This is a genomic window from Alteromonas aestuariivivens (assembly GCF_003367475.1).
Taxonomy (GTDB): Bacteria; Pseudomonadota; Gammaproteobacteria; order Enterobacterales; family Alteromonadaceae; genus Alteromonas; species Alteromonas aestuariivivens.
Map to the genome: position 1 here is coordinate 1 of NZ_QRHA01000006.1, position 57,671 is coordinate 57,671.

Consider the following 57,671-nt stretch of genomic DNA (forward strand, 5'->3'; position numbering starts at 1 on the left):
GCCTCAGCAAAACGCATACATCGAACGTCACAACCGAACAATGCGTTACAGCTGGGTCAGTAAGCACCTGTTCGAATCAATCGAAGAGGTGCAGGACTATACAACGAAGTGGCTGTGGTTTTACAATCACGAACGACCACACAAAGCCAACGGTGGAAAACCACCTTTGATGGCAGCATAACTTCTACTTTTAGCGTCAGTTAAAAATGGGAGGATTACCCCCCGACCTGCCGCACCTGTCTTTGGATGAACAGCAACTCAACTGGTTGTTGTCCGGTTACGATGTGGTGGGCCACAGGCCCTTACCCTATCAGGCTTCCGGCTTATAACCGGGGATCATAAACAGCGATTATCGATCACGAAATAGTCTGAAGAATACAGGGTAATCAATACGTTAAGGCGAGATACTAACCGTATGAACGCAGATGATTATCAACGCCGCATCGCTGAGTTGGAGGGGTCTACTCAATGCGTTGTGATTTTTTCCAGGGGTAGAAAAACTATGAAAGTCAGATAGTTATTGATGAGAAATTTTCTTGTTATTTTTAAGGACTTTTTGAACCCAAATTTGCATCATATTTTTTCTATAGAAATGTGGGTTGGTCGCAAAAGGGCGGTTTTGAGAGCATTTAGGAGCATTGAACTAGACTTGCGCGTAGAGCATTCAATCGACTTGGTGAGACCCTAGCGAATTAGATGACGATACTTTTGAATGTTGATTTGCACCCAAAACTGATCCACAGGACTTCTAACGTTCTACATTGGTGCCGATTTTAGCCGCTCCAGTTTCATCAAGCTTTGCTCAAAAATGGCTGTTTGAATGCTGTCGGGAATTTCGGCGTGCATGCGACGTTTAAGCTTTTCTATTGCCACAGGAAGTTCATCAACAAACTTCAGCATAATACTTTGCATTCTTGCGGGATCAAAACCAACGGACTTGGCTGTGGCAACGAAATGCCGCGGGAAAATCTGATCAATCTTCCGCTTTTTACCTTTTGTCGCCGTAAGTCCCATCGCCAGACTTAAATCCCGCAGGTGTAATCCTTGCCCCCCCGTTATCGGGTACGCTGACAGAATGTCATAGAAAGGCGTCAACCGGTATGCTCCACCGGCTTCTAAATAGATGGAGAAATTTTTTGCATGACCGTCCGTTGCGCCTATCAACCACTGAAAAACCTGGAATCGCATAAATGCATCGCGATCGGCGAGTGCATTACTTGAACCCATCAGCAACTTCATTATTTGCTCAATGCCAGGCCCGCCTTCTGCCTCGTATTTAATTGCCGGTGGCAAGCCATGCGCCTGACACATGTCTTCCTGCGGTAAGCGCAGGATATTGTTCTTATCTGCTGTCCAACGTCGATCAAAGCGCTCGACCGCAAGTGCCTTAACCTCATCCACCCGAACAATGTCTACCGCAGGTACAGCAAATCCCAACTCTCTGGCTAGTTCGATACACAGCCATTCGTTTTCTACACTATCACTTAAATCCAGCGTGAAGTCCGGCCCTTTAATCTGCCCGATGGGTAACTTGATGATGTGCGTTGTTGGCGTCAGTCCTTTTGGTACACACCATTGACCATTAATGTTTAATAACGCCGTCTTTTCCTGTGCACCGGCGACCGAAATCCTGAGTTCTTCTTCCTCAGCCATACCCAAAGGCATGTCCGATTGATAAGCGAGTAGCAGCGCCTTCAGTCGTTTATCCCTCAGTTGCTCATAATCCAATGATGGGGACTGCTGAGGATAAGAGTCCTGCAATATAGTAAGCGCACCGACACTGTCTCGTCCTACCTGTGCCAATAAGTCAAACGGACGACTGGAGGCAGCGTTGAAGCGCTTTACGATGCGCTCACGAATGCGTTGAGAGTCTGGCAGTAAATTGTCGAAATAATTGTATACCTGTTCTGAGGTAATACGCCCTTTCTGCAGTGGCAAAGACAGTGATAAGGGGCGGGCTTTGGGGTGAGTTAACCAGGAAGATGCGTAATGCAATTGGTGTGCGCCATCATTGCGCATGATGAGTTCACCAATGTGCGCTTGATTCAGATACAGTTGCAGTGTTGCCAATTACCAATCCTCATCCTGTGTCGCCTGCTGATTTTTGTTCGGTGCGACACTTATCGTCAGATCTAAGGCCTGAAGAATTTTGAAAAATGTCTGCATCTGGCAGCGATCAGGATCATTTTCAAAATTGGAAATGGTACTTTGCTTCACGCCGACACGTTGGGCAACCTCGGCCTGTGACCAATTGTTTTGAGTCCGGATCAGTTTAAGATAATCCGCAAGTTGCTTTGGGCTGAATATCATTGATGCGCCTAATTGAATATACCCAGAAGGGGATAAAGAACAAATTATACCCACAAAGGGATAATGTCAACATTATCCCCTATTAAGGATAATAGCTACAAGCCAGTTAGCAATAATGCTAGTGGCCATGCCGAACTCCAATACATAGGCTAGTTGGCCTGCTTTTTCATCAAACAGTACGCAATACTATTGAGGCTAGTCTAAAATTTAGCCGGGTTTTTCAGCCCTAATTTTAATCAGCTACTTTTTTATTTACCCAGCAGCATATCCAAATGCGGGATCCCATCTTCCAGATAGTTTTCCGATCTTCGAACAAAGCCGTATTGTGCGTAAAAATCTTCCAGGTAGGCCTGAGCACCAATTTCAATGCTTTGGCCGGGCCAAATGGAATCGCAATGGTGGAGTGCCTGGCGAATTAACTCATGGCCCAGGCCGGTTCCTCGTGAAGACTGGCGGGTGGCTACCCGGCCGATGCTAACTGAGGGGTAACTGATGCCGGGGGCCAGCAGTCTGGCGTAGGCCACCAGTTCGTTGTTTTGGTAACCGAGCAGGTGGTACACACCGGTTTTGCTATCTTTGTCATCGAGTTCCGGGTACGGGCAGTTCTGTTCAACCACAAATACATTCACTCGAAGTTGCATAATAGTGTACAACTGCTCGGTGCTCAGTTCGGAAAATTGCAGTAGTTGCCAGGAAATCATCAATACCTCTGTCATTGCGTAAAACGAAAATTGTCGTTCAGGCACAAATTGTAAGTGAATCCGGCAATGGCTATCAATTTCCCTGGCGAACTTCTATAGCGGTGTACTGGGTCAGCACAGGGTCGTTGGTTTCACGCATCTTGCTATGAATGATCTGATCATGAGCTTTCAGGATACTGCGTTGTTCTTTACTCAGTGCCTGTTTCAGCAGGTTGGTGGTTTCCAACGGGTCCTGTTTTAGGTCATAAAATTCGTTTCTTTCAGGGTTTTTGAAATCCCGCACTAATTTATAAGCCCCGTCACTGTACATTCTCATTTGTGTTAACGACTGGTGCTGAGTGGTGTAAGCCCCATAGTAGTCGGTCGACAACACCTTGGTCTTATCTAAAAACGCTGGGAGGTAGTCTTGCCCCCGAATGACATTGTCGTCGCTGGCTTTACCGTTGGCTATGCTGACCAAGGTAGGAAACCAGTCGAGATTCGACATGGTTGAAGGGTTAACTGTGCCGGCTTCAATCGCATCGGGCCAGCGTACAATCAACGGAACCTTGACGGTGGTATCGTAAAGGTTGGGCCGCTGCCCTCTGGGCACATTGTCAGTGCCGGCGGGGGGCTTATTCAGCAGCCAGAAACCGTTACCTTTATGCCATATGCCGTTTTGCCCAATTGTGTAACCATGGTCTGAAGTGAAAATTACTAGCGTGTTGCTGCGCAAATTCAGTTCATCCAGCGTATCCATCAAGCGGCCGATATTGCGGTCAATACCTTTAACGCTCGCTAGGTATTCACGCTTAAGCTTGTGTGCCCTTTCAATATTCAAGTCCGGGTAATCGGGGTGGGGCACCTCAATAGCCATATCTTTGAACGGCGCTTCATCCTGCGGTGAAGCTGGTGCGAACGGGTAGTGAGGTGCGCGTAAATGCAAAGAGAGTGCGAACTTTTCACCTTGATGCTTGCCCAGAAATTCAATGGCGTAGTCAGTGAGAATGTCGGTGGTTAGCCCTTTGTGTGGGGTTGTTTTTCCTTCCACTTCAAGAACCGGGTTCTCAGGCGAAGTGCCGCCTTCTACAAATCCGACAAATTCCTGATAGCCGTGCTTCGTCGGGTGATACTTGGGCAACTCGCCCAGGTGCCATTTACCGATCAACCCCGTACGGTAACCGGACCGCTCCAGCACTTCCGGCCAGGTTTCGTATTTTGGATCCAGACCAAGATCGGGCTGGTGCCCTGTGAGGGTTTTTGACTTGAGGTTGTCGTTAATCCAGTCATCTATGCCCAGCTCATAGCCGTATTGTGAGGTTAACAGGCTGGCGCGGGCTGGGCTGCACACTGGAGTATTGGCATACGCGTTCGGAAAGTACATCCCTTCTGCGGCCAGTTTATCCAGATTGGGAGTAATGGCCTGGCTTTCGCCATTTCGACCCAGCGCCCACGCTGCCTGATCGTCTGTGTAAATAAACACAATGTTGGGCGTGCTGTTCTGTACTTGATTCGGGACTTCGGTTGACGCCTGCGCGGCAGTGCAGGCGGATGTCAGCAGCACAGTGAAAACGAGGGGGCTACAACGTGCAAAACATTTTGTTAGGAACATTATTCGCACTCCGAACGAAGATCACGGAGAATGTTATCCAGCCCCTGTTTGGACGCTTTTACAGCCTGGAGCGGGGTAAAGCCTTGCGGGTATTCTTCCTGTTCAACCACCAGCCAGGAAGTATCACCAACACTCATGTTAGTTTTGATGAGCGTTTGCCAGTCAAAATTGTCTTCTCCCATGATCACAGGCAACCCCTTGTCTTTGTCTTCTTCCCGTGTGCGGATTTTGTAATGGGTGGTGAGTGTTCTGTGCGGGTAGCGTTTAACGTAATCAATGGGGTCTGCACCAGCATAATTTGCCCAGCCCACATCCAGCTGTAACACAAATTCCGGCGGGGTATTTTGGGCCAGGTGGTCCCAGAAAGTTGTGCCATTAAATGGCTTAAACTCTTTGGAGTGATTGTGGTAACCCAGCAGCATGCCCTTTGCATTCACGCGGGCAGAAAGAACCCGCAGTTCCGTTATCAGCGCATCAATCTCATCGGGGTTATCCACTCTTGCATCGTGGGGAATGATCAACAGTTCGGCCCCAATAGCTTTCAAAAAATCAAGGCTTTTATCTGCCTGTTCGCTGCGCAGCAACTTAATCGGCACGTGAGCGCCGCTGACCTTAAGCCCCAACGAGTCCAAAAAGGCCTTTAAACCCTGCGGGTCATCGGCATAGGGGCCGTAACGGCCGGCAAATTCAACTGCTTCAAATCCCATCTCCGCCAGCGCAGTCAGTGTGTCCTTAAAATTTTCACTGAGGGTCTCACGCACAGAATGCAACTGAACGCTTACGCCCGGTAACGCTTTGCTGCAAGACTCTACCGCGTGAACTGCAGTTGGCAAACTCAGGGTACATATCAGGGCGATAAAAAATCCACGCATAGTGATCCTGTTGATTATTTATGATTTTTAATGAGTGTTTTGATGAGTTTAATGTTGATTGCATAGCGCTGTCGACGATTTTTTTACAAAAAAAATACAGTTAACGTTCAGTGTAAATGGGCATTTTAGTGAGTCATTGTGTTTTATATGCTTGTTTATTTTGTGCTTTTTTGTGGCTCCAAGTTTAGGTCGGTGAATGCTTTTAGATAATTGATTTTGACTGTTTGTGCTTGAATTGATGTTCGGATATGTATATTTTGTTAAAAATAGCTACAAGGCTGGGCAGTACTTTGCGGATTGATGCAAGTGGGTTGGCAGTTCACCAATTTCTTCGGGTATGAAACTCAACGGTCTGAGTTTTAAAAAAGGGAAGTTATGAGCGAATTCCAAATTAGCCGTAGGGTTTTTATCGGCACCATGGCGTACCTGGTGACGGCGCCGGTGCTGTCAACTGTTATGAACCCCGCAACTCGCCTGTTTCATGTCGCCAGGGATGGCAAATTCTTCACAGCGTGGCAGCTTACTGTGCTCAATGATGTGGCTGAGATCATGATCCCACGAACGGATACACCGGGCGCTTCAGATGTGCACGTTGCTTCGCTACTGGATGAACTGATGATGACCTGGGCGGGTGAGGAAACCAAACGTCAGTTTCCGGCCTGTCTGGAAAGCATTGATTCACAGGCCATGGATACCCTCGCTTCTCCTTACATTTCGTTACCGCTCGAGCAGCGACAATCTCTCATACAACAACTTGATAAAGCGGCCTTTCGCGAGGCTGATTCTGTGTTGTTTGCCAGCTATCGGGCGCTGAAGGAGATGATTTTTCACGTTTATTATTCTTCGAAAGAGGCAAACCCGGACTTCGTTTTGGTCCCCGGAGGGTTTAAAGGCTGCGTGACTGAAGATGAACTGAAAGCGATTCATAAGAGAGGCCGTTTATGAAGCCCGAATACGATGTGATTGTAGTGGGCTCTGGAATAACCGGAGGCTGGGCAGCCAAAGAATTCTGCGAGAAGGGGTTCAAAACCCTGGTTCTTGAGCGGGGTCGTAAAGTCGATCATCGGGGCCCTGAATATAAGGATTTCAAAGCGCCCTGGGAGCTTGAAAACTTCGGGCTGCCTCCTGAGTTGCTCGAAGAACAGAACCGTTATAAGACGATAAGAAACAGCCAATCGTTTTTTAATACGTCCAACATTCAGTTCTTTGTTGATGACAAAGAGCATCCTTATTCTTTTCCGGAAGACAGGCCGTTTCATTGGATTAGAGGTTATCAGTTGGGCGGGCGGTCACTGACATGGGGCCGCCAGGTACTGCGTTGGGGAGTGAAGGACTTCGAAGCCAACGCCAAAGATGGCCACGGTGTGCCCTGGCCCATTGGCTACCAGGATTTGGCGCCCTGGTACGATTATGTGGAATCCTTTATTGGCGTATCGGCCAACAAGGATGGGCTGGAAGAAGTACCTGATGGCGTATTTCAAAAGCCCTGGGAGATGAGTTGCGCAGAGGAGTTCGTTTCCAAAAACATTGCCAAAAAGTACACCGATCGTCATTTGATCATAGGCCGTGCGGCCAATATCACTGAGCCTACGGAAGAACAACTCAAGCTCGGCCGCGGCCAGTGTCAGGCCCGTTCTTATTGCCGCCGAGGCTGTATGTTCGGGGGGTATTTCAGTTCCCTTTCTGCAACGCTGCCGGCGGCAGAACGTACCGGTAACCTAACCGTGGTTACCGACGCCATTGTTGCGAGTGTTAATTATGACGAGCAGACTGGAAAAGCGTCCGGCGTTACGGTAATTGATGCTCACAGCAAAGAAGTACGCAGCTACCGCGCCCGGGTAGTGTTTTTGTGTGCTTCGGCATTGGGAACGGTGCAAATTCTGCTGAATTCCAAATCCAAGGCTTTCCCCAATGGCATTGCCAACTCAAGCGGTGCGGTGGGGCACTACATTATGGACCACTTTACTGGCGTGGTTGCGGATGCAGAAGTGCCCGGGTTTGAAGACAAGCATTCGTTTGGGCGCAGACCGATTGCAACCTACATCCCTAACTTTCGGCATGAGCAAAAAGACGGAGTGGATTTTGTCCGGGGGTACGGTTACCAGACAACCGCGAGCAGCCGCACAAGCACTGGCACCACCGCTCGGCGAATCGGTATTGGCGAAACAGTGAAAATGCAGGCTAAACAACCCGGCCCCTGGCGTTTCAAGGCGTTAATGTACGGTGAAATGCTGCCCTACTACGACAACAAAGCTACGTTGCTGCCGGACAAGAAAGATCAGTGGGGTATGCCCGTGTTGCACATTGATGCAATGGTCAGGGAAAACGAACGTAAAATGACGAAACAAGCCGCAGTCGATATTGAAGAAATTTTGCAGGCTGGTGGTTGCCGCGACATTAAAATAAAACCCATTCCAGATGATCAGCCCATGCCAGTAGGGCGCCGGATCCATGAAATGGGTGGTGCCTGCATGGGCGATGACCCAACCAAATCGGTGTTGAACAGATGGGCGCAATCTCATGATGTAGCCAATCTGTTTGTCACCGATGGTGCCTGCATGTCGTCCTGTGCTACCCAAAATCCTTCACTTACCTATATGGCGATTACTGCCAGAGCGGCAGACTATGCGGCAAGGCTGCTAAAGGAAAAGGTGCTTTGAGGGACAATTACTTAACCAGACACTGGTTTCAGGCTCTCGTGATCACGGGTAGCGTATTACTTTCATGCAGCGCCCGGGCTGAAGAACATAATTGGATGCCCATTTTCGATGGTAAGTCACTGGACGGTTGGGTGGCGAAATTTGCAGGCTACCCACTTGGCGATAATTACAAAAATACTTTTCGGGTTCAGGACGGTTACCTCACCACGAATTATGATCAGTACGAGAATTTCAACTTCGAATTTGGTCACCTGTTCTATCAAACCCCTTACTCACATTACAAACTGCGTGCGACTTACCGGTTTTTGGAGCAGCAGTTACCGGGCTATAAAAACGCCTGGAAAAATAATGGCTTTATGATCCACTCCCAGCCCCCTGAAAGCATGGCGCTGGCGCAACGCTTCCCGGCCAGCCTGGAAGTGCAACTGCTGGGTGCCAATGCGGATACCGAATCCAGGCCCACGGCCAATCTGTGCACGCCAAACTCCCACGTGACACTTGCAGGCGAGTTGGTGACCAAGCACTGCACCAACTCCAGTTCTGAAACCTATCGCGGTGATCAGTGGGTGAATGTGGAGGTTGAAGTTCATGGTGATGAGCTCATCAGGCACTTTGTAAATGGTGAGTTGGTGCTGGAATACAGCCAGCCTGTACTGGATGAAAAGTCGCAGTCACTGACTCCGTTGTACGGAGGCAGCCACCTGCAATCAGGCTATATCGCCATACAGGCAGAAAACAGCACGGTGCAGTTTAAGTCCATTGAACTGATGGTGCTGGAAGAGTAGCACTTGCGAAGGTCTGCCCAGATTAAAATAATTCTGTTCCAATTTAGTGAGATGAAAATGAGATTGAGTTTGGTTCTTCTATTTACAGGCATGCTGGTTGCGTGCGGTGCGCAGATTCAGGAGAGCGCAAGTGCGGCTCAGCCTGATAACCTGCTAACCGAAGGCCTCAAGTCGCCTTTTAACGTTCACCACAGTCGGCCTGCGTTGTCCTGGCACGCAAATGTGAAAAAGCAGTCTGCCTATCAGATCCAGGTCGCCAGTTCTGAGTCTGTGCTACAAAGTGGAGCACCGGATTACTGGGATAGTGGCAAAGTCAGCTCTGGCCGCTCGGTTAATATTTTGTATCAGGGCCAGCCTCTTGCCGCCCGGGCACCGGTTTACTGGCGGGTAAAGGTTTGGTCTGAAGAGCTGCCATCCGGCTCTGGCTGGAGCAATACAGGCTACTGGGAAATGGGTTTGGTGAACAAAACTGATTGGCAGGCGAAATGGGTTCAGGTTGCTAACCCTGAGGTTGTAAACGAAGGTGATGGAGTTGAAGAATGGATGACTTTTGCGGCGGATCTGAATAATCCGATGCATCGCCCGGACAAAGTGGAAACCCAGAAAAGAGTTATTACCCAGCTTAAAGAGGAGGCGACCGCAGGCCTGTTTCGCCACGACTTTACTACCGAAACATCGAAAAAGCTGGTGAGTGCCCGTCTGCACAGCACTGCTGCAGGCTATTACGAAGTGTTTATAAATGGCGAAAAAGTTGATGATCGCATTATGGACCCGGGCCAGACCGATTTCGACAAGCGTATTCTGTACAACACCGACGATGTGCTTGGGCTGTTGGCCTCTGGCCAAAACACCATTGCGGTGCATCTGGGCAGTGGCTGGTACCATGAGTTTATTGCGTTCTCCAAACCGGAGCGAAATTATTACCTTGGCTATGGGCAGCCTGCGTTCATCGCCCAGCTCGAACTAACCTATGACGATGGCTCTCAACAGCTGGTGGTTTCTGACCAGAACTGGTTAAGCCACGCTTCGCCGGTTCTGAAAGAAGGCATTTTTTCCGGTGAGCTGTACGACGCTAACCGCGCAGTAGCAAAGTGGAATGAACAGGGCGCAGATGTCAGCGACTGGCAGCCGGTGGCAGTACTCAATGAGTGGCCTACTGAAGTACTGGAGCCGCAATTGCTACCTGCCATTAAAGCTATCAAAGAAGTGAAACCGGTTGTGATCACCAGCCCTGAAGCGAACGTTTGGGTGTACGATTTTGGCCAGAACTTTACTGGTATCCCCACGGTAGACATTTCCAGCCTGGGCCTGAGCAAAGGGCAGGCGGTACATTTCCGTTACGGCGAATGGATGGACGCTGAAGGCTACATGAGCCAGAAAAGTGGCGGCGGTGCCCCGCTGTTATCACAGGTGGATACCTACATCGCCAGTGGCGATGACCAGGGCAGCTGGACACCCACATTTACCTGGCACGGTTTCCGTTACCTTGAAGTACGGGGGCTGGACGAGCAGCCGCCTCTGGATGCCATTACCGCACATTTGGTAAGAAGCAGCGTAGAGCGTGCGGGCAGTTTTGAAAGTTCAGACCCGATGCTCAACCGCATCCACGAGATGGCGCTTTGGAGCTATGAAGGCAACCTGATGAGCTTGCCCATGGACTGCCCGATTCGTGAACGCGCCGGCTGGACCGGTGATGCCCACGCTGCGCTTATTACCGGCAACTACAACTTCAACATGGAAAACCTGTGGCAGAAGTACGTGCGGGATTTCGAAACCTCAGCTTACGTTGCTCCCGCGGTAGTGCCGGGCAAACGCTCGCACGGTGGTAATTACGACTGGGCTGCGGCTGAGGTCATCATCGCCTGGGAGCATTATCGCCACCACGGTGACATCCGGTTACTGCAGGACCAGTACGAAAGCATGCTTGAGTACATGAAAGCCGGTGAGAATGTAATGGAAAATGACCTCATTCGTATCGGTTACGGAGACTGGTGCGATCCTGTGCGAGTTCCGGGTACGCCACGGGTGAACGGGCGCTGCAGCCCGCAGCATACGGTGCCCACCATCACCAGTTCGGCGTTTTTTGCACACTCGGCCGATTTAATGGCGAAGATCTCCACGTTGTTGGGGAAAACGGAACAGGCTGCGCATTTCTTCGCCCTGTTTGACAACATCAGTGACCAGTTCAATCAGGAGTTTTACAACCCGCAAACCGGCCACTATGGCAGCCAGACCGCCGATGCCCTGGCATTGCGATTTGGCATAGCCCCTGAGCCTCTGCGCCAGAAGGTTGCCGATGCGCTGAAGGACAATGTGGAGAACGACTGGAACGGCCATGGTGCAGTGGGGGCATTGGGGCAAACCTATCTGTATCGAGCCCTCAGTGACAACGGTTATGGCGACACCGCATTCAATATTTTCAAAGCCAAGGGGTACCCGGGCTACGATTACCTGTTTAACGAACTGAAGGCGACAACTCTTTGGGAACGCAAGGGTTTCTTTGACCCGTACGCAGACCCAACCGGCAAATCCGGCCCAGGGTTTTCCCTCAACCACCCGTTCCACAGTGGTTACGATGGCTGGTTTTATGAGGGGCTGGGGGGTATTCGCCCGCTGGCAGACGAGCCAGGGTTCCAGCGCTTTGAGCTGAGCCCGGTATTCCCTGGCGATTTGGAGTACTCAAACGTATCTTACACGACCGGTTACGGCACAATTGTCAGCAAATGGAAACGGGTTGATGGTGGCGTAGAGTGGACATTTGAAATCCCCGATAACACCACGGCACTCGTCACTGTGCCCGGCGGCGAGCAATCTGAATATTTGCCAGGTAAGTACTCACTTCAATTGAGTATGTGAATCTGCTATTCAGCATTGGGCGGATAAGAGACAACGGCTCTGATATTTTCGGGCAGTAAAAAGGCGGGGTCGGTTGGCCCCGCTTTTTATTGAACCGGTAAGGTTTGGCGATTAAACGCGCATATCACCTGTTTTTTTGAAATTTACGGGAAGTTCGTATAATACGGGCTTAAAAATAATACTCTTCAGGAGAGACATACACCGTGATTTCATTGTTCATCATTCGCGCGGGATTGCCCGTTGTACCCGCTTCTGTTGCCATGCTGGGGGTGGCCTTTATGGGCGGAATTTTCCTTGCGGATTACACCTCCGTTGCCGTCAGTTATCTGCATTCTTTCGCCCATATGTTGCAGTACCAAGTGGAAAGTCTGGTTTGGTATATTGCCGGGCCGGACGCACTGGTCAAAAAGATCGAACTCACTAATGATGCCGGTGAGGTTATTAAAACCTATGAAAGTGCGGAACAATTTTACCTGGAAACCGGTGGGATCTCCCATACCAGCTACCCGACGGTACTTGCCCAGGTTATAGATGGGATTTGTGACCTCTTACGCATCCCCAATACGAGCAATGCAAATGTGATCACCTTTATGGTGGCTTACTACATTTTTGAGATGGTATTGCTGTTCAAAATATTGGGCCGCATCGCAGCCAGCGGCAAAAAGATGCCTAAAATCAAGCAGCGATTTGAAGTTTGAGCGCTAATTGATAACTATTTAGTTTCAATAACGTTGGTCCAGCTATCGCCTGTTAAGGCCGCGCCAGTTCAGGGCGCGCCGTGAGCAGGTAGTTGATTCACAAAGTCTTTACGGGCTTTTACTTCTTCACTGCGCTGGTTCTCATAGCGTTCGATGTAGTGCGCGGTGCGTTGGCTCAGTGTGTTCAGTATGCCCTGATACTCCGGTAATTGCGCCAGGTTCTCCCGTTCATCCGGGTCGGCCTTGAGGCTGTAGAGCTGTTGATGGCCGTGCTTATAAAAATTCACGTATTTCCAGTCCTGCGTTCTCACGCCCGCCATAGGGGGAATGGACACCCGCTTGGGCTGGTACATGTGTTCAAAGAAAAATTCGTGGCGCCAGCTGGGTGGGGTTTGCCCGTCGAGCATGGGCAGGAAGCTTTCGCCCTGGTAGGTTTCCGGTGCTGGTATGCCCGCTAGGTCGAGCATGGTGGCCGGAAAATCAATATTCAGCACATAATCGCTGCGTTGTTTGCCGTGCGAGGCAGGCTTGCGCGGGTCATACACAATCAGTGGTATGCGCAAATCTTCCTCCCAGCCAAACCATTTACCAGCCAGTTGGCGTTCATTAACGTTGTAGCCATTGTCACTGGTGTAGATGACGATGGTGTTGTCAGCCATGCCGGACTGCTCCAGTGTCTTCAAAATCATGCCTACGCCCTGGTCCACTGCACTGATGGCACGGTAATAGCGCTTAACCATTTTCTGGTACATGGCTTCATTGGCGTAACGGTATTCCCAGCGAACCCGGCCAATGGACTGCTGCAGGAATTCGGGTAATTGTTCAAACGAGGCATCGTCGGATAATTTCGCTGGAGGGATGGTCACATCGGCATACCAGTTCTCGAACTCGGCAGGGTAGTGGTACTGGTTTTCCTTATCACTATCAAGAGCATGGGGGTTCCAGAAGTTCACCGCAATTGCCCAGGGTTGGTCTCCCGCTGAAGACTCGATAAAGTCCTGGGTTAACTGGGTAATATAGTAAGTCTGTGGCAGCTCTTTGCCCTGATATTCGTTGGTTTTCGAATGCAGCAGGGGGTAAAAGTAATCGAAGCGTTCGCTGTCGTCTCCTGAAAGTTTGATTTCGTATTTGCCGACAAAACCGGAACGGTAACCACTGTCTTTGAGTAATTTGAGGTAAACATTCTGCGACTCTATGGCACCGGTTGGCGGGCGGCCAAAGGTAAAGTCATGGGTACGTTCTGTGAGCCCGGTAAGAATACTGATACGGCTTGACGCACAAATGGGCGTCGTCACAAAGGCGTTACTGAAATAGGTACCTTGCTCGGCAAGCCGGTCGAGGTTGGGGGTTTTGATAATAGGGTGAATGTTCCCCAACAGATCCCAACGGTGATCGTCCGCCAGGATGAACAGAATGTTGGGGCGCGACGGCCGGGCATCTTCTCCCCCTGCCAGGGCTTTGGATAATCCGCCAACTGTGCTGAGCAGCAACAGCAAGGCGGTGATAAAGGATAACCGGGCATTCTGCCAGAAAAAGCGGTAATGGCCGGAGCATTGTTCATTAGTCATAGTGGGCATTGCTTTTGTTGTTTTTTGTGTGTGATAAATGGGCGGTGGTTCAGTTCAACACCAGGCCTCGCCAGCGTCCTCGTGCGAAGGCCGTACCGCCATTCTCCGGAATTTTACCGTTAGTGACTGCCATGGACTCGACACTGAGTACGTCTCCGGGGGCTAGGGTTAATTCTCCGAGCGGGAAGTAGATTTCCTGATAGTCGGTGTTGGTTTCAGGATTCTGCACTTCTGCAAGTAACTGGTTATTCAACCAAACCCGGTATTTGGACTCGCCGTCGATTTCTGCCAGGGTTACCAGCTGAGCGTTGGCATAGGTCACACTTCGCTTGCGGTTATTGCCTTTTTCAGGGGTTGGAACTGTGAAGTTCCATCGAAAGAACTTGTCGCGGGCATCGGGCTTGACAGCATTCACTGCCATAACATCGCGATTTTTGTCGTGGTATAGGGCAAAGGCATGTTGCGGATCGGGTTCGAAGAGCTCGGCTGCACCGAGAATTTTGCGGTATTCCAGAACCTGTTTATAGGCGGTTTTGGGGGGCAGTGCTTTGGGCTGGTAGAGAGTTTCGCCAAGGCTGATTCCTGCTGGAATAAAACCCGGGTCCAGGGCCAGAATGATCTTATCCAGTTCAAATCCGTCTTCCCGCATGGACACCATCAGATGATGCAAACCCGGTTGGTCAATGTCTATCCACAGGGTTGAGGGGGTACCGCAGTGGTTGTCCGGTCGGCGCTGTTGCGACGACCAGGTCCAGCTGTTCTTGCCCTCGCACAGTTGCAGGCGCTGCGAGCTTTCCGGCCAGCTGCCGTCAATGCCAAAGTGCACACCGTTGTCTTCGCTGCCGGTGCTGAAAGCCCGCCCCCACAGGTAGTAGCGGCCGGTTTGGCTGAATTGTATCGGGTAGGAGAGCACGCCCATTACCCCAGGTTGGGCGGAAAAGTTTTCACCGCTTATAAGAACTTCATCGTGATTAGTGCGGGTATCCGGCAGAATTTCGATGTATGCGCCGTTGCTGGCATCCACAGGGTGCGGCAAATCTGCATCATTCAGGCCGTGTGAAACGGGTGTGTCTGCATCAAAAACAGTCCAGCGCCGTACATCAGCCAAAGCTTGGGCGCTAAAGTGTTCAGCCTCAATGACCACCATGCCATCCTGCTCGGCGAATACGCGCTGGGCACTATTCATTGCTGGTGCGTATGGCGTTGATTGCCCAGCCGCTTCAGTGGTAGCGGTATAATGGGTACTGCAGGCAACGAGCACCGAACACAGTAGTGTGCCAATTATTGGTTTTATCATCTAATAGTCACCTCAAATGTTGCTCAGTTTGGCTTCAATGCGGTACCGACCCGGTGACATGGCATGGAAGTTTTCGCCATCTGTTGCCGTTCCATTAACGGTAACGGTGCCAGGCATCACATCGGGCAGGGACAGGTCCGCTTCCGTGTTGCGCGGGATGGTTACGTCCAGAATAAGGGTCTGGTTGGTGATTTTCCAGTCAATACTGACCGGACCATTGGGCGTCGGGACCTGACCGCTCGCCGCGGACAGGCGCTGGTTAAACTGTGGCGCAATGCTAATGCGTTTGAAGCCCGGTTCAGCAGGGGTAACGCCCAGGATCCCTTCATAGAACCAGCGGGAAATGGTTCCGTAGGCATAGTGATTCAGAGAGTTCATGCCCTGTGGATTAAACCCGTCTTCAAGGGAGTACGAATTCCAGCGCTCCCAGGTTGTGGTGGCGCCGTTGTTGATGGAATAGAACCACGAAGGGTAGGTTTCCTTGAACAGTAAATCGTAGATCAGGTCACTGCGTCCGGCGTCCTGCAACACCGAGGCAAGCAGTGAAGTGCCCAAAAAGCCGGTACGCAAATGGTTGTCGGATGCCTTTAGCAGGCCGAGCAGATGGTTCAGGGCAATCTCTCGCTGCCCGGTGGGGAAGAGCTCAAACGCCAGTCCCAGCAGATAAGTGGTTTGTGTCGCGTGGCCTGACTTAGGCAGCAATTGATCGTCGAAGAATTTTGCCAGAAAGGCGGCCTTAATGTCGCTGTGAAGCTCGGTTAGTTGCCGAGCTTTATCGGTTTTGCCTAACGCTTGTGCGGTTTTGGCAGTCAGTTGCACGGAGCGGGCGTAGAACGCGGTGGAGATCAGGCTGAAATCGGTGTCGCCACGATTGGCCGCCTCTGACACCGGGTAGGGCTGCAGCCAGTCACCAAAAGTTTTCATGTGCGAGATGTGGTTTTCGCTCTGGCTTTTGTGGTAGTCGAGCCAGCCCAGCATCATGGCGTAATTGTCTTGCAGAATGCTGAGGTCGCCGGTCAGCTGGTAGAGTTCCCAGGGGATGATGGTGGCAGCGTCCCCCCAACCCGACGAGGCCCAGGTGATCCACTTTACATAGGGAATGTACAGCGGGACCATCCCTTGTTCGTTTTGCTCCTCGCGCACACTCTGTAACCACGCAGACCAGAAACCGTAGGCATCGGCCATGTACATGGAAGGGGTAAGAAAGGCATTGGCATCGCCGGTCCAGCCGAGGCGTTCGTCACGCTGCGGGCAGTCGAGAGGAATGTCGTAGAAGTTGCTGCGCATGCCCCAGACAACGTTCTGCGATAGCTGATTCAGCTTGGCGCTGGAACTGGAAAAATTATTGTAGAGCCGGATGTCAGAGTGTTGTACCAGCGCATTGGCCCAGTCAGTTGAAGGCGCTTGCGATGAATCAAAGCCGGAAACTTCCATATAGCGGTAGCCATGAAAGGTAAAGGTTGGCTGGTACTCAATCTGCCCGGTTTTGGCTGGCAGATAGTAGTCCGTTGAGTGGGCACTGCGGTAGTTGTCGGTATAAAACTCACCCTTGTGCAAAGCTTCGGCAAAGCGAATGCGGATCGGTTGCCCTGCAATTGCTGGCACCAAAATGTGCGGAACACCAACCATATTCTGGCCAAAATCAAACACTGCCACACCGGGTCCGGTCACTTCTACGGAAACGGCCGGAAGTGTTTGTGTCATTCGGATGGGATCATGCCGTTTGGGGCGCAGCAGAACCTGCGGGTCGAGGGGCTCGCTGATTGCAGCCTGCCAGCTGGCATCATCAAATCCGGCTGCGTTCCAGCCTGGCATTTCCATCGCCTGATCGTAGCGCTCGCCATCGTAATTACTGGCAAAACGGATAGGCCCGGCCTGGGAACTCTTCCAGCTCTCATCGGTGACAATTGTCTGGCTGCTGCCATCCTGGTAGACGATTTCAAGCTGGGCCAAAAAGCGCGGCGGCAGCTTGTGATCAATATCCATCAGATTGGCAATACGCCCGGAGTACCAGCCTCCCGCCAGGCTGGCGGCCAGAGTGTTTTCACCTAAAGTCAGATTTTCGGTAATGTCATAGGTCAGGGTTTCAATACGCCGCTGATACGGGGTCCAGCCCGGAGTCATCACATCGTTGGGGGCAACAATGTTGCCGTTAATAAAAGGTTTGAACACCCCTTTGGCAGTGACATAAAGGCGCGCCTGCTTTACTGGCCTGTTTACCCGAAAGGTCTTTCGCAGATATTGCGGGGTGGCCAGAATTTCTTTGGTGGGCTGGGTTAACAATGCGGTGTCCGGGTGGCCAATCCACTTTCCCTGCCAGTCGGTATTGTCAAGCAACCCTAACTCAAACTCCTGGGTGTCACTCCAGTCTGAAGCCTGCTGTTGTTCATTCCAGTATCGCACCCGCCAGTACGCCTTTTGACGAGATTTTAAAGGTTTGCCCTGATAATCCAGCCACGACGTCTGGCTGGAAAAAACTTTGCCACTGTCCCACAAATCCGCAGCGGTGTCGGCATTGGTAAACGTTTGGCCGGAAACCTGGATTTGGTAGGCGGTCTGGAAATCTGATTGGCCCTGTTGCGGTAGCAGCCAGGAAAAGCGAGGTGTGCTTTCATAGTACCCGATAGGGCTGGAAAAGCCTTCCCCCAGCTTAAGTTTCACCGGGGCCTCAACGATGGCTTGTGAAGCTGGCGGTTGGGCAGTACAGGCGGCCAGCCACAGTAACGGGAGCATCAAAAGGCAGTGTCTGAAAACGTATTGGGTGAAGGCGTGCATGCGCGTTATAACTCCGGAGTTGACTCAGGGGAAAGGGGTAGGGTGTGTTTATCTTTGTTCATTGTTTATGCAGTCGGTCATTATTGCGCCAGACAATCACAAATGAGTGAGGTTTAGTGGGCCTAAATGAGCGAATTTGTGGGCAGTATGGCGCAATAATGGTCACTGCCCTTCGGGTTGAAGCTAAAATGACCGATAACCGCGTTGTCGTTGACTTATTTGGATTGCCAAACTGCGCCACCGACGCCTCGTTCTCAGCCATTTTAGTTTCCAACATAAATAATTAACAAAGATAAACACACCCTAGTGTGACGACCAGGCTTTCCTGATAGCCGATACGATGAGCGATAACACTTATTGCGGTACCCGTTTCCACTTCAAACGGTTCGTAATAAGGCTGCCAGTGAAGCGAGGCATCGCTGCTGTTGCCCAGGCTATAGCTGATGTTTGCACCCGGTGTGGGGCTGGTCAGGCTAATCTTACCGTGGCTTTTTTCTACAACGGGCTGTGCGGTTTGCGGCTGGGTATTCTGGCCCTGCCATAGCCCGGCGATCAGCTCGCTCTCGGGTAGGTTCGGCGTATCGCCAATTTGCGCAAGCCAGCGATCCATCTCACTGGAAAGCCTGTGCAGGGTGTCGGCATATTCGGGTAATCCGGCCAGGTTATTCAATTCGTGTGGGTCTGCCTCAACATCAAACAGTTCTTCGGCGGGCTTTTGTGACCGAAACCACTGCGCCTGCGCTTCTGATAACTGACCTGAGGCCTTTAGACGCAGTAACTCCTGCATGCTGGGAATTTTCTCCCGGTAGGCAAGCGGCAGATAGTATCCCTGATTTGGGCGGTAGTTGCGGATGTACTTAAATTGTTTATCTCGTACCGCACGAATGGCATCGGTGTATTCGTCCAGACGATCAACCGCAGCGTGAATGTATTTGCGGGCAGGCGTGTTCTGGCCCAAAAAATTGCGCCCGTGCATGTGGGAAGGAATTTCACCGCCTGCCAAGGCAATGGTGGTTGGCGCCAGGTCAACAAAGCTGATCAACTGGTCATCGCGAGCCCCGGCGCCTTTAGCATGGGGAAAACGAATGAACATGGGCACTTTCAGGCCACTGTCGTAAATCAACCGCTTTTGTCTTGGCAAAGGCCCGCCGTGATCGGAATAAAAAACAATGATGGTGCTGTCATAAAGGCCGTCGTCCTTGAGTTGCTGCAGCACTGCGCCAATCTGGCGGTCAGTCTCGGCCAGATTGTTGTACATTTTCCACATGTCCCTGCGTACCACCGGAGTGTCGGGCAGGTAGGGGGGAATATTAAAATCCGTATCTTTGGGCAGGTGAACCGGGGTGTCAGCTTCTGTGGTTTTTACCGAGTGGTGCTGAGGCAGTGCGGTGATAGCTTTTTTGTCGTTGTTCAGGTAATGACGGAACTCAATCTCACGAAATCCATAGGGTTCAAACAGGCCTGACTCGTGGGTGGTGGTGAAATTGACTACGGCAAAAAAGGGCTGCCGTTGTGCGCGGTCCCGCCAGTGGGCCAGCGCGCTGCTGTCATGCCACGCAGTCTTGGGGGCTTTGAACTGATAATCTTCTTTCAGGTTGTTGGTGGTGTAATAGCCCAGCTCGCGCAGGTACTGACTGAGCATTTTCGCTTCAGCCGGAGGCACCGCCTCGTAGCTGGGTAAGCCGGTTTCCTGTGTGTTGGAAGTGGTGCGCATATTGTTGGCGCCAACCGCAGAAGGGTACATCCCCAGTGCAATGGCGGCCCGGCTGGGTGCGCATACGCCTGAAGGTGAGAACACATTGGTGTATACCACACCTTCGCTGGCGAGGCTGGAAATGTTCGGCGTGGCCAGGGTGTTGTCACCGTATTCATTGAGCAATGGGCTCATGTCTTCAATCACCAGCCACAGAATATTGAGAGGAGGCTTATCACTCATATTTTGAGGTGCCTGCTCTGCATGTGAGTGGGTGCTTACAATCGGCAGGCCTATTGTGAAAAGGAACAGAGCAGAGGTGAATTTAGCGATGCTTTGGTAATTCATTTGTGGCCTGCGGGTTAGAGTTCGACGCTTGCTGGTAGCTCCCCATGTATCTCGGTAATCGATATTATCGGAACGCGACCGGTGACTTTATTAACATTTCTGCAAACTGTATTAGTACCCTAATGGTCAAAAATAATCAAGGTTAAACATTTTCGTGTGATTGATAATTTTGCTTGTGGATTAAGTACTTTCCCAGAGAATTGACGCCGTCCGGTTCGTGCCAAACTGGTTTGAAGCGTTAAAAATAGGCTTTAATATTGTTCATGCTATGTTAAAGTCGTCACGATAGGTCATTATTGGTCATGCCTGTAATTGCCTGCCGGTGTTATTCTGATTTTTGTTAAAACACCGGGTTAGCTGAAATCTGCGAATTAAATTACGCCAAGGAAAGATGAAAAATGATAAATAAGAGCCGTATTGCTGCTTATCTTTTGCAATGCCTGTTGATGAGCTTTAGCGCATTTACCTACGCTGAAGAAAAGCCAAATATCATCTTTATTTTGACCGACGATCTCGGTTTCAACCAAGTGGGTGCTTACGGTAACACCCCGATTAAAACGCCTAACCTGGATAAAATGGCCAGTAACGGTATTCGGTTTGATCATGCGTATGCCGGCAATACCGTGTGCTCCCCTTCCCGGGTGGCACTGTTTACCGGGCGGGATGGCCGCTATATGACCAATAACTCCAACACAGTTCAACTGACTGAGATGGATATAACGGTTGCCCATGTGTTGAAGCACGCCAGCTATGATACGGCGCTTTTTGGTAAGTATTCCATAGGTTCGCAAATGGGCGTTACCGATCCGCTGGCGATGGGTTTTGATACCTGGTATGGCATGTACTCGATTCTTGAAGGGCACCGCCAGTATCCGCAAATCCTGTGGCGGGATGGTAAAAAAATCCGCATTACCGAGAACGAAGGTGGCAAAAAAGGCGCGTATGCCCAGGAACTGTTCGCGGAAGAAGCCATTAATTACATTGAACAGGAGCGGGACAATCCGTTCTTCGTCATGCTGACATTTTCTTCCCCTCACGCGGAACTGGCTGTGCCTGAAAAATACAGTGCCCAGTACGACTTTGAAGAGAAGCCTTATACCGGCATGTCTACCGGTGTTCCCAGCGACAAATACGCGGCCTATTACCCTGAGCCGGTGGATAAGCCCAATGCTACGCTGGCAGGAATGGTCAGTGCGCTTGACGACTATGTGGGCCAAATCATTGCCACTTTGGAAAAGCGCGGCATTCTCGATAACACCCTGATTATCTTCACGTCTGACAATGGCCCACACGATGAAGGTGGAGCGGACCCGCAATACCTGAAAGCTTCTGCGCCCTATAAAGGCCAGAAACGTGACCTGTTTGACGGCGGTATTCACGTTCCCATGCTGTTGCACTGGCCAGCGAAAATTAAGCAGCCTCGCGTCGACAAAACCCCATGGACGTTTGCAGATGTGCTGCCTACTTTTGCAGACATTGCCGGTGTTAACCTGAACCTGGTGCCACGGGTACGTACCAACGGGGTGTCCATTTCCGGATTGTTGCAGGATGAACCAGAGGAAATGCCTGAGCGCCTGATGTACTGGGAATTTGCCAAACAGGTAGGCGATCCGAATTCCGGTGTTATTGGTGACATTTATCAGGCGGCAAGAGAAGGCGAATGGAAAGCGGTCAGGTACCGTCTGGATGGCGATCTGCAATTGTTTAACATTCTGCAGGATCCGGACGAGTCCAACAATCTGGCGGCGGAATACCCGCAAAAAGCCCAGGCGTTCCTGGAGTTGTTTGAGCAATACAAAGACTGATCGAAATCAGCAAGAGAAGTAAACGTCATCTGGCCCGGTATTGCCCGGGCCACAGACTGATGACAAACTACTGCGCTCGAAATTGCAGCGTTAAAAGTCTTCTCAAAATCCTCATTTACCATTTGTAAACTGCGGTTTTTCGGCGACTTTTTCCTTGCACTTTCTTCGCTCGCTACGTTTGTCTCCAGTCTGCAGAGTGTTTCGCGTGAAACGCGGGACTTTCTAAACACTCTGCGGCCCGGTATTACCCGGGCCATTTTTTTGTAAAAAATTCCTTGAATCCTGTTTCTGGACCCATCTGCTGGTGTTTTTTAATCACCATAAACGCTCAGTTTTAATCATTATGTTGCATTTTGTGTCGTGTTAATTTATTGTTGCGCATTATGAGAGGGGGCTCACCCCGGAGCTGGTTACCCATATTAATGAGAGCCAGCATCGGGGAGGAGGGGGGCTCCCTCTCGTGCCTGTTTGTGGCACTTGCTTTAAGTATTCTTGAGGATTGAGGCGATATGAATTTACTTGGATTGTCAGGCAAAACCGCGAGTTATCTCAATGAAAAGAAACGCCTCTTTAATTCTCTGGCTAGCGCTCTTGTTATCAGCGCGCTGGCTGGCTGTGCAAACGACAATGCCGTTCCACAACAAACCATGGTGGATTACTTCGCTGACAATGGCCTGAGTAATGCGGTAGCCCCCATTCAGCACCCTGCCGGTGAATACCACAACGGAATTACCTATGTGGCCTATCAGGGGTTATTGGAAGATCCGTATCTGGCAGCTTACAACCACAATACCAAACAGTGGTCAGGCCCATTTAAAGCCGGTGTCAGTGATATGGGCAAAGACCCGACCCGTGACAAAATCGACAATCACGGCAAGCCCGCCATGATCATTGATGACGAGGGCTACATTCACGTGGCCTTTGGCGGTCACGGCGGTGTGCCGGAACTGGGTGAGAACAAACTGGGTAACTATCATTACGGTCGCCAGCAGCATGCGGTTTCCAAACGCCCTTACGACATTAGCGAATGGGAAACGCTCAACAATGTTTCGCCATTTGGCACCTACAATCAGTGGGTCAAGATGGATAATGGCGATCTATACCTGTTCTATCGCCACGGCGCCCACCGCAGCAACTGGGTTTATCAGAAATCTACCGACAATGGCCGCACATTCGGCGAACCTGTATCTGTACTGAAAACCAAGCGCAGAGATGATGCGGCCGGTGTGGATGCCTGGTATGCATGGTTTACCAAGGGGCCAAACAACACCATTCTGGCTGCAGTGACGTACCACATGTGTTGGGATAACACCCCAACCAAGACTCATGATGGCGAGCGTCGCAACGGTTACTACCTGTACATGAATACCCTGGATGGTGACTGGCATAACGTTCAGGGTGAAGTGCTGGATGTGCCGCTCACCAAGGAAGATGCCGACGCAAAGGCGCTGGTGGTGGATTCTGGTGAATTGTGGGCCAATCGAGGTACCACCCAAATCGGGCCAGACGGATACCCTTATGTGAGCTTCAGAATGGGCGAGCACCTGGGGCGCAAGCACGGTGGGCCGCAAAACTTCTATTTCTATCGCTGGGATGGCCAGCAGTGGGTCAGTGGCCCAGAGCCATTACCGGTTTCACGAGGCGACTTTAAAGTGCCTTCATCCTCGACGGTCAATATGGTTCTGGCCGTGAGTGATGCTGACAACACCGGTGTCGTTGAATCGGGCAGCAAAAAGCTGGGCGTGGTTGGAAACTGGCAGAGTAACGATGGTGGACTGACGTTCAGCCGACAAAAGGTCTACTTGAGTGTACCGGGTACAGGTTTTGCGATTACGTCAATCATTCGTAATGCGCACCCGAATGCACAGGTGTTAGTGGCGGGGATCGTGCCGGGTACCGACTACAGAAAAATGTATCTGGTTGGGGAAGATGGGCCGGTGCAGCGCCCTTTGGAAGAGGCCAGCCTGCTTGAATAAAAAGACTAACAGAATCCGGCAAGTTACTGATTAAAATGTGAATTTTCACGGGAAACATTATGTTAAAGATTACAGCAAAACTCACTCCAGCCGCGTTGGCCGTCACTCTGATGCTTGCCGGTTGCAACGGGAGCGAAACCGTAACGGCTTCAGAGGCGGAAAGTCAGACTCAGGTTGCAACTCAGCCCGAAGTAGCCCTGGCCAGTACGTTCCGGGAGTCGGCACAGGAAGTCGGCAACAAAGTGGCAAACTGGCAAATCGCTCAGTTCGGGCATCTGGATTACATTCCGGAATCTCACCGTGAAAAATCCGAGGACGCCAAATTCTGGATCCAGGCAGCGTTTTACATTGGGTTGACCCGCTGGGTGGAAACCGTTGGTGACGAGGAGTTGCTGGCCTTTATGAAAAGCGTCGGCGAGCGTGAAAACTATGAAGTGCTGATGAACCGGCCTTATCACGCCGATGACCATGCAATTGGCCAGATGTATCTGTGGCTGACGGAACAGACTGGTAATGAGGCAGCCTACAAGCATCTGCAGGAAGTATTCGACATGATCCTGGCAAACCCGCCTCAGGTCGGTTTGGAGATGGTTGACTCGGAAGAACTGAATCACACTAAAACCAGTAAATCTCACCTCGAAGGTAACTGTCAGACCCGGTGGTGCTGGGCTGATGCCCTGTTTATGGCTCCGCGTAGCTGGTTGATGATGAGCAACGTAACCGGCGATCCCAAGTATTTCGACTATGCAGACAAAGAATTCTGGGCTGCGGCGGACTATCTGTTCTCAGACGAGTACGGGCTCTTTTTCCGTGACAGCCGTTACTTCGACATGAAGAGCGATAATGGTGGGCCTGTATTCTGGGGCCGCGGTAATGGCTGGGTTTTCGCCGCTATTCCGATGATCATTGATGACCTGCCGGACAATCACCCTTCCAAACCCCGTTATATCGAGCTGTATAAGAAAAATGCCGCTGGCCTGATGAAACTGCAGCGTGACAATGGCTTCTGGCCTGCGTCTTTGATGGATCCTGATAAGGTAAAAACACCGGAAATCAGTGGCACCGGCTTTATCACCTTTGGCCTTGCCTGGGGTGTGAACAACGGCATTCTGACGGATGATCACGCTAAAGAGGTGGTTGAAAAAGGCTGGGTCGCCATTGAGTCTGCGGTGGAAGAAGACGGCCGTGTGAACTGGGTACAGCACGTGGGTAAATCGCCGGATCCGGTTAAGAAAACCGATTCCCAGTTGTATGGTGCCGGCGCGGTTCTGTTGGCTGCGTCTGAAATGAGCAAGTGGCAATAACTCAACCACTTGTCTGAAGTTCAAAAAGCCCCGTCAAAATTGACGGGGCTTTTTCGTGTAAGGCAGTAAGCCTGACTCAGTCAGGCTCAGAATGATGACATCATTGCTGCGCGAATTCATGCACCAGCAGCACACCCGGCAGCGAAATGCTGGTATGAGCCCGGTCGCGGTTGCCTGGCTGGCTGAACCAGGAAAGGTAAAACTGATTGCCTGATGAAGCTTGCCCTGAACCGGCCTGCACGTGCAGTTCAAACGGGTAGGCCGTATCCTGAAGCATTTTCTGATTGGATTTGCGGGAAACCGCGTCAATTTCCGCAGGGTAAAGGGACGTGTTTTCAACCCGCACGGTGGCGAGGGTTTCACTGTCGACCACAAATTGCAGTATTGAATCATCCTTGCGCACCGTCACTCCCAGGTTTTTATCATCCAGAACCACGGGCGCACTGGGCCTGACCGGGAAACGCCCAAGAGAGCCATGCCCGCCGAACTCCCAGCGGAATCCGTCCCATTCGCTCAGCTGTGACGTTTTCCAGCCTTTGCCTTCCTTGCGGGCGACAAAAATCTCAGTGTCGCCGTCTTCATCGTATTTGTGATAGGAGATTACCGGCCGCTGCTGTTGATCGAAGCCTATCTTTACATTGCCGTTGATCATGCCGCCTTTGGGAGGTACAGGATCAACAATCTCTACTTTATCCAGGGTCAGTGGCAGTTCAAGGGTATTGCCATTGGAATCGAACCAGCTAACCAGATCGGGGCTGGTGGCGTAGGACAAACTGTGATTGCTGTCGGCACTTGGGGTATTGCGCCAAACCCAAATCAGGTGAAAGTTGCCATCGGGGCCTAACACCGGGCCTTCAAAATAGCCGCTCATAAGGCCCTGCCCATCAAGAAACTGGTTGGTGTGCAGCCGTCGCCAGGTTTGGGTGCTGGTATCGTAGATGTTGTAAATTTCATTACCGTTACCACTGCCGCCGTCGCGATATTTAACAATCAAATCGTTGTTTTTGTTGAGCAGAAAAATGGGATAAGTCATGCGTTTTTCTACCGACTTGTCCACCATAACCTCTACTCTTTGCAGCGAACGTACCTGATAAGGTTCGCTAGACCGAAAGTATTCCAGCGGGTCGGCGTGCATATTGCCAATCAGATGAATGTAACCCTCTTTATCCACTTCCAGAGTGACGTAGTTGTGGCTGTCCCAGCCCAGCCAGCTGTCTACCTTGTAATACCGCCAGGGATTGGCACCTTCCCGGTGTGCAACCGTCATTTGGCGATTGGCATCGAAATAGGCCACAAACTGATGTTTGCCACGGGTCAACAGATAGGGCTTGACCCGATGCCCGGACCACACGTTGTCCAGCGCGATGCTCTTAATCAGAGCGTTAGGCTGCGGGCTTTCCTGTGCTGGTGTGCTCGCACTGCAAGACAGTGTTGTAGTGGCCATCATGACCGCCAGTCCAACTGGTTTAAGAGATCGTTTAGCAAACATGGGTAATGAGATAGGCATGGGTTTAAGACTCGCTTTTTATTTCAGCATCAATGTGTTGAGATTATTGAGATGACAATCATTTGAGCAATATTAGCATCACAAAAAGTTAACATAAAGCATTGTCGCTCATATGCAGTCAAATGTGATCTAGTCCGGATCGCAGACTTCTGCACAGCTTGGGCTATCTGGACAATAAACGCGGGGGAGAAGGTGACAGTGGAGGCCGTAAACCCTAAGAAGCCCGAACCGGAGTCCGGGCTTATGTCGTCGGTTGGCTTCTGAGCCTAACGGATAGGGTTCAGTCCAGATGAAATACTTCGTCCAGTGGCACAACCACGGGGGAGTTGTCCGGGTTGGTCTGCATGATATCGGCCATAAAAGCCCACCACTTTTTCACCACCGGATGGGCCGGCAGTTCGTCCATACTATGGTTATCAGTGCGTTTGAGTACCGCAAACAGCTTGTTTGATGATTTCTCAAAATAAATGGAATAGTCAGATACGCCAGCATCCTTGAGGGCTGCTTTGAGCTCCGGCCAGATTTCATCGTGGCGCTTTTTGTATTCCACTTCATGCCCTGGCAGAAGGGTCATGACAAAAGCAATTTTTTCCATTTTGTTCCTCGTAAATACACGACGGCCTTCTATCAGGAGACTGAAGGCCGTTTAATTTATTGCAAAGAGTATTGGCGGTGCAGCTTAGAGTGGAAAGCTGTCCAGATACTGGTGCCATTGCTCCAGGGTGGTAATTTCACCCGCACCTTCCCAGCCAAATCCGGCGTAATAAGTGATTTGGCCGTTGTCATCGGTGTTGGTGAACAGCCAGATGTGGCTTTCATCTTTCTCGTCAATAGGCATATGGGCGATGCTGGTCACTTTGGCTGGGTCTATAATCACGCCCGTGCCCAGGCCGAGTTCATCAATGACCTCCCAGGCGGAAATCCAGCCTGCCGCCTCATTTGAATACACGCTGGCTTTTTCGTCATGGGTAGCCAGGCCAAGGGCAATTGGCAGCGAGGTAGCTTCACCGTTTAAAGTGAAGGTTGAGTCCACTTTGTATAACTGGCTGCCCAACTCCAATGAAACGGTTTTGAGCTCTTCAACGTTACCAAGCGGGGTCTCAAATGCGTAGTGCAGGGTGAACACAACCTCATCGCCGCCACTTTGAATCACTTCGTAACTATCGAAGTTGTGCCCGTAATAAGGCTTGCCATCAACCCACACAGCACTGCCGCCCACACCGCGGCTGATCCCGGTGTGGTAAGGATCATAGCCTTCACCCCGATCTTCGTGATAGCTAATGCCGTTAACAAAGCCGGCATACCATTTGTCGATGATGGAGTAATCCACTTTTTTCAGCCAGGCATCTACGCCGCTGGCGTGTCCAGCCAGGGGGGCGGCAGGGCCGTAAACCCGAAACGCGACCTTGTCATTTTCCCACGCGAAGTCGTCGCGACGCTCCGGCACAAATCGGGCGTAGGCCATAACCTTCTCAGCTGATTCTTCAGCGGCAGGGGCTTCGGTAACGCTGGCCTGCTCGCTGGAACAACCTGCCAGCAGTAAACCCATAGTGAGTAAGGCCGATTTAGGGTAAGAGGTTAAGGTTATCTTTGCTTGCATAATTCCTTTCCATTTTTGTGGTTGGTGTGTGAGCAAAATGCTTCGGCCACCCTGATGTGTGTGGCCGCAAACGGCTTAATGACTGTGAGCAGACTCATCGTTTCGCGCGGTGTAATAGTCGAATACCTCCGACCCGGCGAGTAAAAATCCACCAACAGCGTATAACTGCGAATCGTCGTAGCTGACCAGGTCCGGAGCATCCCCAATTTGCTGAGCCCAGCCAATTTTTCCATCTTTATCCAAGGCACTGTTAAGTGCGGCCCAGCCTTTCATTGCAGCCTCAAGGTAGTCTTGCTTACTGTGCAGCCCGTGACTGATGCCCCAGAATAAGCCATAGGTGAAAAATGCTGTACCATTCGTTTCAGGCTGTGGCATTTTTTGCTTTTGCAAGCAGAGACATGGACCAGAAACCGTCGGCTTTCGCTGGATGAATGAGTTGCATGGCTGTTGCAGTCCTGGGCATGAGCGCTTGCGCTGCCGCCCAACAAGCAGGCTGAGGTAAGCAAGTCAATACGCAGCCGATGGGTGGTGACTTTAACTGCTGCCATCAGAAAGGAACTCTTCATAATGCGAATCCAAATTGCCATGATGTTGTTTGCAATAATGTGAATGATGTTGCACTATTATGAAATCTTGCGCAACGGCTTTTGCTGCCCTTTTAGACTTTAAAAGGTGTGGATTTGATGAACTTCGGATTAGTAAAACAATGAGCAGGCGTAATTTTTTCAGAGTACTGCAGGCGCGTTTGCATTCACTGCATGCGGTGTAATTTATCAGTGCCTGGCTGAATTAAAAAAGCAATATCCGAAGCCCTGAAGAATAATCAGGCGATAAGCCTGTGCCGCGGCAGTGAGCTGGCGTGGCCGATATTAGCAACAGTTATTTCAACCATACAGTCTGCCGGTGAATAATTGCTTACCCGCAGAAAAAATTGCACTTTGAAACATAACGCCGGGTGAAAGGTCGCAGAGGGTTAGTCCCTGTGCCAGGGCATTATGCGCATAGGGCACAGAACATAAAGAGTCGAGCATGCCAATAACACAACATTCCAATACGCTTATCGTGGATATCGGTAAAACCCACGTTAAGGTGCACCTGCTGGATGCAGGGTTTACCTCCATTTCTTCCATGCAAATGAAGAATAAGGTGGTCAACTCGGGTGAGTATCCCTGTGTTGACGCAGACGGGATCTGGCAGTGGTTAACCAGCAGTATCCGCACCCTGTGCCGGGGTTATTCCGTTGGCGCCATGACGTTTACGACCCACGGTGCCACCGCCGCGTTGATAGATAGAAACAGTAGTGAGCCTGATGGGCTGGTACTGCCAATACTGGATTACGAGTTTGACTGCGCGGCCCTGGTTCGCCCGGAATATGATCAGTTGCGCCCGGAGTTTGAATCAACGCTGTCACCAAGCTTGCCTCTTGGCCTGAATGCGGGGCGTCAATTGTACTGGCTGCAACAGAAATACCCTCAGAAGTTTGTTTCTGCTACCGACATTCTGATGTATCCGCAATACTGGGCTTGGCGTTTTACCGGCACTCTCTGTACTGAAATTACGTCATTGGGCTGCCACACCGATCTGTGGTCGGTTGCCGAAAATCGTTATTCGTCTCTGGTTGAGCATATGGGCATTGAGGACAAGTTCCCGCCTATTGAACCGGCCTATTTCGAGTGCGGAACCCTGCTGCCTGAGGTGGCTGAGTTATGCGGGCTTAACAGTGATTGTCTGTTTTACAGTGGCATTCATGACAGCAATGCGAGCTATCTGAGGTATAAACTGGCGCTTGAGGGGCAACCCTTTACCGTGATTTCCACCGGGACCTGGACAGTGCTGATGAACTCCCAGGGCAAGCTGGACGCACTGAATGAAAGTCGGGACATGCTCGCGAATATCGACGCTATGGGGGCTCCAATTGCCTGTGCGCGATTTATGGGCGGAAGAGAATTTGAAGAAATCTGTGAGCAGGCTGGCTCCTGGCTCGGTGAACAGTTTGACGAAACTGACGTTGAGCGAATCATCGAGCAGAATGTATTCGCAATACCAAATTTTGGTGCTGGAAGCGGGCCGTTCGGTTCGGCTCCCGGACGGTTTCAGGGGGCAGTGGACAAGATCAGTGGTATAGCGCTGGCAACCTTGTATTGTGCGCTTATGATTGACTATCAACTGGATATGCTGGACGCAGAAGGCAATATCTATATTGAAGGGGCGTTTTTGAAGAATCCGATTTTGATCGGTATTGTAGCCCAGTTACGCAGTAACCAAAGGGTATTGTTGTCGCAGGATACAACCGGAACGGTTACCGGGGCGGCGCAGCTGACGCAGTGGATGCAGGCAAACTGTGAAATTGTCAGTGAAAACGCTCATACAACCGCGTTGAGCGGTTTGGCGCAATATCGCGAAGCGTGGCGGGCATTGGCTCAGTCAAATCTGGGCAATATCTGAAGGAAGGGATACGCTGGCGCCAAATTCCGCGCCAGCCAAACGGGTTTATCTGAAATTAATCTGCGGCTTCTACAATCAGAACTTCGATGTCGTGAGACTCGAAGTATTTCACCAGTTCAGGATCGGCTTTTGAGTCGGTTATCAAAATATCCACTTCGGACAGTGGGCAGAAAATAAAATTGCTGCGCTGTCCGATTTTGCTGCTGTCGGCCAGGATCACCAGTTTGTCGGTTTGTTTTTTGAGTTTCTGCTCAGAACGAATCAAAAGAGGATCTGATTCCATCACACCAAACTCACCAATTCCCGGCGTACCCATAAACATCATTGAGCCATGATAGTACTCAGTACTGTCCTTTTCGTAGGAGCTGAGAATGATGCCCTGTTCCCGGTAGATTTCTCCGCCAGGCAGGGAAATTTGGCAGTCGCTGTTTTCTGACAGGTAGTTCGCCAGCACAAAGGAATTGGTCAGAATGTTCAGTTCCAGGTTGGCTAGGTACTCTCCCATCATATATGTGGAGGTTCCACCGTTTACGATAATGGCGTCGCCATTGGAGCAGAGTTCCGCAGCACGCTTGGCAATGCGTTTTTTGGTGTTGGCGAATTTGTTTTTGTCGACGACAAAGGTGCTGCTGGCTATGTGTCTTTTTCTTGGATTCTTGTTGATTGATTCAGCACCACCGCGAATTTTGGAGATCTCGCCACGCTTGGCCATTTTGATAATGTCGCGTCGGATGGTGGCTTCGGATGCGTTCAGTTTTTCTGTCAAACTACGAACGCTCGCGAACTGTTGCTGATCAAGGATATCCTTTATGAGTTGTTGTCGGTGTTTTTCTAACATGAAAGAGCTTATCCTTTTTCCATACTCGTATATGAAGGTTCCTTTGGACCTTCTTCAACAGCTGCTAGGTCAATGAACCCGTTTCAGCGTTAACAATATCATAATACTCAGTATTATGTATTATAATAACCTGAACTGAATTGTGGAAAATCAATTTCTCCTTATTTCCAGTCTTTTTAGCGCAATAACAATGATTGAATGCCATTGACTGCTTTCAGGTTATTCTCATACAACCGATGAAGCATTTGATTAATCAATATGTGTCATTATGAAATCATGTCGGCTGCCAGGTCATGCGGGTGTGACTTATACGGCACCTTAGCATTTGAGGCTGTGTTTTCCGGTAGGCAAATGTGTATGCGCACATAGTGTTATTCTCCCTGTTTTGTCTGTATCAGGATTGGATGGTTTCCTGAATTTTGATATTTAATTATCCTTAAAAACTCTTTCGGTTCTTGGTTGACTCTGTCTGATCAGCTTCCACAGAAAATGGTTCAAACAAGTTTTTTGCTCTATTCGCTCCCGACTTCCTAAGTGAGAACGATCAACCTCAACCCCTCCTGCTCAAGCTTGTGTTACCAATCCGATGCGAAAAGAAAGTTTACATATCCGTTCGCCTTTTCACTGGCCGCGTTGAGTCAAAATGCATCTAATCTAAAATCTTTTGATCTGGTTGAAGATCGTATTCACATGCTCACAGAAACCCTAGTTAACAGATAAAGTGCATAGGCTTAAGAATTCAATTTGTGTCACTTTTTAACAGATAGTAGTCTCGATAGGTCATTTTTTGCAATCAAATTGTATCAAAATTGTAAACTTATGATTATTATTAGGCGCTTGCAGTATGAACCAGACGTCTCATGATTGATAAATAAGGGGCAATCTATAGGTGATCAGTCCAGTGAAGCCTGTCAAATATTGCAAGATTGAGTTTGTGGATGTTGGAATCACAAAGGTGAACGCAAGATTTGGGTTCAATAATCTGTTTGTGATTGATATTGGTGCAGAAAAAATGACTTTCGGTGCATCCGGTTAGGGTTGAAAACCAGATGGTTGAGGCTTGTTTGTTGAGGGTTTTCTTCATATTGGTGAAAATAACCGCTCATTTCCGCTCAAATTAGTCATTTACAATCATTTTGTGGGTGGGTAGAATCTGGCCTACTGAAATTCACTTTTACTTTTTTTTTACAAAAATTGCGAATGACGATAGTTTGATGGCAATTGATTAAAAAGTAGATACAGCAAAGGGCAATATGTTGAGAGTAGCAGTATTGGGCGAGTGCATGATTGAACTCAGTCAGCTTGCAAACAATGAATTTAAGCTGGGGTTTGGAGGTGATACTTCAAATACCGCTATTTATCTGGCGCGCTGCCATGGCGAGGCTGACTATTTTACTGCCCTTAGCGACGATACCTACAGTCAACAAATGATCCAGTGCTGGCAGGAAGAAGGGGTCGGGACTCAACATGTCAAAATCCAGCCCAATCAGCTTCCTGGCCTTTACATCATAAACAACGACAGTTCCGGCGAACGTTTTTTCAGTTACTGGCGTCAGAATTCACCTGCCCGGTCTTTACTTTCTGTTTTTCCTGAAGTGTTTGACGAGCTAAAGCAATATCCAATTATTTTTCTCAGTGGCATTACATTGTCGCTTTACAGCCAGCAGGATCGTAACAATCTGTTCGCTTTTTTGGCGGACTATCGTGCAGGTGGTGGCATTGTGGCGTTCGATAACAACTACCGTGAACGCAACTGGCAAAGCATCGCCGAAGCCCGGCAAACCTTTAACACCATGATGCAACTGACCGATTGGGCGGTGATCAGCTTTGATGATGAAAAGTCTTTGTATGGCGAACATTCGGTGGACGAGTGTATAAACCGCTGGGCTAAGGCCGGTGCCAAAGAGCTGGTGGTGAAAAACGGCCATCACGGCTGCACCTTGTATGCAGGTGGTGAGGTGTCCTTCTATCCGGTTACCAACATAGTAAAGCCTGTTGATACTACGGCTGCTGGAGATTCCTTCAACGGTGCGTTCCTTGCGGCCAAACTTCAGGGCAGAAGCGCCGCTGAATGCATTGAAGCCGGTCAGCTGTGTGCTGCGACAGTGATTATGCACAAGGGCGCGATTATTGATAAAGCGATTGATTTGTCAGGGGGGCGTTCATGACTCGTGTGAAAGGATGGTTGTGCGCCTCAGTCTGTGCCTTGCTTGTTTTGCTTAATGGCTGTGGGGGCTACAAAGAAGACGGAACGGTTATCCGTCTGGCACATGGTCTTGATACCCAGCACCCTGTTCATCAGTCGCTGGTTTACATGAACGATGTATTGAAAGAGCTTTCTGGCGGTGAAATGTCACTGGTGATCTACTCTTCTGGCCAGGTTGGTTCGGAGCGTGAAGTGCTTGAGCTCATCCAGATTGGCAGTATGGGCATGACAAAAGTGTCGGCCAGCTCGCTGGAAGCGTTTGTACCGCAAATGAAGGTATTCAGTCTGCCGTATTTGTTCAACGATGAGAACCATTACTGGCAAACACTGGAGAGTGAACTCGGAAGCGAACTGCTCGACGCCGGTCAGCCATTTCTGATCAAGGGGTTGGGGTACTTTGACGCCGGAAGCCGGAGTTTCTACACCACGTCGAAGAAAGTCACCGGGCCGGACGATCTCAGTGGCCTCAAAGTCCGGGTAATGAGCAGCCAATCAGCGGTTGAAATGGTGAACACCATGGGCGGCTCAGCCACCCCAATCAGTTGGGGCGAACTGTACACCTCTCTTCAGCAGGGTATTGTGGATGCGGCTGAAAACAACCCGCCTTCGTTTTACTTTTCCAAGCACTATGAAGTCAGCAAGTACTTCATTGTAGACGAGCACACGTCCATTCCGGATGTCATCGTAATCGGCACTCACGTATGGAACCAGTTGAGCGAACAGCAAAAGAGCTGGTTGCAGGAGGCCATGAGCAAGGCCACGGCTTACCAGCGCAAGCTCTGGGCAGAATCGACAGCAATGTCTTTGCAGAAAGTGCGTGAAGCCGGCGTTGAAGTAATGGAAGTGGATAAAGGCCAGTTCCAGGACAGTGTAAAACCCATATATGAGCGCATTAAAGGCACGCCTTTGGAGTCGCTGGTTGACCGTATTCGCCAGTTGGGAGGTCAGTCATGAATCATTTTAATGGTTTGTTGGGGGCATTGAACCGAAATCTGCGGGTATTGCTGGCTGCAATGATGGTGTTGCTGGTGGCAGATGTCAGTTGGCAGGTACTGACTCGTTTTATCCTGGCACAGCCCAGCTCCTTTACCGAAGAAATTGCCCGTTTTCTGCTGATTTGGATCAGTCTGCTCGGTGGGGCCTATGCATATTGGGAACACAGCCATCTCGGCTTTGATCTCATTGTGCGCAATATATCCGCCGCGAAAGCCAGGTTCATATTCAAGTTGTGCTGTGTGCTGGTTGCCATATTTGCCGTCACAGTGCTGATTGTTGGTGGAAGCAATCTGGTGCGATTAACCTGGGTTTTGGGCCAGCAATCAGCTGTGCTGGGTATTCCTATGGCCGCGGTATATGTAGTGCTGCCGGTTACGGGGGTATTGTTCCTTATGTACAGCGTGTATTTTTTGTTGACTGAACAAAGCCAGCGAGTGGCTCATGAGGTGGGCGAATGACCAGTGCAATTTTATTCGGTGTATTTGCTGCACTCCTTCTTATCAACTTGCCGATAGCGCTTGCAATTATTTTTGCAACCCTGGTGACTATGCTTGCCACCATAGATTCGTTGCCAGCCGTGACTACCATTGCGCAACGTCTGTCTGCTGGGATTGACAGTTTTGCCTTACTTGCTATTCCGTTTTTTATACTCTCCGGTTACATCATGGGGCAGGGCGGCATAGCATTGCGTCTGATTGACTGTGCCAAAGTTTTTGTTGGCCGCTTGCCAGGCGGGCTGGCGTTTGTAAATGTTATTTCCTGCGCCCTGTTTGGTTCCATATCAGGCTCTGCGGTTGCGGCCACTTCGGCCATTGGTGGGTTTATGATCCCGGCGATGGAGAAAGAGGGCTATAACAAACCTTTCAGTACTGCTGTGACCGTAACTGCGGCCACCACCGGAATGCTGATCCCGCCCAGTAACATTCTGATTATCTATTCCCTTGCCAGTGGTGGTGTGTCCATTGCGGCCCTGTTCATAGCAGGTTACCTGCCGGGGCTGCTGGTCACGGCACTGCTCATTGTCGGCGCTGCCCTGTATGTCAGGCGCAAGGAGATTCAGCCGTTGTCCAAGGAGTCCATCGGCCCGTTCTGGCCATCAGTCTTCGGTGCCTTGCCCAGCCTGCTGCTTATCTTCATCATCATCGGCGGCATCATAGGTGGGGCCTTTACGCCCACGGAAGCCGGGGCCATTGCGGTACTCTATTCGTTAGTAATTTCGCTGGTATTCTATCGTGAACTGACCGTCAGGGACCTTTATCCAATTTTGCTGAAGACGGTTAACACTACAGCAATAGTGATGCTTCTGATTGGTGCGTCATCCGCCATGTCCTGGCTGATGTCGTACGAACTGATCCCCCAAAGTATCAGCGCAACCCTGCTGTCGCTTTCCGAAAACCCGCTGATCATCCTGCTGATCATCAACATCATTCTGCTGTTGGTCGGGACCTTTATGGATATGACGCCAGCGGTACTGATTTTTACGCCAATATTTCTGCCGGTGGCCGAGATGCTTGGTATTTCTCCACTGCATTTCGGGATCATGATGATCCTCAACCTGTCTATCGGCTTGTGTACCCCTCCGGTCGGCAGCGTGCTGTTTGTGGGGTGCAGTATCGGTAAGGTATCCATCAGCCAGATTATGAAACCGATATTGCCGATGTATGTGGCAATGGTTGTCGCACTGATTATCGTAGCCGCCGTACCTGGAGTGAGTGAGTACTTGCCCAGAGTGCTTGGGTTGATTTAATAAACATCATTTAGCTTTAACACAGATACAGGAACGAGAAATGAGCGCGTACTTGCAAAAACAATTTGGTCTTAAAGACAAAGTCGCAGTAGTAACCGGTGCCAGCCGAGGGCTGGGTCAGGCGATGGCGGTGGCGTTGGGTGAGGCCGGCGCGACTGTCGTTGCTGTAGGCTCAAAAGTGGAGAACGTTGCAAAGACTATCGCTTTGCTCGAAGAAAAAGGCGTTCCATGTATGGCCCTGGGTTGTGATCAGGGTGACGGCAAGCAAATTGCCGAGGCGGTAGAATCCGTTATCAGCCGTTTCGGTAAGATTGATATTCTGGTTAACAACGCCGGAACCATTAAACGTGCCCCGGCCCACGAATTTTCCGATGATGACTGGGACGACGTAATCAACACCAACCTGAACGGTGTGTTCAAGTTCTGCCGTGCTGCCGGCAAGCAAATGCTCAAACAGAAATCCGGCAAAATCATCAATATTGCATCATTGCTGAGCTTCTCAGGAGGCATCACAGTGCCATCCTACGCCGCCAGTAAGGGTGGTGTGGCTCAGTTGACCAAGGCGCTTGCCAACGAATGGGCTTCCAGCAATATCCAGGTAAACGCAATTGCACCTGGTTACTTCGAAACAGATAACACTTATAACCTACGTCAGGACTCAGAGCGCTTCAAAAGCATCTCTGACCGCATTCCCAGCGGCGAATGGGGCAAGCCAGAAGATCTGGCCGGTGCAGTGGTTTTTCTATCCAGCAATGCATCGAATTACATGAACGGCCACATCATGCTGGTCGACGGCGGCTGGATGGCTCGATAAGCGCCACCGCTGAAATGGTAACACTGCCCAGCGAAATTTGCGGGGCACTCGTTTGAAGGAATGATTATGGACTTTATGTTTTCGGCTGATATCCGAAGCTATAAAACCATGCGCAATGATGAACTGCGTGAAGCGTTTGTGACCGCTCCCTTGTTTGAAAGCGGCAAGATTAACCTGACATACACTGACGTAGACCGTGCGGTAATTGGTGGAATTACCCCTGCCGCCGATGCGATTCAACTGCCTACCCATAAAGAGCTGGCGGCCGATTATTTTTGTCAGCGCCGTGAGGCAGGCGTAATCAATATCGGTGGCCCAGGCCGCATCGAAGTGGATGGTGCATCCTACGATATGGCCAACCGTGACAGCCTGTACATTGCTAAGGAAAGCCAGGATGTTCAGTTTTACTCGGACGACACGGCCAATCCGGCAAAATATTATCTGGTTTCGTATCCGGCACACCGGGTAACAAAAACCGTCCACGTACCGAAAAGCGCTGCCAAATTCATTGAACTGGGCTCACAGGAAACGTCCAACGAACGGACCATTTTCCAGTCAATTCGCCCGGGGATTGTTGACAGCTGCCAGCTGGTAATGGGGATAACCGAACTCAAGAGTGGCAGCGTGTGGAACACCAAGCCACCACATACCCATTTCAGACGCACTGAAATATACATGTACTTCGATTTGCCGGAAGGCGAAAAGGTGTTCCATTTGATGGGGCAGCCAACAGAAGTACGCACCCTGCCGTTGGACAGTGAAGTGGCGGTAGCGTCACCCAGCTGGTCCATACACAGTGGCGCTGGTACCACCAACTACGCTTTTGTTTGGGCGATGGGCGGTGAAAACCAGGAGTTTGACGATATGGACCACATTCAGGTGTCCGACCTTCGTTAACGCCGCTGTTAAATTAGCTGCACATTAACCTGCCGGCCTTAGCCGGTAGGGTTGTCCTATCTAAGATGCGTGTCATTTCGGCCTGTAGGCCGGGGTGTTGCTGTGTCTTTTATTCAGGAGTGAGAAGTTATGGCAAAGATAGCCTGTTTGAAAGAAGGCGTGGCGAACGAACGTCGCTGCGCGATGTTGCCGATAAACGTGAAAGGATACACACGGTTGGGTGCAGAAGTGCTGGTGGAGTCGGGTATAGGTGAAGGAATTTTCATTTCCGACGAAGAGTATATTGTTGCCGGCGCAAAAGTTTTGGAGAGTCGCAAAAAGCTTCTCGAAGACGCTGATATTGTGTTGTTGGTAAACAAGCTTCCCAAAGAAGAAATTCCAACGCTGAAAGGCAAAACGGTCATCAGCTTTCTGGACCCGTTTCAGAGCCTGGAGTACGTACAGTTGTTGAGCCAGTATCAGGTTACCAGCCTCAGTATGGAGATGATCCCGCGTACCACTCGCTGTCAGAAAATGGATGCGCTCAGCTCCCAGGCCAGTCTGGCGGGTTACACCATGGTGATTAAAGCCATGAGTGAACTGCAGACTGTGCTGCCGATGATGATGACAGCTGCAGGTACCATTCGCCCGGCCAAGGTTTTTGTAATTGGTGCCGGTGTTGCCGGATTGCAGGCCATTGCGACCGCCAAGCGTATGGGGGCAGCAGTTACGGCCTTTGATACCCGTAGCGTGGTTGCAGAACAGGTACGCTCGTTAGGAGCAAAATTCCTCGACATCGATTTGGGTGAAACGGGGCAGACCGCACAGGGGTACGCTCAGGAGCTGACCAAGGAACAGGTCCAAAAGCAAAAAGAAGCCCAGGCCAAGTGCATTGCTGAATCGGACATCGTGATCACCACGGCGCAACTGTTCGGACGTAAGCCTCCGGTTCTTATCGATTTGGATACCATAAGCGCGATGAAACCTGGCTCGGTGATTGTGGATATGGCGGCAGAGAATGGTGGCAATGTTGAAGGGTCGGTTGGCGGAAAAACCACTGTCATCGATCAGGTCACCGTGATTGGCACCGGAAACTGGTCGAACGAAGTTGCCCTCAATGCTTCTCAGATGTACGCGAACAACCTGTTCCATCTGGTGAGTGAATTCTGGCAGCAGGAAACCAATGAATTTACCGTTAACCTGGATGACGAAATTCAGAGTAACGCCGTGATTACCCACCAGGGCGATGTGACCAACAGCGCCATTCGTGCACTGTGTGAACCTGCCACTCCTGAACCTGTCGAGGAAGCATCATGACCGGAATCTATTTGCTTTTCATTCTTATACTGTCAATTTTTGTTGGCTTCGAAATTATCCGAAAGGTACCCGCTACGCTGCATACTCCGTTGATGTCCGGAGCCAATGCTATTTCGGGAATCACCCTGATTGGTGCGTTAAGTCTGGCTGGTGGCGAAAACCAGCATATTGCTACCTGGTTGGGTTTTTGCGCGGTAATGCTGGCTACGGTGAACGTGGTGGGTGGTTACCTGGTTACGGATCGCATGCTTGCCATGTTTAAAAAGCGGTAGGAATCGTTATGAGTGATTTTTCTCTGTTGATTAACGCGACTTATGTATTTTGCGCGTTGCTGTTTATCATGGGGCTTAAACTGCTGAGTCACCCTTCGACGGCACGTAAAGGCAACATTCTGTCTTCTCTGGGTATGCTGATAGCCATCCTGGTCACCTTACTCGATCACAATATTATCTCTTACCAGCTGATACTAGCCGGAATTGTGCTGGGGTCGGCAATTGGTGTTTTCGCTGCCAAGAAAGTTGAAATGACCGCGATGCCTGAACTGGTTTCCCTGTTCAACGGTGTCGGCGGCCTGGCCAGTCTTGCGGTTGCCTATGCGGCCATTGTCAGTGACAATCCTCTCACTACCTTTGAGCTCTCGGTAAGTGTGGTTGCGCTGCTGATTGGTGCGGTGACGTTCTCAGGCAGTGTAATTGCCTGGGCAAAGCTGAGTGAGCGCATGGTCGGGCGTCCGGTTGTGTTCAAAGGCCAGGAAGTTGCCAACGTGGCGTTGGTTATTGCCATCCTTGCAATTGGCGTGCTGCTGGTTCGGCAGCCTGATGTCACAATGTGGCATTATGCGATGATCGCTCTGGCGCTTCTAATGGGGGTGATGCTGGTTCTGCCCATTGGCGGTGCGGATATGCCGGTGGTGATTTCATTACTGAACAGCTACTCCGGCCTTGCAGCCTGTGCGGCGGGATTCGCGCTCGAAAACAATCTGTTGATTGTGGCCGGTTCGCTGGTAGGAGCCAGCGGTATCATTCTGACCAACATCATGTGTAAGGCCATGAACCGCTCACTGGTTAACGTGCTGACCTCCGGCTTCCAGGCCGTGGTTACCAGTGATATGAAAATTGAAGGTGAAATTAAGGCACTCAGCCCGGATGACGCCTTCTATGTACTGGAAGCTGCTCAGTCTGTGCTGGTTATTCCCGGTTACGGTATGGCGGTTGCCCAGGCTCAGCATGCCATGAAGGAACTGCAGGAACTGATCGAAAGTAACGGCGCCGAAGTGGCGTACGCCATTCACCCGGTAGCCGGTCGTATGCCGGGCCATATGAACGTGTTGCTGGCTGAAGCCGACATTTCCTACGACAAGCTGTTCGAGATGGACGAAATCAACCCGCGCATCGAAAACTTCGACGTCGCCATCGTGATTGGCGCCAATGATGTTGTGAATCCGGCGGCGCGGGAAATGAAAGGCAGCCCGATTTACGGTATGCCGGTTATTAATGCCGACCTGGCGAAAAACGTCTTTGTACTCAAACGGGGTATGGCGACCGGCTTCGCGGGTATCGACAACCCGCTGTTCTTCAAGCCGAACTGCCGGATGATTTTCGGTGACGCCAAAGAGTCGCTGAATAACCTGGTACGTCAGTTCGCAAGTTAATGTGTCGCTAAGGCACAAATTACCAAGGCGATACCGGTTTGGTTATCGCCTTTTTTATTGCAGGACGGGGATCATTCGAAGTAATGCCGCAGGTCCTGGTAGGCTGCCTTGATACTCTGGATGAGTAATTCGATTTTTTTTGGCTTCATGCGGGTGTATGGGTAAACCGCAAACACGCCCAGCGAGCGGGGTTGGTGCTCCGATAATACTTCTACCAGAGCGCCCGCCTGCAATTCTTCGTACACACTGCATTTGGGTACATAGATCACCCCAGTGTCATACAGGGCTGCTTTTTTCAGCGTCAGTGCGTTGTTGGACGACATACTCCCTGACACCCGAATGGCACGGGATTTGGTTTTACTGCCGAAGCGCCACTCGTTACTGCCGTTGGTTTGTAAGTCGTAGCAAAGGCAATTGTGTTGTTTGAGGTCGTCGATAGAGTCCAGTGGTGCCGAAGATCCCAGGTAAGCGGGTGAGGCACACACTACCCAGTTGGATTGCAGCAGGGGAACTGCGATAAGTGATGAGTCTTTGAGTTCGGCCGTGCGGATGGCAAGATCTACGCCGTCCTCCACCAGATCCACAAGTTTGTTTTCCAGCCTGAGTTCGATGGTGATATTAGGGTAGGTACGGCAAAATTCCGAAATCACTTTGGCTAACAGCAGTTCACCGGAAATGGTGGGAACCGACATGGTGATGTGGCCGGAGATATCGCGCGAAAGCTCATTCACGGCAGTGAATGCGTCGCTGGCCTGCTGGTTGAGCCCTTTTGCGTGCTGGTACAAGGTTCTGCCCGCGTCGGTCAAGCTCAGTTTTCGGGTGGTGCGATACAGCAACTGGGTGTTGAGCTCAGCTTCCAGCGCAGAAATTTTCTTGCTGACAACGGTATTCGACAGCCCGGTTTTCCTTGCTGCGCCGTTGAAGGATTTTTCCTCCACCACGGCGGCAAATATCACCAACTCAGATGCACCTATCATTGCTTACCTATTATGCTTTTTTGGGAAATAGTTAATTTAATTAATGCCAATATACATATAAAAGGGCGAGCGGTATAGTCACCTGAATAACCAATGCCAGCATGAGTAAGGGAGTGGTATGGCAATTCTCAACAGTCAGCATCTCAGGGATTATCCTGCCAGGCCGGATAAGGTCTATTTGTACGGAACCTGTCTGGCCGACACGCTGTTTCCGGAGTCGGGAATGGACGCCATTACCCTGCTTGAGCAGCAAGGTATTGAAGTGCTCTTCCCAATGGGGCAAACCTGTTGTGGCCAGCCTGCGTACAATTCTGGCTATGAGCAAGAGGCCCGCAAAGTGGCGCTGGCTCAAATCAAACAGTTCCCCCTGGAAATTCCGATTGTGATTATTTCCGGATCCTGTGGAGGCATGATGCGCCACCATTACGCAGATTTGCTGCGTGATGAGCCGGGTATAGAAGACTTTTGCAACAGGATTTTCGAATTTACCGAGTTTCTGGTTCACGTACTGAAAATCAAGTTGCAGGACAAGGGGGCCAGTGAAAAGGTCGCTCTGCACACGTCCTGTGCAGCACGGCGGGAAATGGGAGTACACATTACTGGGCGTGCACTGCTCAGCCAACTGGAAAATGTCACCCTGATCACCCACGAAAATGAGAGCGAATGTTGCGGCTTTGGCGGTACCTTTGCAGTGAAGCATGCCGATATTTCTGCTGCAATGGTGGCTGATAAAACCCAGAGCCTGCTGGAGGCAGATGTGGTTCGCTATGTTACTGCTGACAACGGCTGCCGCATGAACATTAATGGTTCGCTGGAATACCAGAAGCAGTCATTGCGGGGCGAACATATTGCCAGTTATCTGCTTTCCCGGGTTACTGGTGGCACAGATGGAGAGCCGTCGTGACAGTTAATATTCATCATCCGGCACCATCAAAACATACCGCCAAGGCAAAGAATTTCCGTACCAGTGTCGAGCGGGATTTGGCAGACGAAGAGCTGAGAGAAAACTTTCGTGGTGCCATGAAGTTTCTTTCCGAGCGTCGCAAAAGTGCGTTTCCTGACGAGCTGGAACTGCAAACGCTGCGTGAGCAGTGCCGTTTGATCAAGCAGCGCTGCCTGCTCAAATTACCGTATCTGCTGGAGCAGCTCGAAGACAATTTGACCCGCAATGGCATTCAGGTGCACTGGGCTGAAACTACAGAAGAAGCCAACAGCATTATTCAGCGCATCATCAGCAAGCGCGAAGCCACCAGGGTAGTAAAAGGCAAATCTATGGTTTCCGAGGAAACCGAGCTCAACGCGTATCTGGAAAAGTTCGGTATTGAATGTCTGGAAGCGGATATGGGCGAATATATCGTCCAGCTCGCCAAGGAGGAGCCCTCCCACATCATCGTGCCGGCCATTCATAAGAACAAGTATCAGGTTGCAGACCTGTTCGCAAAAAACATCCCTGGCTTTGAACACACCACCGATGTTGACAAACTCATCAACGAAGGGCGTCGGGTTTTGCGTGACAAGTTCAAACATGCTGATGTGGGGATAACCGGCGTCAATTTTGCCGTGGCCGAAACCGGCACCTTGTGCCTTGTGGAAAATGAAGGCAACGGCCAGATGTGTACTGCGGTTCCGAACGTACACATTGCCATGACCGGCATTGAGAAGGTGGTGGAATGGCTTGATGATGTGCCGCCGCTGCTCAGTTTGCTCACCCGCAGTGCAACCGGTCAGGCCATCACTACCTACTTCAACATGATCACCAAGCCACGCCAGCCCGGCGAGAAAGATGGCCCGGAAGAAGTGCATCTGGTGTTGCTCGACAACGGCCGCAGCCAGGCGTTTGCCGACGAAGAACTGCGTCAGACATTGCAGTGTATCCGCTGCGGTGCCTGCATGAACCATTGCCCTGTGTACAAACGCATTGGCGGTCACGCATACGGAACGGTTTACCCTGGCCCGATTGGCAAGATTATTTCTCCCCATATGCTCGGACTGGATGCAACCAAGGATCTGCCAACGGCTTCGTCGCTGTGCGGTGCGTGCGGTGAGGTATGTCCGGTCAAAATTCCCATTCCAAAGCTGCTGCTCAGGTTGCGTCAGGAAAGTGTGAAGGTAGCGGGCCCGGAGGAAACCGTAATGGGCGGGGAGGGGGCTAATCGAAAAACCACAGAAGCCCTGATATGGCAGGGTTGGAGCGCCATGCACCGGCACCCCGCGCTTTATCGTGCATCAATGTGGCTGGCCACCCGGCTGCACAAGTTCATGCCCGCCAAAATTGGGCCCTGGACGTCGGTACGCAGCGCGCCTCACATTGCGCCCAAAACATTGCATGAACTTGTCGCACAGAGAAAAAACACAAGAGCTAAACCATGAGCACTATTCATTCTGAACGCAGCGGTGCCAGAGGCCGGATCCTGGAGAAACTCAAGGCCCAGGTTGCTGGCGCCGATTACGGCAAACTGCCAGCTGAACCCAGCTACGCCTATCCGCCAATGTCCCGGGATGCTGCGCTGGCACGCTTTACGGAGTGTCTTCAGGCCAACCATGCTGAAGTCATAGAGGTATCCGCTGAAACGATACCGCTGGCAATTGAGCGGGAACTGGTGAAACGCAATATCAGTAAACTGATTTGCGGCCAGAAGGGTAAGTTTTCAGGCTCGCTGGAAAGCTACTTTTCCCGTTCCGACAGCGAAGGCATTGAGTTAGTAAAATATGACTTCCCGCTAAGCGATAATAAGTCCAGGCTGTTTGACGAAGCGCCAGCCAGCTTTACCCATTCCCGTTGTTCAATAGCGGCAACCGGTACCATTGTGTTGTGGCCGTCTGAAGATGAACCGCGCACTCTGTCACTGGTGCCACCGTTGCATTTTGTGCTGGTGGATACCCACAAAATGGTCAGTGACTTTGCCACTCTGCTGAAGTCAGAACACTGGGGCGCTGAGCTGCCTGCAAACGTTTTGCTGATATCGGGGCCTTCCAAGACTGCCGATATCCAGCAGACATTGGCCTATGGTGCCCACGGGCCGAAGGAATTGGTAGTACTGTTGTTGAATAACAACACGGATAAAGAATAAGCCGGTGTGTGAGGTGCAGTAATGGAGCGATTAATCCCCGTTTTGAAACGAGATCGTGTCGACGTTGAGCTGATAATGCTGATACGAACCATTCTGGCGGCATCAAAGGAAATCTCCTTTCGTGTCAGCCAGGGCGCACTTGCCGGGGTGCTTGGTTCCACACTGGATAAAAATATTCAGGGAGAAGTGCAGAAAAATCTGGATGTGTTGGCCAATCAGCTACTCATAGACATGTTGCTGGGCGACGACAGCGTGCGCGCGATTGCTTCCGAAGAAGAGGACTTTGTCATCGCCGGCCATCGGGGTGCCCCCTATATTGTCGCATTTGACCCACTTGACGGTTCATCAAATGTGGATGTGAACGGCCAGATTGGGACGATTTTTACTATTTATCGGGCGGTAGAGGGTATTGCTGACGACAGTGAACTCCAGTTCCTGCAACCCGGAAACCGGCAGTTGTGTGCCGGGTATGTGCTATATGGCGCATCTACCCAACTGGTTATGACAACAGGCGGGCCAACCCGCTGTTACACCCTTGATTCGACTCACGGCGGATACCTGTTGACCGAAGAGGTAGCCCGTATGCCGTCTGTGACCAACGAGTTTTCGGTAAACCTTGCCAATTACCGTTACTGGGCGGCGGGGCTGCAGGACTATTTCAACCGCAATGTTTTCAATGCGGACTGCGGGCAACCGCTCTCCATGCGCTGGAACGCAGCTATGGTTGGTGATATTCACAGGATTGTCTGCCGTGGTGGGCTATTTCTTTACCCCCATGATTCCCGCAGCGGCCATGAGAATGGAAAAATCCGGTTGCTGTATGAAGCCAACCCGCTGGCAATGATTGTTGAGAACAGTGGTGGCAAGGCAACCTGCCTCGGAGCCAGAATTCTGGACCTTCAGCCTCGCTCTCTGCATCAGCGGGTATCCGTGGCGATGGGTTCAAAGCAGCAGGTTGATGAGTTCGACCAGATATACCAAAAAAGCCATATTGCCTGATGAATACTGAGGCCCTAGAAAACCGATGGCATAAAAAAAGCCCGCTTGCAGAATTGCAGCGGGCTTTTTAGTTAATGCCGTTCGAATCACAAAACGCTAATACCGGGACAGACAGTTCAGCTCTTCAAAAGCAAGACGAAGCCGGGATGCCATAGATTGCTCAATGTGGCGCAGCCAAACCCTGGGGTCGTAGTATTTCTTGTTTGGTGCATCTGGGCCGGTGGGGTTACCTATCTGTGACTGCAGATAATCCTTTTTCTCTTTGTAGTAATGGTGTAACCCTTGCCAGCACGCCCATTGAGTGTCGGTATCGATATTCATCTTTATAACACCATAGCTGATGGCTTCCTGAATTTCAGACGGTTGTGAACCTGAACCACCGTGGAAAACGAAATTCAGGGACTTGGCAGGTAAACTGTATTTTTGTGCAACGAATTCCTGGGAGTTTTTCAGGATCACCGGAGTAAGCTTGACGTTGCCGGGTTTGTAAACGCCGTGAACGTTACCAAATGACGCCGCAATGGTGAATGCGCTGCTGACTTTCGAAAGCTGCTCGTACGCGTAGCCGACGTCTTCAGGCTGGGTGTACAGCTCTGAGCTGTCAATACCGGTGTTGTCGACACCGTCCTCTTCGCCTCCGGTGCAACCCAGTTCAATTTCAATTCCCATATCCAGTTTGCTGAGCCTGGCCAGGTAAGTAGCTGAAATACTGATATTTTCTTCCAGGCTTTCTTCAGACAGGTCGAGCATGTGGGAGGTAAACAAAGGTTTGCCGTGTTGGGCGTAATACTTTTCACCTGCATCCAGCAAGCCATCAATCCAGGGCAGCAGCTTTTTAGCCGCGTGGTCCGTATGCAGAATGACGGGTATGCCGTAATGCTCTGCTACGCAATGTACGTAGTGGGCGGCGGCGATGGCACCGGCAATGGACGGTTCATGGCCGCTTAATGGTACACCTTTACCGACAAAAAAGGCGGCACCACTGTAGGACAGCTGAATGATGATTGGGGATTTCACTTCATGTGCAGCCTCGAGCGCAGCATTGACCGAATTGGTGCTCACTACATTCACAGCCGGGTAGGCGAAATTATTCTCTTTGGCATACTCAAACAGAACTTTGGCATGCTGTTCACTGACGACGCCTGCTGGCACCATAGTGCGTAAGTTAGTCATTGATGCTCCTTTCAATTAATCACATAACGAACGGTATTAGCCACGTCCAAAAGCAAAGCAACACCGAATCCTTGCTGATGTTGCTTTGTCGTACAGACTGAAGTTAATCCCGTTTCGGCAGGATTAACCGCTAATTCATTTCAGGTACGCTGACTTGCTGGCACTCTTCGGCTTTGCTGCCTTCAAGGTATGCGTAGGTTGCCGTGACGAAGTAAATGAGCGTGGGCATGATAAGCCAGTCTGTAGCCCAGCTAATGTCACCGGTAACGTATGCGGCTGCGCCTATCCAGACACATGCGGCCAGCGATGCCCAGGCTGTGTATTTGGCCAGTTTTACAACCAGAGGCGCTTTGGGCGACAGCTCTTGCTGGTCTGCCTGAGGTTTCGCCAGATACGCTCTTTCCTCCTGTTTGCGGGCCAGTTCTGCCTGTTCGGCCGCTTCGGCCTGAGGATAAGAGTCCTTCGCGCCCATCAGTGATGCTAATACGATATACATCACAGTGGAGAAGGTCCACAGAGGAATCAAAATAAAGAACAGGTGCAACCAGCCGGACTGCTCAACAAATACGCCTACAGCCATTGAAACAATCCAGGTTGCGAACGCCGCAACGTTGGTGGTGTTTCCTTTGTAGGTAGACCAGTAGCGGGTGAATCCGATTTTTGGGAATATCCAGTGCTCAGCCACAATAATGGCGCCAACAGGGGCGAGCAGAAGGCCCATATACCCAACAAACCCCAGCAGCCCTGAGAAGACGAACGGAGAACAGGCGATGATGGTGGTGATCACACCCACAACGGTAGTGACCTTGGCGCGGCTCCAGCTGTTGTTGAGTGAGCTGAACGCCAGACCAGCGCGGTAAATGGTTGGGTTGGAGGTGGTCCAGCCGGCAATAATCACTGCCAGGATGCCACTGGCACCCAGTGCCTGATAGGCGACTGTGCCCGGGTCGATGGCGGTAATGGTGGTTTTCAGCAGAATTGCAGCACCGGCACCCATAATCCCTGCACATATCCAGGCCAGATAATGGCCAATGAACATGCCCAGAGCCGAGAAGTAACCGTAATTTGAATTTTTGGCAAAGCGCAGTAGCGTCATGTCACCCAGACTGCCGTGCATGGCAAGGTTGGCTACCCAGGCAAATGCGGCAACATGCAAAATGCCAATTTCGCCGTCCGTATCTTTCCAGATAGATTCATTGGCGACTCTGAGAAAATCACCAAAACTGCTGATACCATCTACACCTGCGGTAGCGGCGACGGATGTAGGTAACATGACCATGGCGCCTACCACGAACATCAGAATCATCCAGGGAGCGCAGACTTCGGCGAAGGCTGCCAGTTTCTTGAAGCCTTTTACCGCCATATAGACAACAACGGCACCAACGCCCAATACAACCAGTACAAAGCGCAAATCGGTGGGTAAATACCCGACTTGGTCTTCAATGCCGAACAGTATCCTTACGGCTGACGCGGATACGGTGATCATGGCCCCCGCCAACACACAAAACAGCACGCCGTTGACAATGCTGTAGAGTTTGATGGTGCCGGGACCGGCAATTTTTTCAAGATAGGCGTATAGGGTCAGGCGGGTGTCGGTGGCGATAGGGGCAGTAATTAGGCCCCAGGTCAGCACGGCAAGCAGGTTGCCGAACAACAAACCTATGAGTACGTCAGTGGCACCAACGCCCCAGGAAACGAACAAGGCTCCGATAACAAATTCGGTGCCGGCTACGTGCTCGCCAGCATAGCTTGCCGCGAACGTTTTGGCCGATTGCAACTTCTCGGGATGGACCGGCTTGGTTTCAAACTCTTCTGATGTCGACATTTTACCTCCAGTACACCGATCATTGTCTTCCAGGTAAGTAATCGGCGCTTATTATTATTCTGAGACAAAGAATCGGTAACACTGCCGGTAGGGGGGCGGTATTACCGATCCGGTCATTTGAAGGGCCGTTATACGATACCTGAGCCGTTTCCGCCACTGTTGGGGCGCTTGACCGCTACCGCCGAGCGATAACCTGCGCTTCGGTAGGTAGCGATTGGGTCAATGGCACCGCCTTTCTTGTAGCGGGCCATCGCCAGAATTGGCGATACGTCGGTATTGAACGCAGCTTTCAGGGTATTGCTTGCCATTAACGCGTCGTTGCTGTTCTGATACTCAGTCAGTTTGCTGCGGTCTACCAGCAGTGCGCCAACATAGGAACGTTGTACACTGGCCGCAGAGTTGATCAGACTTTCAATCGGGTCGGTTACGTTGTGCGACTGATCCAGCATGTAATTCGGGTTGAAGCCTTCCTGATTGCGGTATTCCGCATCAACCAGTTCGTTGAAAATCAGGAACTGTTGATAAGGATGCAGGCTGCCGCTGTCCAGGTCATCGTCGCCGTATTTACTGTCATTGAAGTGGAAACCACCCAGTTTCTTGAACTGAATCAGGCGGGATACGATCATTTCAATGTTAACGTTAGGCGCGTGGTGACCCAGGTCTACCAGTGACTTGGCCTGTTCACCCAGTTCCATTGCGGCCAGGATGTTGCTGCCCCAGTCCTGAATAACCGTGGAGTAAAATGCAGGCTCGAACATTTTGTGTTCAATGTGCATTTCCCAGTCGGCTGGCAGGCCGGCATAGATTTTCTTCATGCTGTCCAGATAGCGCTCGAAGGCGTGCTGGAAGTGCTGCTGGCCAGGATGGTTGGAACCGTCGCCAACCCAAACGGTCAGGGTTTTGGAACCAAGGGTTTTACCCCATTCAATGCAATCCAAATTGTGCTGAATAGCCAGTTCACGAGAAGCGGCACTGGTGTTGCTCAGGCTGCCGTATTTGAAGCTGTGTTCCTGTCCGGGTTGATCCTGGAAAGTGTTGGAGTTGATGGAATCCCAACGCAGACCCAGTTCGTCGGAAAACTGCTTCAGTTCAGTGAAGTCGTCAACCTTGTCCCATGGGAAGTGGGGCGAAACCCGCCCGGTACACTGGGACAGATCGTTGATGACCGCACTGTCTTCCAGCTTTTCAAAAATGTTGCGAGGCTCACCGACCCCCGGGAAACGGGCAAAGCGTGTGCCTCCCGTGCCTGTTCCCCAAGAGGGAACGGCGATTTCAAACTGTTCAGCCTTGGCTGTAATTTCGTCAATGTTGATGTCGGAGCGCGCCAGTTTGTTGCCCAGAGCCTGGTAGTCTTCCTGTAAGTCGCTCAACAACTTGTCATTTTGTTCTGCAATCAGAGCTTTATCGATACGTATAGTCATACTGTGTCCTGTATTGTTCGATTAGCGTAAGAACGCTTCGTGAAGACCACCGTCAACACTGATAATTTGCCCGGTAGTTTTGCTCAACTGGCCAGACACCATAAGATAAGCTGCTTCAGCCTGATCTGCCGGAGTTATAGGTTGCTTTGTCAGGGTGCGCTGTGCGTAAAAGTTAGCAAGCTTGTCGCGTAATACGTCATCAGAATCCTGTTCGGAAAACTCAACATTGTATTTTGCCAGCGAGGCAATTACGCGGTCACGTGGGAACATGGTGCTGCCTTTAACCACGGTTGCAGGCGCAAGTCCATTCACGTTAACCAGCGGTGCAAGTTCCACTGCAAGTTCGCGCACAAGGTGGTTGGCTGCTGCTTTTGACGTGTCATAAGCCAAAGAGCCTTTCTTGGATACCGCCGCATTTACACTGGTGGTTAATACCAGTGCGCCCGGCAGACCTTGTGCCTTCCAGATTTCGTTTGCTTCGGTGCCAACGATGTAACCACCTTTGACATTCACCGCGAAGCTTACATCGAATTGCTGGTCATTGCTCATGCCTGCCTGGCCGGGAGCCAAAAAGACACCGGCAGTAACAATAACTTTGTCAATGCCACCGTAGGCCAGCGTAACCTGATCAAACATTGCTTTTACGCTTTCCCGCTTGGTGATGTCAACGCCCAGGGCAATAGCCGGGCCACAGCTGGAGATTCCGGTACCGGCTACGCCGATACCCTGACCGTAGATTGAAGTTAACTCGTCTGCGGTTGCCTGTGCTGCTTCCAAACGCAAATCAGCACACACAACGTGAGCGCCTTCTTTGGCCACACGGAAAGCCGTTTCTTTACCAATGCCATCGCCAGCACCAATAACAACAACGACGTCTCTGGCCAATGGTGCTTCTTTCGGCATACGTTGCAGTTTGGCTTCTTCCAGCGCCCAGTATTCAATGTCGAACGCTTCCTGCATGGGCAGTGCAGTGTACTCACTGATGGCTTCAGCACCGCGCATAACTTCAATTGCGCAGTTATAAAATTCAGTGGTAACACGGGATTCACTCTTGTTTTTACCCCAGCCAATTACGCCGACGCCCGGGATCAGAACTACTGTTGGGCTCGGGTCGCGCATCGGCGGAGAATCTTCGCGCTTACAGGTATTGTAATAATCGATGTAATCCAGGCGATATTGATCTATGCCTTTCTCGAATTTTTCCACCAGTGTTTCGAAGCTGTCCTGCTGAGGGTCAAAGTCGACGTACAAGGGTTGGATTTTGGTGCGCAGGAAGTGATCCGGGCAGGATGTACCCAGCTTTGCCAGGCGCGGGGCGTCAACACTGTTAACAAAGCGCAAAGCAGTGTCGTCAGATTGTACGGTGCCAATGAATTTGACCTTGTTCGACAATAGTCCACGGGCAACAGGCAGGAATTTGCTTAACAGTTCATTTCTTTCCTGCTCCGGCAGGCTTTGATACTTGGCACCACCAAAGGTGTCTTCACCCTTGTCGTGCTCTTCAATGTACCGTGCCGCAGTCTCGATAACCCACAGTGAGGTTTCGTAACAGCTCTTGCTTTCACTGTTCCAGTTGGTATGGCCGTGCTGACCCAACAGGATCCCTACAATATCTGGATTTTCGGCATAGGTTTGCTCACACACTTTGGCCGCTTCCCAACCGGGACGCATCCAGGGCACATACGCCATTTGTCCGCCCCAGATAACTTCGGTCAGTTCACGCTGGTCTTTACAGGACGCCACGGCAATGACCGCATTTGGGTGCAGGTGGTCAACGTGCTTTTCTTCAATCATCGAGTGAAGCGGGGTATCAATAGACGAAGCGCGCGGGTTCAGGCAGAAGTTACAGTGTTTGAACATGCCCACCATGGCATCTTCACCTTCAGACTTATAGCCTTTGTTCGGGAATGACTGGTAGGTGTTGTCCAGAGCGCGCAGTTTGTCCTGGTACAGCGAGGAAAAATTTTCTTTGGTTGCGGTGCGCAAATCACCGCCTGAGCCTTTTACCCACAACACTTCAACCTGTTCTCCGGTCAGAGGGTCGGTTTCCATGAGCTTGGCTGAGGTATTTCCTCCACCGGTATTGGTAATTCTCTGGTCTGCACCGAGGATGTTTGAACGGTATACAAGGCTTCCTATTGGAGTTAACTCATTTGCTACAGCATCATCCCAACTGTAATTTACAAACTTAAACTCTTCTTTTTTGATCGGCATCTTGCACTTAACTCCAATATTATCAAAGTCGTTATTAAAAGATCTTGGCATCAAGTAAGGTACTTGATGTTACACCTCAAATGAACATAGTCAAGCATTATAGCTCATAAACGCTCACGTTTGGATCGATTTAAACCAATAAAATTTACATCTCATTCATAAAGGCGCATAAAAATAAAACACAATTTGCATCATGTTATTGATAGCAAATAAAAATTCGCATGCGAGGGGCGTTGTGGAGTAACTGAGTGGGGGAGAGTTAGTTTGGACGATTTTGATGTGAGCTGAAAATAGAGTGTGCGCCTGATGTATTCAGGCGCGTTTTGCATAACAGCTTTTGTTCATGTCCTGAACGTCCACCGACAAGGCAACGGAGTCATCGGTAAGCGCGCAAAGAGCTTCAAGTATGGAGACTGAAAGGGCGGATTTTTGTTCGTCGCTCCGGCCTTCAAGAATGCTCAGGGTAACGTGTATGAATTCCGCATCCTTTCCACCAACCAGATAGTATTCACAGGCAACGGCACGGGTTTTAATTGCTGCAGGTGAAAACAGCCCGGAGCCAAGCGCAGCGTTGTGAACGGTACTGACGATAGATGAAGGTGATAGTTGGGTTTCAATTGGCCTGGCGTATTCGATCACACAATGGGGCATGGCAGGGGTCCTGTATCAGTAGTGGGGGTAAGCACGGGTATTACGATGTAGCGTAGAAATAGCATGCTTAAGGTATCGAGTGCCATGGTTTTTACTGGAAAAGTTAAACCAGTGTGCATTCCGGAATTCTCTGGCTGTGGGGCTACAGATGTGGCATTGCCCGTTTGATGATGGCCGGCAGGTCAATGTTCCTGCAGTTCAGTGTACCAAACTGGTGGTATTGCGCGGGGGCAAGTCGGCTGTCGACAAACGCCTGGGCGATAAGAGGCTCTCCATATTTGATCAGGGTCGCTGCCTGCCAGGCCAGCGCCAGTTGCTCCATTCTCTGGCGCGCATGGGAATGTAAATCCTGTGAATCACGCAGATTTTGGATAACGTCATCCAGATATTGGTCGTATCCAAGATATTCGCCACGCGCTGCAATCAGTTCCCGTTCCATTGCTTCCATGCTGGCGGGTTCCCGTTCAATGATGCGCAGCAGGTCCAGGCACTGAATATTGCCGGAGCCTTCCCATATGGCATTAACCGGTGCTTCACGATAGAGGCGGCTGGCGACGTTTTCTTCCACGTAGCCAACTCCGCCAATGCATTCCATGGCTTCATAGGTGTGCTGTACCGCCCGTTTGCAAAGCCAGTATTTGCCAATCGCTGTGGCGCAGCGCACCAGTGAGGCTTGTTCGGAGCCATCAGACTGGTCCAGTGCGTGCGCTACCCGCATGCTGACCGCCAGCGCTGCCTCTGCTTCAAGAGCGAGGTCGGCCAGCACGTTTCGCATTAGCGGTTGTTGATGCAGGTTTTTGCCAAACGCATCACGCCCGGCAGTGTGCCAGATTGCTTCCTTGGCTGCCTGGGCCATTAACGCACTGGAGCCCAGCATACAGTCGTAGCGGGTTAGTGCGACCATCTGAATAATGGTGGCAATGCCTCTTCCTTCCTCCCCCAGCAGCCACCCTTGTGCACCGCGCAGTTCAATCTCGGCACTGGCGTTGGAACAGTTACCCAGCTTGTTCTTCAGGCGCTGAATGTGAATAGGGTTTTTACTGCCGTCTTCGCACCAGCGGGGAACCAGAAAGCACGAAAGCTGTTCTCCGGCTTTGGCCAGCATTAGAAACGCATCGCTCATGGGCGCAGAACAAAACCATTTGTGGCCGCTGAGCGAGTAGCGCTGTCCGGGCCCCGGTTTGCCTAAAGGCGTGGCGTTGGTGGTATTGGCGCGCACATCCGACCCGCCTTGCTTTTCGGTCATCGCCATTCCAATGGTGACGCCTGGTTTGTTGTACCAAGGGCGGTTTTCAGGGGCGTATTGCGGTGCCAGTATTTTAGGCAGCCAGCGCTTTGCCATGTCTGACTGTTGGCGGAGTGCCGGAACACAGGCAAAGGTCATGGTGAGTGGGCAGCCTGATCCGGGGTCTGCATGGGTATGTAAATAAGCCAGACCAGCGCGTACAACATGTGCACCCGGTTGAGGTTCGGTCCAGGGCAGGCTGCAGTGACCTGATTCGATGGCATGAGCCATCAGCTGATGATAAGCCGGGTGGTAGGCTATTTCATCAATACGCCTGCCAAAGCGGTCATGAGAACTTAATTCCGGGCGATGTTTATTAGCCAGAAAGCCGGCGGCCAATAAATCATGGCCCACCCTTTCACCGAATTTGCTAAGCCGCGCATCACCCCAGTCTCCATCAAAACGCTTAACCCAGAACTGTAAAATCCGGTCGGCCTGATAGACGTTGTAATTTTCCAGCGGTGCGGGCTGGTTAAATACCCGATGGGTTTCCCCGCAACCGTTTTGTTCTGGGGGAGAGTGGCGCATCCGTAGCATTCCTGATGGCGAACAGTCTAGGGTGTGTTTATCTTTGTTCATTATTTATATTGGAAACTAAAATGGCTGAGAACAAGGCGTCGGTGACGCAGTTTGGCAATCCAAATAAGTCAGCGACAACGCGGCTATCGGCCATTTTAGGTGCAACCCGCTGGGCAGTGGCCATTATTGCGCCGTACTGCCCACAAATTCGCTCATTTAGACCCACTAAACCTCACTCATTTGCGATTGCCTGGCGCAATAATGACCAACTGCATAAACAATGAACAAAGATAAACACACCCTAGGCTAACAATGGATGCAGGAGGGTAATTTCGCAAGTTTCCCATGCCTGTTCAGTGCGTGGGTCTTGCCACGTTATCAGGCTTGTGGGTGCACTGCTTTTTGCTCCGCACCGGGATTTTCATCGCGGAAACTGAACCAGTTGGTATAGGCGTAGATCACACTGATAACGAGTACCAGAATGTGATACCACAGGAACGGCAGGTAGGTGCCTGTCGCCACGCCCAGCGTGGTTGCCATGAATACACCGCCGTCAGTCCAGGGGATCATGGGGGTTGTGATAGTGCCACCGGCTTCTGCGTTGCGCGACAGCACCCGGCGATCTATGCCCATGGCCTGGTAGTTCTTACCGGTTATGGTACTGGCAGTGATCAACGCAACATAGGCTGCACCACCGAGCATATTGCCCAGAACGCCGGCCAGTATGGTGGAGACTCCCAGCCGTCCGGGTGTGCTGGCCCAGTGTTGCAGGCGATTTGCAATGGTAGCGAGTACACCAGTAACTTCCATCAGGCCCCCCAGGCCAAGTGCCAGGATCACCAGCAGAATCACTTCCAGCATTGAAGTAATGCCGCCGCGATTGAGCAGGATGCCAATGAACGAATCACTGGTGCTGATGACATTGCCCCGGTAAAGGGTTGTCAGTGCTTCTGTCAGGGTTTTGTCGCTAAATCCATAAGCCCAAACCACACCCAGTAATGCGCCCAGGAGGATCACCGGCACTGCCGGCATCTGCATTATCAACAGTGCTACTACCACCAGCGCAGGTATCAGCATGTACCATGCGATAGGGTAAATTTCGCTGATCGTGGCCATTACCTCTTCAGCTCGACTGGTACTGCCGCCCAAATCAAATGCAAAACCGGTGAACAGAAATAAAATGGCGGTAATCAAAAAGGCCGGGCCACTGACGTACAGCATGGACTTGATGTGAGAAACCAGGCTGACCCTGCACAGGGATGCGGTCATCACGGTAGTATCCGACAGGGGCGACAGTTTGTCGCCCACGTATGCGCCGCAGATGGCGGCGCCGGCGACCAGGGGCAGTGGCAGGCCGAACCCTGCGCCAATTCCCATCATTGCGATACCCGCTGTGCCAACAGTTCCAAAAGAGGTGCCGGTAGCAACCGAGGTAACCGAACAGATGATAAAGGCCGCAAACAGGAAGATGTCGGGGCTCATAATGGACAAGCCCAGATATATGATATTGGGTACGACGCCGCCGGCCATCCAGCTGCCAATCAATGCGCCCACGGCCATCAGGACCAGTATGGCATCCATACCCTTACTGATACCCTGAATTAGCCCGTGCTGCATACGCGGGTAACTGACGCCATTTACCTTTCCCAGAGCCATAATGAGAAACCAGCTTGCCAGCAAAGCTATCTGGATGGATTGAGACAACACCTCGGTCAGCAGATACAAGGTAGCAATGATGCTGAAAACCAGCACGAAAATCTGCCGCATGGAAGGCGAGGGTTGAGGGTGCTGCATAGTGGCTCCGTAGGTTTTGCCGTGCCGATGGCCGTATAAAATTTAATCCGATTGAGGCCAGCATACCCGTGCACCAAATTATTATCCAGTGATATCAGTGGGTTAAATATTGACGCGCGGTTGGAAGAGTGTTCTCTTTTTTGTTCGTTTCTGTGATTGGTGATTTAGCCTGGTTGTGGCACACTGAATCTGTGTGTTAACTGAGGAATGATCATGGACAGGATGCAGCATCGGCCTTTGTTTAAGTACTCCCGGGACCATTCCGCGTTATTTTCAGAACTGGCCCGGTTTCGTAACCTTGCCGCACAATCGCTGGGGCTCACGGATTATGAATTTCATAAAACCCCCAAGTTCATCGGCCCCAACGGTGAACGGCTCACCATTGAACCGGAACGCAGTATTGTGGTGCCGAGTGTGGATTTGTTTAAAGGAGTTCGCCAGATCCTCACAGACTCAGTGCGCAGCCTCACGCCAATTACCCACAGCGAAATAGGGTACCGTTACCC

48 protein-coding genes (1 of these 48 running past the window's edge) are annotated in these 57,671 nt (G+C 51.0%); 26 read left to right on the forward strand and 22 right to left on the reverse strand.

The features are described 5' to 3' along the window. Together DXV75_RS08955 and DXV75_RS17275 are read left to right on the forward strand one after the other, a co-directional pair. Positions 1-181: integrase core domain-containing protein (locus tag DXV75_RS08955; RefSeq protein ID WP_147291817.1), on the forward strand; the 181-nt coding region annotated here is incomplete at its 5' end. 25 nt (positions 182-206) lie between these two features. After that, positions 207-329, forward strand: a complete 123-nt coding sequence (locus tag DXV75_RS17275; protein WP_281268912.1) for a hypothetical protein — start codon at positions 207-209, stop codon at positions 327-329. A gap of 427 nt (positions 330-756) precedes the next feature. Here DXV75_RS17275 and DXV75_RS08960 read toward each other — a convergent pair whose 3' ends face one another. From DXV75_RS08960 to DXV75_RS08980, 5 genes are all read right to left on the reverse strand, one after another. Then, positions 757-2,070, reverse strand: a complete 1,314-nt coding sequence (locus DXV75_RS08960) for a type II toxin-antitoxin system HipA family toxin (RefSeq protein ID WP_115593080.1) — start codon at positions 2,068-2,070, stop codon at positions 757-759. Continuing rightward, positions 2,071-2,310 (reverse strand): type II toxin-antitoxin system antitoxin HipB, encoded by a 240-nt coding sequence (gene hipB, locus DXV75_RS08965; RefSeq protein ID WP_115593081.1) that lies wholly within the window; start codon positions 2,308-2,310, stop codon positions 2,071-2,073. It lies immediately after the preceding gene. Positions 2,311-2,558: 248 nt separating this feature from the next. Continuing rightward, positions 2,559-3,011 carry a GNAT family N-acetyltransferase gene (locus DXV75_RS08970; RefSeq protein WP_115593082.1) on the reverse strand — a complete coding sequence of 151 codons (453 nt, stop codon included), beginning with the start codon at positions 3,009-3,011 and terminating at the stop codon, positions 2,559-2,561. A 73-nt stretch (positions 3,012-3,084) separates the two neighbouring features. After that, complete coding sequence (locus DXV75_RS08975; RefSeq protein ID WP_115593083.1) at positions 3,085-4,602, reverse strand: sulfatase family protein; 1,518 nt, start codon at positions 4,600-4,602, stop codon at positions 3,085-3,087. Then, on the reverse strand, positions 4,602-5,474 hold the full coding sequence (locus DXV75_RS08980; RefSeq protein ID WP_115593084.1) for a sugar phosphate isomerase/epimerase family protein: 873 nt from the start codon (positions 5,472-5,474) through the stop codon (positions 4,602-4,604). The genes DXV75_RS08975 and DXV75_RS08980 overlap by 1 nt, the downstream gene beginning before the upstream one ends. A gap of 375 nt (positions 5,475-5,849) precedes the next feature. Here DXV75_RS08980 and DXV75_RS08985 point away from each other — a divergent pair, with 375 nt between their 5' ends. From DXV75_RS08985 to DXV75_RS09005, 5 genes are all read left to right on the forward strand, one after another. Continuing rightward, entirely contained in the window at positions 5,850-6,419 is a 570-nt protein-coding gene (locus DXV75_RS08985; protein ID WP_115593085.1) for a gluconate 2-dehydrogenase subunit 3 family protein, read from the forward strand. Beyond that, a complete protein-coding gene (locus DXV75_RS08990; RefSeq protein ID WP_115593086.1) occupies positions 6,416-8,134 on the forward strand; it encodes a GMC oxidoreductase in 1,719 nt (572 codons plus the stop codon). Before DXV75_RS08985 ends, DXV75_RS08990 begins: the two co-directional genes overlap by 4 nt. Before the next feature lie 95 nt (positions 8,135-8,229). Beyond that, a complete protein-coding gene (locus DXV75_RS08995) occupies positions 8,230-8,919 on the forward strand; it encodes a 3-keto-disaccharide hydrolase (protein WP_115593321.1) in 690 nt (229 codons plus the stop codon). Between the two features lie 57 nt (positions 8,920-8,976). Beyond that, positions 8,977-11,775 (forward strand): family 78 glycoside hydrolase catalytic domain, encoded by a 2,799-nt coding sequence (locus tag DXV75_RS09000; protein WP_245953157.1) that lies wholly within the window; start codon positions 8,977-8,979, stop codon positions 11,773-11,775. A gap of 203 nt (positions 11,776-11,978) precedes the next feature. Further along, positions 11,979-12,473, forward strand: a complete 495-nt coding sequence (locus tag DXV75_RS09005) for a hypothetical protein (RefSeq protein ID WP_115593087.1) — start codon at positions 11,979-11,981, stop codon at positions 12,471-12,473. A gap of 68 nt (positions 12,474-12,541) precedes the next feature. On the opposite strand, the gene DXV75_RS09010 is transcribed toward DXV75_RS09005, so the two are convergent. The 4 genes from DXV75_RS09010 to DXV75_RS09025 form a co-directional block, all read right to left on the reverse strand. Continuing rightward, positions 12,542-14,041: a sulfatase family protein gene (locus tag DXV75_RS09010; protein WP_115593088.1), complete on the reverse strand. Its 1,500-nt coding sequence runs from the start codon at positions 14,039-14,041 to the stop codon at positions 12,542-12,544. A gap of 49 nt (positions 14,042-14,090) precedes the next feature. Beyond that, positions 14,091-15,338 carry a hypothetical protein gene (locus tag DXV75_RS09015; protein ID WP_115593089.1) on the reverse strand — a complete coding sequence of 416 codons (1,248 nt, stop codon included), beginning with the start codon at positions 15,336-15,338 and terminating at the stop codon, positions 14,091-14,093. Positions 15,339-15,350: 12 nt separating this feature from the next. Beyond that, positions 15,351-18,071 carry an alpha-L-rhamnosidase gene (locus DXV75_RS09020; RefSeq protein WP_115593323.1) on the reverse strand — a complete coding sequence of 907 codons (2,721 nt, stop codon included), beginning with the start codon at positions 18,069-18,071 and terminating at the stop codon, positions 15,351-15,353. Positions 18,072-18,396: 325 nt separating this feature from the next. Next, entirely contained in the window at positions 18,397-20,049 is a 1,653-nt protein-coding gene (locus DXV75_RS09025; protein WP_245953158.1) for a sulfatase-like hydrolase/transferase, read from the reverse strand. Positions 20,050-20,552: 503 nt separating this feature from the next. Here DXV75_RS09025 and DXV75_RS09030 point away from each other — a divergent pair. From DXV75_RS09030 to DXV75_RS09040, 3 genes are all read left to right on the forward strand, one after another. Next, entirely contained in the window at positions 20,553-21,959 is a 1,407-nt protein-coding gene (locus DXV75_RS09030) for a sulfatase-like hydrolase/transferase (protein ID WP_115593091.1), read from the forward strand. A 509-nt stretch (positions 21,960-22,468) separates the two neighbouring features. Then, positions 22,469-23,935 carry a BNR-4 repeat-containing protein gene (locus tag DXV75_RS09035; RefSeq protein WP_115593092.1) on the forward strand — a complete coding sequence of 489 codons (1,467 nt, stop codon included), beginning with the start codon at positions 22,469-22,471 and terminating at the stop codon, positions 23,933-23,935. A 59-nt stretch (positions 23,936-23,994) separates the two neighbouring features. Continuing rightward, on the forward strand, positions 23,995-25,239 hold the full coding sequence (locus DXV75_RS09040; RefSeq protein WP_181898393.1) for a glycoside hydrolase family 88/105 protein: 1,245 nt from the start codon (positions 23,995-23,997) through the stop codon (positions 25,237-25,239). A gap of 100 nt (positions 25,240-25,339) precedes the next feature. On the opposite strand, the gene DXV75_RS09045 is transcribed toward DXV75_RS09040, so the two are convergent. The 4 genes from DXV75_RS09045 to DXV75_RS09060 all read right to left on the reverse strand — a co-directional run bounded on the left by DXV75_RS09045 (position 25,340) and on the right by DXV75_RS09060 (position 28,721). Next, positions 25,340-26,686 carry a BNR repeat-containing protein gene (locus DXV75_RS09045; RefSeq protein WP_245953159.1) on the reverse strand — a complete coding sequence of 449 codons (1,347 nt, stop codon included), beginning with the start codon at positions 26,684-26,686 and terminating at the stop codon, positions 25,340-25,342. A gap of 340 nt (positions 26,687-27,026) precedes the next feature. Then, a complete protein-coding gene (gene rhaM / locus DXV75_RS09050) occupies positions 27,027-27,341 on the reverse strand; it encodes an L-rhamnose mutarotase (RefSeq protein WP_115593095.1) in 315 nt (104 codons plus the stop codon). An 84-nt stretch (positions 27,342-27,425) separates the two neighbouring features. Continuing rightward, the gene (locus DXV75_RS09055) at positions 27,426-28,346 is read right to left on the reverse strand and encodes a DUF4861 family protein (protein ID WP_245953160.1); all 921 of its coding nucleotides are present in this window, start codon (positions 28,344-28,346) and stop codon (positions 27,426-27,428) included. Between the two features lie 75 nt (positions 28,347-28,421). Continuing rightward, positions 28,422-28,721, reverse strand: coding sequence for a glycoside hydrolase family 88 protein (locus DXV75_RS09060; RefSeq protein ID WP_115593096.1), 300 nt, complete (start codon positions 28,719-28,721; stop codon positions 28,422-28,424). A gap of 654 nt (positions 28,722-29,375) precedes the next feature. Here DXV75_RS09060 and DXV75_RS09065 point away from each other — a divergent pair. Then, positions 29,376-30,791, forward strand: coding sequence for an FGGY-family carbohydrate kinase (locus DXV75_RS09065; RefSeq protein WP_115593097.1), 1,416 nt, complete (start codon positions 29,376-29,378; stop codon positions 30,789-30,791). 55 nt (positions 30,792-30,846) lie between these two features. Here DXV75_RS09065 and DXV75_RS09070 read toward each other — a convergent pair whose 3' ends face one another. Next, complete coding sequence (locus tag DXV75_RS09070; RefSeq protein ID WP_115593098.1) at positions 30,847-31,629, reverse strand: DeoR/GlpR family DNA-binding transcription regulator; 783 nt, start codon at positions 31,627-31,629, stop codon at positions 30,847-30,849. 1,253 nt (positions 31,630-32,882) lie between these two features. Between DXV75_RS09070 and DXV75_RS09075 the strand changes: the two genes are divergently transcribed. From DXV75_RS09075 to DXV75_RS09115, 9 genes are all read left to right on the forward strand, one after another. Next, positions 32,883-33,797: a sugar kinase gene (locus tag DXV75_RS09075; protein WP_115593099.1), complete on the forward strand. Its 915-nt coding sequence runs from the start codon at positions 32,883-32,885 to the stop codon at positions 33,795-33,797. After that, positions 33,794-34,789, forward strand: a complete 996-nt coding sequence (locus DXV75_RS09080; RefSeq protein ID WP_115593100.1) for a TRAP transporter substrate-binding protein — start codon at positions 33,794-33,796, stop codon at positions 34,787-34,789. Before DXV75_RS09075 ends, DXV75_RS09080 begins: the two co-directional genes overlap by 4 nt. Beyond that, a complete protein-coding gene (locus DXV75_RS09085; protein WP_115593101.1) occupies positions 34,786-35,289 on the forward strand; it encodes a TRAP transporter small permease in 504 nt (167 codons plus the stop codon). Before DXV75_RS09080 ends, DXV75_RS09085 begins: the two co-directional genes overlap by 4 nt. Next, complete coding sequence (locus DXV75_RS09090) at positions 35,286-36,578, forward strand: TRAP transporter large permease (protein ID WP_115593102.1); 1,293 nt, start codon at positions 35,286-35,288, stop codon at positions 36,576-36,578. Before DXV75_RS09085 ends, DXV75_RS09090 begins: the two co-directional genes overlap by 4 nt. Before the next feature lie 40 nt (positions 36,579-36,618). Continuing rightward, the gene (locus DXV75_RS09095) at positions 36,619-37,392 is read left to right on the forward strand and encodes a glucose 1-dehydrogenase (RefSeq protein WP_115593103.1); all 774 of its coding nucleotides are present in this window, start codon (positions 36,619-36,621) and stop codon (positions 37,390-37,392) included. Positions 37,393-37,458: 66 nt separating this feature from the next. Beyond that, complete coding sequence (gene kduI / locus DXV75_RS09100) at positions 37,459-38,289, forward strand: 5-dehydro-4-deoxy-D-glucuronate isomerase (RefSeq protein WP_115593104.1); 831 nt, start codon at positions 37,459-37,461, stop codon at positions 38,287-38,289. A gap of 129 nt (positions 38,290-38,418) precedes the next feature. Continuing rightward, complete coding sequence (locus tag DXV75_RS09105; protein ID WP_115593105.1) at positions 38,419-39,585, forward strand: NAD(P) transhydrogenase subunit alpha; 1,167 nt, start codon at positions 38,419-38,421, stop codon at positions 39,583-39,585. Further along, positions 39,582-39,857, forward strand: coding sequence for an NAD(P) transhydrogenase subunit alpha part 2 (locus DXV75_RS09110; RefSeq protein WP_115593106.1), 276 nt, complete (start codon positions 39,582-39,584; stop codon positions 39,855-39,857). Before DXV75_RS09105 ends, DXV75_RS09110 begins: the two co-directional genes overlap by 4 nt. An 8-nt stretch (positions 39,858-39,865) precedes the next feature. After that, the gene (locus tag DXV75_RS09115; RefSeq protein WP_115593107.1) at positions 39,866-41,236 is read left to right on the forward strand and encodes an NAD(P)(+) transhydrogenase (Re/Si-specific) subunit beta; all 1,371 of its coding nucleotides are present in this window, start codon (positions 39,866-39,868) and stop codon (positions 41,234-41,236) included. Positions 41,237-41,307: 71 nt separating this feature from the next. Here DXV75_RS09115 and DXV75_RS09120 read toward each other — a convergent pair whose 3' ends face one another. Then, a complete protein-coding gene (locus DXV75_RS09120; RefSeq protein ID WP_115593108.1) occupies positions 41,308-42,213 on the reverse strand; it encodes a LysR family transcriptional regulator in 906 nt (301 codons plus the stop codon). A 118-nt stretch (positions 42,214-42,331) separates the two neighbouring features. Here DXV75_RS09120 and DXV75_RS09125 point away from each other — a divergent pair, with 118 nt between their 5' ends. The 4 genes from DXV75_RS09125 to DXV75_RS09140 are packed head-to-tail and all read left to right on the forward strand — an operon-like array spanning position 42,332 to position 46,283. Further along, a complete protein-coding gene (locus DXV75_RS09125; protein WP_115593109.1) occupies positions 42,332-43,117 on the forward strand; it encodes a (Fe-S)-binding protein in 786 nt (261 codons plus the stop codon). After that, positions 43,114-44,583: a LutB/LldF family L-lactate oxidation iron-sulfur protein gene (locus DXV75_RS09130; RefSeq protein ID WP_245953161.1), complete on the forward strand. Its 1,470-nt coding sequence runs from the start codon at positions 43,114-43,116 to the stop codon at positions 44,581-44,583. The genes DXV75_RS09125 and DXV75_RS09130 overlap by 4 nt, the downstream gene beginning before the upstream one ends. Beyond that, a complete protein-coding gene (locus DXV75_RS09135) occupies positions 44,580-45,284 on the forward strand; it encodes a LutC/YkgG family protein (protein WP_115593110.1) in 705 nt (234 codons plus the stop codon). Before DXV75_RS09130 ends, DXV75_RS09135 begins: the two co-directional genes overlap by 4 nt. A 21-nt stretch (positions 45,285-45,305) precedes the next feature. Further along, a complete protein-coding gene (locus tag DXV75_RS09140) occupies positions 45,306-46,283 on the forward strand; it encodes a class 1 fructose-bisphosphatase (protein ID WP_115593111.1) in 978 nt (325 codons plus the stop codon). A 96-nt stretch (positions 46,284-46,379) separates the two neighbouring features. Here the strand turns inward: DXV75_RS09140 and fbaA are convergent, their stop codons facing one another. From fbaA to DXV75_RS09170, 6 genes are all read right to left on the reverse strand, one after another. Continuing rightward, a complete protein-coding gene (gene fbaA, locus DXV75_RS09145; RefSeq protein WP_115593112.1) occupies positions 46,380-47,456 on the reverse strand; it encodes a class II fructose-bisphosphate aldolase in 1,077 nt (358 codons plus the stop codon). 130 nt (positions 47,457-47,586) lie between these two features. Then, the gene (locus DXV75_RS09150) at positions 47,587-49,281 is read right to left on the reverse strand and encodes a purine-cytosine permease family protein (protein ID WP_115593113.1); all 1,695 of its coding nucleotides are present in this window, start codon (positions 49,279-49,281) and stop codon (positions 47,587-47,589) included. Between the two features lie 128 nt (positions 49,282-49,409). Then, positions 49,410-50,702, reverse strand: a complete 1,293-nt coding sequence (rhaI, locus tag DXV75_RS09155) for an L-rhamnose catabolism isomerase (protein WP_115593114.1) — start codon at positions 50,700-50,702, stop codon at positions 49,410-49,412. A gap of 21 nt (positions 50,703-50,723) precedes the next feature. Beyond that, positions 50,724-52,916, reverse strand: coding sequence for a bifunctional rhamnulose-1-phosphate aldolase/short-chain dehydrogenase (locus DXV75_RS09160; RefSeq protein WP_115593115.1), 2,193 nt, complete (start codon positions 52,914-52,916; stop codon positions 50,724-50,726). A gap of 312 nt (positions 52,917-53,228) precedes the next feature. Further along, positions 53,229-53,567 (reverse strand): 5-carboxymethyl-2-hydroxymuconate Delta-isomerase, encoded by a 339-nt coding sequence (locus DXV75_RS09165; protein ID WP_115593116.1) that lies wholly within the window; start codon positions 53,565-53,567, stop codon positions 53,229-53,231. 142 nt (positions 53,568-53,709) lie between these two features. Further along, on the reverse strand, positions 53,710-55,380 hold the full coding sequence (locus DXV75_RS09170; RefSeq protein ID WP_245953162.1) for an acyl-CoA dehydrogenase family protein: 1,671 nt from the start codon (positions 55,378-55,380) through the stop codon (positions 53,710-53,712). Between the two features lie 71 nt (positions 55,381-55,451). Between DXV75_RS09170 and DXV75_RS09175 the strand changes: the two genes are divergently transcribed. Then, positions 55,452-55,655, forward strand: a complete 204-nt coding sequence (locus tag DXV75_RS09175; protein ID WP_115593117.1) for a hypothetical protein — start codon at positions 55,452-55,454, stop codon at positions 55,653-55,655. Positions 55,656-55,749: 94 nt separating this feature from the next. Here DXV75_RS09175 and nhaC read toward each other — a convergent pair whose 3' ends face one another. Next, positions 55,750-57,165, reverse strand: a complete 1,416-nt coding sequence (nhaC, locus tag DXV75_RS09180) for a Na+/H+ antiporter NhaC (RefSeq protein WP_115593118.1) — start codon at positions 57,163-57,165, stop codon at positions 55,750-55,752. Between the two features lie 222 nt (positions 57,166-57,387). Here nhaC and DXV75_RS09185 point away from each other — a divergent pair, with 222 nt between their 5' ends. Then, on the forward strand, positions 57,388-57,671 hold the 5' portion of the coding sequence (locus DXV75_RS09185) for a hypothetical protein (protein WP_115593327.1). 838 nt of this gene lie beyond the right edge of the window; only the first 284 of its 1,122 coding nucleotides appear in the window; it begins with the start codon at positions 57,388-57,390; its stop codon lies beyond the right edge, outside the window.

Bases quoted from the DNA above. Each gene is read 5' to 3' on its own strand.
- DXV75_RS09045 (WP_245953159.1), bottom strand. From the start codon at position 26,686: ATGATGGCCACTACAACACTGTCTTGCAGTGCGAGCACACCAGCACAG.
- DXV75_RS09165 (WP_115593116.1), bottom strand. From the start codon at position 53,567: ATGCCCCATTGTGTGATCGAATACGCCAGGCCAATTGAAACCCAACTA.
- DXV75_RS09110 (WP_115593106.1), top strand. From the start codon at position 39,582: ATGACCGGAATCTATTTGCTTTTCATTCTTATACTGTCAATTTTTGTT.
- DXV75_RS08980 (WP_115593084.1), bottom strand. From the start codon at position 5,474: ATGCGTGGATTTTTTATCGCCCTGATATGTACCCTGAGTTTGCCAACT.
- DXV75_RS09170 (WP_245953162.1), bottom strand. From the start codon at position 55,380: ATGCGCCACTCTCCCCCAGAACAAAACGGTTGCGGGGAAACCCATCGG.
- DXV75_RS09075 (WP_115593099.1), top strand. From the start codon at position 32,883: ATGTTGAGAGTAGCAGTATTGGGCGAGTGCATGATTGAACTCAGTCAG.
- DXV75_RS09160 (WP_115593115.1), bottom strand. From the start codon at position 52,916: ATGCCGATCAAAAAAGAAGAGTTTAAGTTTGTAAATTACAGTTGGGAT.
- DXV75_RS09030 (WP_115593091.1), top strand. From the start codon at position 20,553: ATGATAAATAAGAGCCGTATTGCTGCTTATCTTTTGCAATGCCTGTTG.
- kduI (WP_115593104.1), top strand. From the start codon at position 37,459: ATGGACTTTATGTTTTCGGCTGATATCCGAAGCTATAAAACCATGCGC.
- DXV75_RS09010 (WP_115593088.1), bottom strand. From the start codon at position 14,041: ATGACTAATGAACAATGCTCCGGCCATTACCGCTTTTTCTGGCAGAAT.
- DXV75_RS09055 (WP_245953160.1), bottom strand. From the start codon at position 28,346: ATGCAAGCAAAGATAACCTTAACCTCTTACCCTAAATCGGCCTTACTC.
- DXV75_RS09140 (WP_115593111.1), top strand. From the start codon at position 45,306: ATGGAGCGATTAATCCCCGTTTTGAAACGAGATCGTGTCGACGTTGAG.
- DXV75_RS09020 (WP_115593323.1), bottom strand. From the start codon at position 18,071: ATGCTCCCGTTACTGTGGCTGGCCGCCTGTACTGCCCAACCGCCAGCT.
- DXV75_RS09000 (WP_245953157.1), top strand. From the start codon at position 8,977: ATGAGATTGAGTTTGGTTCTTCTATTTACAGGCATGCTGGTTGCGTGC.
- DXV75_RS09015 (WP_115593089.1), bottom strand. From the start codon at position 15,338: ATGATAAAACCAATAATTGGCACACTACTGTGTTCGGTGCTCGTTGCC.
- DXV75_RS09060 (WP_115593096.1), bottom strand. From the start codon at position 28,721: ATGCCACAGCCTGAAACGAATGGTACAGCATTTTTCACCTATGGCTTA.
- DXV75_RS08985 (WP_115593085.1), top strand. From the start codon at position 5,850: ATGAGCGAATTCCAAATTAGCCGTAGGGTTTTTATCGGCACCATGGCG.
- DXV75_RS08995 (WP_115593321.1), top strand. From the start codon at position 8,230: ATGCCCATTTTCGATGGTAAGTCACTGGACGGTTGGGTGGCGAAATTT.
- DXV75_RS09065 (WP_115593097.1), top strand. From the start codon at position 29,376: ATGCCAATAACACAACATTCCAATACGCTTATCGTGGATATCGGTAAA.
- DXV75_RS09150 (WP_115593113.1), bottom strand. From the start codon at position 49,281: ATGTCGACATCAGAAGAGTTTGAAACCAAGCCGGTCCATCCCGAGAAG.
- nhaC (WP_115593118.1), bottom strand. From the start codon at position 57,165: ATGCAGCACCCTCAACCCTCGCCTTCCATGCGGCAGATTTTCGTGCTG.
- DXV75_RS09085 (WP_115593101.1), top strand. From the start codon at position 34,786: ATGAATCATTTTAATGGTTTGTTGGGGGCATTGAACCGAAATCTGCGG.
- DXV75_RS09125 (WP_115593109.1), top strand. From the start codon at position 42,332: ATGGCAATTCTCAACAGTCAGCATCTCAGGGATTATCCTGCCAGGCCG.
- DXV75_RS09135 (WP_115593110.1), top strand. From the start codon at position 44,580: ATGAGCACTATTCATTCTGAACGCAGCGGTGCCAGAGGCCGGATCCTG.
- DXV75_RS09105 (WP_115593105.1), top strand. From the start codon at position 38,419: ATGGCAAAGATAGCCTGTTTGAAAGAAGGCGTGGCGAACGAACGTCGC.
- DXV75_RS08970 (WP_115593082.1), bottom strand. From the start codon at position 3,011: ATGATTTCCTGGCAACTACTGCAATTTTCCGAACTGAGCACCGAGCAG.
- DXV75_RS17275 (WP_281268912.1), top strand. From the start codon at position 207: ATGGGAGGATTACCCCCCGACCTGCCGCACCTGTCTTTGGATGAACAG.
- rhaM (WP_115593095.1), bottom strand. From the start codon at position 27,341: ATGGAAAAAATTGCTTTTGTCATGACCCTTCTGCCAGGGCATGAAGTG.
- DXV75_RS09080 (WP_115593100.1), top strand. From the start codon at position 33,794: ATGACTCGTGTGAAAGGATGGTTGTGCGCCTCAGTCTGTGCCTTGCTT.
- DXV75_RS08990 (WP_115593086.1), top strand. From the start codon at position 6,416: ATGAAGCCCGAATACGATGTGATTGTAGTGGGCTCTGGAATAACCGGA.
- DXV75_RS09025 (WP_245953158.1), bottom strand. From the start codon at position 20,049: ATGAGTGATAAGCCTCCTCTCAATATTCTGTGGCTGGTGATTGAAGAC.
- hipB (WP_115593081.1), bottom strand. From the start codon at position 2,310: ATGATATTCAGCCCAAAGCAACTTGCGGATTATCTTAAACTGATCCGG.
- DXV75_RS09090 (WP_115593102.1), top strand. From the start codon at position 35,286: ATGACCAGTGCAATTTTATTCGGTGTATTTGCTGCACTCCTTCTTATC.
- rhaI (WP_115593114.1), bottom strand. From the start codon at position 50,702: ATGACTATACGTATCGATAAAGCTCTGATTGCAGAACAAAATGACAAG.
- fbaA (WP_115593112.1), bottom strand. From the start codon at position 47,456: ATGACTAACTTACGCACTATGGTGCCAGCAGGCGTCGTCAGTGAACAG.
- DXV75_RS09175 (WP_115593117.1), top strand. From the start codon at position 55,452: ATGGCTGAGAACAAGGCGTCGGTGACGCAGTTTGGCAATCCAAATAAG.
- DXV75_RS09115 (WP_115593107.1), top strand. From the start codon at position 39,866: ATGAGTGATTTTTCTCTGTTGATTAACGCGACTTATGTATTTTGCGCG.
- DXV75_RS09070 (WP_115593098.1), bottom strand. From the start codon at position 31,629: ATGTTAGAAAAACACCGACAACAACTCATAAAGGATATCCTTGATCAG.
- DXV75_RS09120 (WP_115593108.1), bottom strand. From the start codon at position 42,213: ATGATAGGTGCATCTGAGTTGGTGATATTTGCCGCCGTGGTGGAGGAA.
- DXV75_RS09035 (WP_115593092.1), top strand. From the start codon at position 22,469: ATGAATTTACTTGGATTGTCAGGCAAAACCGCGAGTTATCTCAATGAA.
- DXV75_RS08975 (WP_115593083.1), bottom strand. From the start codon at position 4,602: ATGTTCCTAACAAAATGTTTTGCACGTTGTAGCCCCCTCGTTTTCACT.
- DXV75_RS09040 (WP_181898393.1), top strand. From the start codon at position 23,995: ATGTTAAAGATTACAGCAAAACTCACTCCAGCCGCGTTGGCCGTCACT.
- DXV75_RS09095 (WP_115593103.1), top strand. From the start codon at position 36,619: ATGAGCGCGTACTTGCAAAAACAATTTGGTCTTAAAGACAAAGTCGCA.